At 71.1% G+C, this 44,971-nt stretch carries 40 protein-coding genes (1 of these 40 only partly in view); 23 read left to right on the plus strand and 17 right to left on the minus strand.

All coding sequences use genetic code 11. The features are described from left to right. Positions 1-1,206 carry the 3' portion of a glycogen debranching protein GlgX gene (glgX, locus tag ACSW7Y_RS00275; protein WP_438124362.1) on the plus strand. 813 nt of this gene lie to the left of the window's left edge, so 1,206 of the gene's 2,019 nt are visible here — the last part of the coding sequence; its start codon lies beyond the left edge, outside the window; its stop codon occupies positions 1,204-1,206. A gap of 73 nt (positions 1,207-1,279) precedes the next feature. On the opposite strand, the gene ACSW7Y_RS00280 is transcribed toward glgX, so the two are convergent. Both ACSW7Y_RS00280 and ACSW7Y_RS00285 read right to left on the minus strand, forming a co-directional pair. Next, positions 1,280-1,684: a PIN domain-containing protein gene (locus ACSW7Y_RS00280; protein ID WP_438124363.1), complete on the minus strand. Its 405-nt coding sequence runs from the start codon at positions 1,682-1,684 to the stop codon at positions 1,280-1,282. Then, positions 1,681-1,911, minus strand: a complete 231-nt coding sequence (locus ACSW7Y_RS00285; RefSeq protein WP_438124364.1) for a type II toxin-antitoxin system VapB family antitoxin — start codon at positions 1,909-1,911, stop codon at positions 1,681-1,683. Before ACSW7Y_RS00285 ends, ACSW7Y_RS00280 begins: the two co-directional genes overlap by 4 nt. 332 nt (positions 1,912-2,243) lie before the next feature. Here ACSW7Y_RS00285 and ACSW7Y_RS00290 point away from each other — a divergent pair, with 332 nt between their 5' ends. Then, a complete protein-coding gene (locus ACSW7Y_RS00290; protein ID WP_438124365.1) occupies positions 2,244-2,885 on the plus strand; it encodes a DUF308 domain-containing protein in 642 nt (213 codons plus the stop codon). Between the two features lie 235 nt (positions 2,886-3,120). On the opposite strand, the gene ACSW7Y_RS00295 is transcribed toward ACSW7Y_RS00290, so the two are convergent. Beyond that, a complete protein-coding gene (locus ACSW7Y_RS00295; protein ID WP_438124366.1) occupies positions 3,121-4,503 on the minus strand; it encodes an NAD-dependent succinate-semialdehyde dehydrogenase in 1,383 nt (460 codons plus the stop codon). A 17-nt stretch (positions 4,504-4,520) separates the two neighbouring features. Beyond that, positions 4,521-5,936 (minus strand): APC family permease, encoded by a 1,416-nt coding sequence (locus ACSW7Y_RS00300; protein ID WP_438124367.1) that lies wholly within the window; start codon positions 5,934-5,936, stop codon positions 4,521-4,523. A gap of 334 nt (positions 5,937-6,270) precedes the next feature. On the opposite strand from ACSW7Y_RS00300, the gene ACSW7Y_RS00305 reads away from it, so the two are divergent. Further along, positions 6,271-7,398, plus strand: coding sequence for an alpha/beta hydrolase (locus tag ACSW7Y_RS00305; protein ID WP_438124368.1), 1,128 nt, complete (start codon positions 6,271-6,273; stop codon positions 7,396-7,398). A 135-nt stretch (positions 7,399-7,533) separates the two neighbouring features. Here ACSW7Y_RS00305 and ACSW7Y_RS00310 read toward each other — a convergent pair whose 3' ends face one another. The 7 genes from ACSW7Y_RS00310 to ACSW7Y_RS00340 all read right to left on the minus strand — a co-directional run bounded on the left by ACSW7Y_RS00310 (position 7,534) and on the right by ACSW7Y_RS00340 (position 15,251). Further along, positions 7,534-8,550, minus strand: a complete 1,017-nt coding sequence (locus ACSW7Y_RS00310) for an agmatine deiminase family protein (protein ID WP_438124369.1) — start codon at positions 8,548-8,550, stop codon at positions 7,534-7,536. Beyond that, the gene (locus tag ACSW7Y_RS00315) at positions 8,547-9,599 is read right to left on the minus strand and encodes a nitrilase-related carbon-nitrogen hydrolase (RefSeq protein ID WP_438124370.1); all 1,053 of its coding nucleotides are present in this window, start codon (positions 9,597-9,599) and stop codon (positions 8,547-8,549) included. The genes ACSW7Y_RS00310 and ACSW7Y_RS00315 overlap by 4 nt, the downstream gene beginning before the upstream one ends. Positions 9,600-9,637: 38 nt before the next feature. Further along, positions 9,638-10,291, minus strand: a complete 654-nt coding sequence (locus ACSW7Y_RS00320) for a hypothetical protein (RefSeq protein WP_438124371.1) — start codon at positions 10,289-10,291, stop codon at positions 9,638-9,640. A gap of 355 nt (positions 10,292-10,646) precedes the next feature. Next, positions 10,647-11,975: a flavin monoamine oxidase family protein gene (locus tag ACSW7Y_RS00325; protein WP_438124372.1), complete on the minus strand. Its 1,329-nt coding sequence runs from the start codon at positions 11,973-11,975 to the stop codon at positions 10,647-10,649. Beyond that, positions 11,975-13,339 (minus strand): NAD(P)/FAD-dependent oxidoreductase, encoded by a 1,365-nt coding sequence (locus tag ACSW7Y_RS00330; protein ID WP_438124373.1) that lies wholly within the window; start codon positions 13,337-13,339, stop codon positions 11,975-11,977. Before ACSW7Y_RS00330 ends, ACSW7Y_RS00325 begins: the two co-directional genes overlap by 1 nt. A gap of 2 nt (positions 13,340-13,341) precedes the next feature. Then, positions 13,342-14,772, minus strand: a complete 1,431-nt coding sequence (locus ACSW7Y_RS00335; protein WP_290133333.1) for an aspartate aminotransferase family protein — start codon at positions 14,770-14,772, stop codon at positions 13,342-13,344. Beyond that, positions 14,769-15,251 carry an Lrp/AsnC family transcriptional regulator gene (locus tag ACSW7Y_RS00340; RefSeq protein ID WP_438124400.1) on the minus strand — a complete coding sequence of 161 codons (483 nt, stop codon included), beginning with the start codon at positions 15,249-15,251 and terminating at the stop codon, positions 14,769-14,771. The genes ACSW7Y_RS00335 and ACSW7Y_RS00340 overlap by 4 nt, the downstream gene beginning before the upstream one ends. Positions 15,252-15,444: 193 nt before the next feature. Between ACSW7Y_RS00340 and ACSW7Y_RS00345 the strand changes: the two genes are divergently transcribed. The 9 genes from ACSW7Y_RS00345 to ACSW7Y_RS00385 all read left to right on the plus strand — a co-directional run bounded on the left by ACSW7Y_RS00345 (position 15,445) and on the right by ACSW7Y_RS00385 (position 29,112). Then, complete coding sequence (locus ACSW7Y_RS00345; RefSeq protein WP_438124401.1) at positions 15,445-16,884, plus strand: gamma-aminobutyraldehyde dehydrogenase; 1,440 nt, start codon at positions 15,445-15,447, stop codon at positions 16,882-16,884. 36 nt (positions 16,885-16,920) lie between these two features. Further along, entirely contained in the window at positions 16,921-18,108 is a 1,188-nt protein-coding gene (locus ACSW7Y_RS00350) for an ABC transporter ATP-binding protein (protein WP_438124374.1), read from the plus strand. Beyond that, positions 18,105-19,316 (plus strand): ABC transporter substrate-binding protein, encoded by a 1,212-nt coding sequence (locus tag ACSW7Y_RS00355; protein WP_438124375.1) that lies wholly within the window; start codon positions 18,105-18,107, stop codon positions 19,314-19,316. Before ACSW7Y_RS00350 ends, ACSW7Y_RS00355 begins: the two co-directional genes overlap by 4 nt. Continuing rightward, positions 19,313-20,218 carry an ABC transporter permease gene (locus tag ACSW7Y_RS00360; RefSeq protein ID WP_438124376.1) on the plus strand — a complete coding sequence of 302 codons (906 nt, stop codon included), beginning with the start codon at positions 19,313-19,315 and terminating at the stop codon, positions 20,216-20,218. Before ACSW7Y_RS00355 ends, ACSW7Y_RS00360 begins: the two co-directional genes overlap by 4 nt. Further along, on the plus strand, positions 20,215-21,102 hold the full coding sequence (locus tag ACSW7Y_RS00365; protein ID WP_438124377.1) for an ABC transporter permease: 888 nt from the start codon (positions 20,215-20,217) through the stop codon (positions 21,100-21,102). Before ACSW7Y_RS00360 ends, ACSW7Y_RS00365 begins: the two co-directional genes overlap by 4 nt. A 55-nt stretch (positions 21,103-21,157) precedes the next feature. Next, positions 21,158-22,675 carry an ArnT family glycosyltransferase gene (locus tag ACSW7Y_RS00370; protein ID WP_438124378.1) on the plus strand — a complete coding sequence of 506 codons (1,518 nt, stop codon included), beginning with the start codon at positions 21,158-21,160 and terminating at the stop codon, positions 22,673-22,675. Positions 22,676-22,757: 82 nt separating this feature from the next. Then, positions 22,758-25,385 carry a glutamate--cysteine ligase gene (locus tag ACSW7Y_RS00375; protein WP_438124379.1) on the plus strand — a complete coding sequence of 876 codons (2,628 nt, stop codon included), beginning with the start codon at positions 22,758-22,760 and terminating at the stop codon, positions 25,383-25,385. Continuing rightward, positions 25,385-27,175 (plus strand): N-acetylglutaminylglutamine amidotransferase, encoded by a 1,791-nt coding sequence (locus tag ACSW7Y_RS00380; protein WP_438124380.1) that lies wholly within the window; start codon positions 25,385-25,387, stop codon positions 27,173-27,175. The genes ACSW7Y_RS00375 and ACSW7Y_RS00380 overlap by 1 nt, the downstream gene beginning before the upstream one ends. Continuing rightward, entirely contained in the window at positions 27,175-29,112 is a 1,938-nt protein-coding gene (locus ACSW7Y_RS00385; protein WP_438124381.1) for a S9 family peptidase, read from the plus strand. Before ACSW7Y_RS00380 ends, ACSW7Y_RS00385 begins: the two co-directional genes overlap by 1 nt. Positions 29,113-29,247: 135 nt before the next feature. Here ACSW7Y_RS00385 and ACSW7Y_RS00390 read toward each other — a convergent pair whose 3' ends face one another. Beyond that, on the minus strand, positions 29,248-29,607 hold the full coding sequence (locus ACSW7Y_RS00390; protein ID WP_438124382.1) for a hypothetical protein: 360 nt from the start codon (positions 29,605-29,607) through the stop codon (positions 29,248-29,250). A gap of 69 nt (positions 29,608-29,676) precedes the next feature. On the opposite strand from ACSW7Y_RS00390, the gene ACSW7Y_RS00395 reads away from it, so the two are divergent. From ACSW7Y_RS00395 to ACSW7Y_RS00435, 9 genes are all read left to right on the plus strand, one after another. Further along, positions 29,677-30,750 carry a GNAT family N-acetyltransferase gene (locus ACSW7Y_RS00395; protein ID WP_438124383.1) on the plus strand — a complete coding sequence of 358 codons (1,074 nt, stop codon included), beginning with the start codon at positions 29,677-29,679 and terminating at the stop codon, positions 30,748-30,750. A gap of 101 nt (positions 30,751-30,851) precedes the next feature. Next, on the plus strand, positions 30,852-31,568 hold the full coding sequence (locus tag ACSW7Y_RS00400; protein WP_438124384.1) for a GntR family transcriptional regulator: 717 nt from the start codon (positions 30,852-30,854) through the stop codon (positions 31,566-31,568). A 131-nt stretch (positions 31,569-31,699) separates the two neighbouring features. Beyond that, positions 31,700-32,698 (plus strand): sugar phosphate isomerase/epimerase family protein, encoded by a 999-nt coding sequence (locus ACSW7Y_RS00405; RefSeq protein WP_438124385.1) that lies wholly within the window; start codon positions 31,700-31,702, stop codon positions 32,696-32,698. Next, positions 32,695-33,648: a 3-hydroxyacyl-CoA dehydrogenase family protein gene (locus ACSW7Y_RS00410; RefSeq protein WP_438124386.1), complete on the plus strand. Its 954-nt coding sequence runs from the start codon at positions 32,695-32,697 to the stop codon at positions 33,646-33,648. Before ACSW7Y_RS00405 ends, ACSW7Y_RS00410 begins: the two co-directional genes overlap by 4 nt. A gap of 11 nt (positions 33,649-33,659) precedes the next feature. Next, entirely contained in the window at positions 33,660-34,421 is a 762-nt protein-coding gene (locus ACSW7Y_RS00415) for an SDR family NAD(P)-dependent oxidoreductase (protein ID WP_438124387.1), read from the plus strand. Between the two features lie 188 nt (positions 34,422-34,609). After that, positions 34,610-36,016 (plus strand): MFS transporter, encoded by a 1,407-nt coding sequence (locus ACSW7Y_RS00420; protein ID WP_438124388.1) that lies wholly within the window; start codon positions 34,610-34,612, stop codon positions 36,014-36,016. Continuing rightward, on the plus strand, positions 36,013-37,740 hold the full coding sequence (locus tag ACSW7Y_RS00425) for a dihydroxyacetone kinase family protein (protein WP_438124389.1): 1,728 nt from the start codon (positions 36,013-36,015) through the stop codon (positions 37,738-37,740). The genes ACSW7Y_RS00420 and ACSW7Y_RS00425 overlap by 4 nt, the downstream gene beginning before the upstream one ends. Then, a complete protein-coding gene (locus ACSW7Y_RS00430) occupies positions 37,737-38,231 on the plus strand; it encodes a ribose-5-phosphate isomerase (protein ID WP_438124390.1) in 495 nt (164 codons plus the stop codon). The genes ACSW7Y_RS00425 and ACSW7Y_RS00430 overlap by 4 nt, the downstream gene beginning before the upstream one ends. After that, a complete protein-coding gene (locus ACSW7Y_RS00435; RefSeq protein WP_438124391.1) occupies positions 38,228-38,983 on the plus strand; it encodes a triose-phosphate isomerase family protein in 756 nt (251 codons plus the stop codon). The genes ACSW7Y_RS00430 and ACSW7Y_RS00435 overlap by 4 nt, the downstream gene beginning before the upstream one ends. On the opposite strand, the gene ACSW7Y_RS00440 is transcribed toward ACSW7Y_RS00435, so the two are convergent. The 5 genes from ACSW7Y_RS00440 to ACSW7Y_RS00460 form a co-directional block, all read right to left on the minus strand. Then, the gene (locus ACSW7Y_RS00440; protein ID WP_438124392.1) at positions 38,980-39,714 is read right to left on the minus strand and encodes a response regulator; all 735 of its coding nucleotides are present in this window, start codon (positions 39,712-39,714) and stop codon (positions 38,980-38,982) included. The two genes, ACSW7Y_RS00435 and ACSW7Y_RS00440, sit on opposite strands and share 4 nt — an antisense overlap. Beyond that, positions 39,711-40,919, minus strand: coding sequence for a sensor histidine kinase (locus ACSW7Y_RS00445; RefSeq protein ID WP_438124393.1), 1,209 nt, complete (start codon positions 40,917-40,919; stop codon positions 39,711-39,713). The genes ACSW7Y_RS00440 and ACSW7Y_RS00445 overlap by 4 nt, the downstream gene beginning before the upstream one ends. Before the next feature lie 263 nt (positions 40,920-41,182). Next, the gene (locus ACSW7Y_RS00450) at positions 41,183-41,668 is read right to left on the minus strand and encodes an AAA family ATPase (RefSeq protein WP_438124394.1); all 486 of its coding nucleotides are present in this window, start codon (positions 41,666-41,668) and stop codon (positions 41,183-41,185) included. Then, on the minus strand, positions 41,665-42,183 hold the full coding sequence (locus ACSW7Y_RS00455; RefSeq protein ID WP_438124395.1) for a DinB family protein: 519 nt from the start codon (positions 42,181-42,183) through the stop codon (positions 41,665-41,667). The genes ACSW7Y_RS00450 and ACSW7Y_RS00455 overlap by 4 nt, the downstream gene beginning before the upstream one ends. A gap of 112 nt (positions 42,184-42,295) precedes the next feature. Next, on the minus strand, positions 42,296-42,982 hold the full coding sequence (locus tag ACSW7Y_RS00460; RefSeq protein ID WP_438124396.1) for an SDR family NAD(P)-dependent oxidoreductase: 687 nt from the start codon (positions 42,980-42,982) through the stop codon (positions 42,296-42,298). 169 nt (positions 42,983-43,151) lie between these two features. Between ACSW7Y_RS00460 and ACSW7Y_RS00465 the strand changes: the two genes are divergently transcribed. Both ACSW7Y_RS00465 and ACSW7Y_RS00470 read left to right on the plus strand, forming a co-directional pair. Continuing rightward, the gene (locus ACSW7Y_RS00465) at positions 43,152-43,985 is read left to right on the plus strand and encodes an SDR family oxidoreductase (protein ID WP_438124397.1); all 834 of its coding nucleotides are present in this window, start codon (positions 43,152-43,154) and stop codon (positions 43,983-43,985) included. A gap of 32 nt (positions 43,986-44,017) precedes the next feature. Further along, positions 44,018-44,899 (plus strand): manganese catalase family protein, encoded by an 882-nt coding sequence (locus ACSW7Y_RS00470; protein ID WP_438124398.1) that lies wholly within the window; start codon positions 44,018-44,020, stop codon positions 44,897-44,899. The last annotated feature ends 72 nt before the right edge of the window (positions 44,900-44,971 follow it).

The following is a 44,971-nucleotide window of genomic DNA, read 5'->3' on the forward strand; positions in this document are numbered from 1 at the left end:
GAGGGCAACCACATGGGCCCGACGCTGTCCTTCAAGGGCATCGACAACCAGTCGTACTACCGGTTGGTCGAGGGTGACGAGGCGAACTACTTCGACACCACCGGCACGGGCAACAGCCTCAACGTGTCCCACCCGTCCGCGCTCGGCCTCATCACTGACTCGCTCCGCTACTGGGTCGAGGAGATGCACGTCGACGGCTTCCGGTTCGACCTCGCCACGACGCTCACCCGGCAGGACGGCGAGGCCGAGAAGCACTCCGCGTTCCTCGACATCATCCACCAGGACCCGGTGCTCCGCGAGGTGAAGATGATCGCGGAGCCGTGGGACACCGCGGGCTACCAGGTCGGTGGCTTCCCGGCGGACTGGTCGGAGTGGAACGGCAAGTACCGCGACGACCTCCGGGCGTTCTGGCGCGGTGACGAGGGCACGCTCGGTGACGCCGTCCAGCGCGTCCTCGGCAGCCCGGACGTGTACGAGGGGTCCCGGCGCTCGCCGCTGTGCTCGGTCGACTTCATCACCGCGCACGACGGCTTCACCCTCGCCGACCTCACGATGTACGCCGAGAAGCACAACGAGGCGAACGGCGAGGACAACAACGACGGCGAGAGCGACAACACCTCGTTCAACGGCGGCATCGAGGGCCCGACCGACGACGGCGCGGTGAACGACTACCGCGACCGCCAGCGCCGGAACTTCCTCGGGACGCTGCTGCTCTCCGCCGGCGTGCCGATGATCCTCGGCGGTGACGAGATCGCCCGTTCCCAGGGCGGCAACAACAACGCCTACTGCCAGGACGACGAGATCTCGTGGTTCGACTGGGCCGCTGCCGACCAGGACCTGCTCGCCTTCACGACCTCTGCGATCGCGTTCCGCCGCGAACACCCGGCGCTCCGGCCCGAGTGGTACCGGACCGCCCCTGGCGACTCCGACTCGACCGTGCAGGTGCTCCGTGCCGACGCACAGGGCTTCGAGGACACCGACTGGGCCGACGGCGGGAACCGTGCCGTCATCCTCGTGCTGACGCAGGGTGAGGACGTGGTGGCGGTGCTCCTCAACGCCTCGGACACGACCGTGGAGTTCACGCTCCCCGAGAAGCCGGGCGGTGGGAGCTGGGCACTGGGGCTGTCGAGCGACCCGGAGCAGGCGGTCGGCGGCGACGCCGCGGCCGTGCTGGTGCGGGACGCGTCGTTCACGGCGTTGGTCTAGACCACACGAGCGACGGGAGGCGCGGTGCCGGCTGGCACCGCGCCTCCCGTCCGTTGCTGGTCTGGTCGGGCCGTCAGTGCTCGGGGAGGTACTCCAGGCGGAATTCCGGCACGACTGCGGCGATGTGCTCGTAGTCGCGGTCGGCGGCCAGGACGATCGCATCGTTCGCGATGGCGTACGACGCGATCGCGGTGTCGATCGCTCCGGCACCGCGCACGTAGCCCCCCTTCCACAGGGCACTCTGTACCCGCAGAACGTCGCGTCCGCTCGGGTGGACGTCGACTGGGAAGAACACCTGCATGTCCGACATCAGTTCGTCGTGCTCAGCGGCGTTCCGAGCCGAGAAGCAGTACTCGAGGACCTGAGGTGGACAGGTCAGGATGAGGTCCCGTGTCGCGACCTCTCGGAGCCGCGAAGCGATGCCCGAGAACTTCCGCGCCTTCCACCAGACCGAGTTGTCGACGACGTAGGCACTCACGCGTCGTCAGACGGGTGCCCGGGAGCGACGTAGTGGACGACGGAACCGGCGGTCTGGTCGTCGGGGAAGTCCCGACCGATGATCCGCTCGACCGCGGCGGGCTGCTGACGCACCGCGATGAGGGTCTGGAGGGCTCGGTTGACCACGTCGCGGTTCGTCCGCGCTCCTGTGAGCTGCTTGGCCATGTCGAGCACGGCTTGGTCGAGGTCGATGGTCGTGACCGTCATGGTGCCTCCTGTCGTCCAGACCACAACTATATAACCCGATGTATAAGCCTGGAGGCGCGGCGCCGGCTGGCGGCGCGCCTCCAACTCATCGCCAGTCTGGTCAGGCCGCCAGGTGATGCGGATGAGCTTGATGGCGACGAGGTCACCCGCGCAGGAAAGGCCGAGCTCGGCGGACTGGCCGCAGGACGCAGATGTCGCTCAGACGACGGTCGTGCAGGTGTCCTCCCGTTGACCTCTACTTCCGCGCCGTTCCGTGCTTGTGCCAGGCCTGGGCGCGGCTTGACCTACTTTGGGGCTACTCAGGGGATAGCGGAGCTGACAACTTGTCGGCTATGACTAACGTTCCCGAGCAGCAGTATCCCTACCCTGGCCAGCCCGCCCCCTACCAGCAGCAGCCCACTCCCGACCACCAGAGGCGTGGCAACCCGTTCGGTCTGGTCGCCCTGATCGTCGGCATCGTCGCGATCGTCGGCTGCGCGATCCCCATCGTCAACAACGTGTCGATCGTCCTGGGCATCATCGCGCTGATCTTCGGCATCGTCGGACTGATCGTGAAGAACCGTCGCCGCGGGCTCGCCATCACCGGTGTCGTCCTCGGCGCGCTCTCCGTCATCGTCGGATTGTCGACCCAGGCCCTCTACTCATCGGCACTCGACAGTGTTTCGAAGTCGATCTCGTCGGCCTCTGCGGATGCCTTCGACAAGGAACACACGGTCAAGGTCGAGGTGACCGGGAACTCGACTGACGCGAACATCTCCTACTCCACTGACGGTGGGTCCGAGCAGGCTTCGAACCCCAAGCTCCCGTTCTCGAAGACATTGACGGTCCACGGTGACACGTTCGGAACGGTCACGGCGACGAACGGACAGACCGGTGACACGGTGACCTGCACGGTGTCGGTCGACGGCAAGGAAGTCTCGAAGAACACTGCGACCGGCCAGTACGCGAGTGCGTCCTGCGACTACAACAACTGACCCGGGAACGTGCGCCGATGAGCAGTAGCGGGACGCGAACCTGTAGCCACTGCGGAGAGCTCGGACACGATCGCCGGACCTGCACGGTCCCGTTCAACGCCTCGAGATGCAGTCAATGTGGCTTCCGGGGACACGACAAGCGGAACTGTCCGCGTTGACACGACCGCTCCAAGGACGGGAGGCGCGGTGCCGGCTGGCACCGCGCCTCCCGTCCGTTGCTGGTCCGGTCGGGCCCTCAGCCGATGCGTATGAGCTTCTTGTTGACGAACTCGTCGGCCCCGAAGGGGCCGAGCTCGCGCCCGAATCCACTCGCCTTGACGCCGCCGAACGGGAGCTCCGGGCTGTCCGCGCCGACGATGTTCACGTAGACCATGCCGGCCTCGATCCGGTCGGCGACCCGGAGCGCCTGGTCCGGGTCGGTCGTGAAGAGGTACGAACCGAGGCCGAACGGGGTGTCGTTCGCGAGCTGTATCGCGGCGTCCTCGTCGGCGACGCGGTGGACGGCGGCGACCGGGCCGAAGAACTCCTCGCGGTAGGCGTCGTTGTCGGGGGTGACCCCCGTCAGCACGGTCGGCGTGAAGGCGTTGCCACGGCGCTCGCCCCCGGTGACGACCGTGGCACCCTGCTCCTTCGCCGCGGCCAGCTGCGCCTCGAGCCGGTCGGCTGCGGCCGGTGAGGACAGCGGGCCGAGCTCGGCGCCATCGACGGCCGGATCGGTCGGCTCGACGGCGGACATGGCCGCGGTGAACTTCGCGAGGAAGTCGTCGTAGAGGTGGTCGGCCACGAGGAAGCGCTTCGCGGCGTTGCAGACCTGGCCGTTGCCCTCGAGACGCGTCGCGACGGCGGACTCGACCACGGCGTCGAGGTCGTCCGTGGAGAGCAGGATGAACGGATCGGACCCGCCGAGTTCGAGGACGACCTTCGTGAGGTTGCGGCCGGCGATCTCCGCCACCGCGGCACCGGCTCGGGCGGAGCCGGTCAGGGAGACGCCCTGCACGCGCGGGTCGGCGATGACGTCGGCGACCTGGTCGTTCGTGGCGAAGACGTTCGTGTAGGCGCCCTCGGGGAAGCCGGCGTCGTGGAAGACCGCCTCGATCGCCAGGGCCGACTCCGGACACTGCGGAGCGTGCTTGAGCAGGACCGTGTTGCCGATGACGAGGTTCGGGCCGGCGAAGCGAGCGATCTGGTAGGCCGGGAAGTTCCAGGGCATGATCCCGAGGAGCACCCCGACGGACGACTTCCGGACGAACGCGCTGCCCTCGCTGCCCTCGGCGAGGGTGATCGGCTGGTCGGCGAGGAACTCCTCCGCGTGGTCGGCGTAGTAGTCGTAGATGTCGGCGCAGAAGTCGACCTCGCCGTACGCCTGGTCGATCGGCTTCGCCATCTCGCGGACGATCGTCGTCGCCAGGTCCTCGCGGCGTTCCCGGTAGAGCTCGGCGACGCGGTGCAGGAGGGCGGCTCGGTCGGCCACGGTGGTGGACCGGCCCCAGCTCGCGTGCGTCTCGTCGGCCGTCGTGATCGCCCGCCGGAGCTCGTAGTCGGTGATGGTCGGGAACGTGGCGAGGGTCTGGCCGGTGGCCGGGTCGGTGACCGCGTAGACGGTGGCCGTGTCGTTCATCGTGTCTCCTGTGTGGTTCAGACCTGGTCGGTCAGCTGCTTGTTGACGCCGGTGACGGGCTGGTTCTCGTCGAAGCCCCTCGGCTGGACCCGGAACCCCTTCGTGATGACCAGCAGGTACACGAACCCGATCGCGGCCCAGACCCCGCCGGCGATGAGCGCGTCCGCGTGCAGCTGAGACCAGAGAACACCCGTCAGGAGCATCGCGACACCCGGCAACACGATGTAGGCGAAGCGGTCGCGGGCGGTGTGCCGTCGGCCCTGGCGCCAGGCGAAGTGCACGATGACGGTCAGGTTGACGAAGGTGAAGGCGATGAGGGCGCCGAAGTTGATGTACGACGAGATCGTGTCGAGCGAGAACGTCATCGCGAGGAGCGTGACCGCGCCGACGATGATGATGTTCGGGATCGGCGTGCGGGTCTTCGGGCTGACGTAGCCGAACACCTTCTTCGGGAGGACGTTGTTGCGGCCCATCACCAGCAGCATGCGCGCGACGCTGGCGTGCGATGCCAAGCCGGACGCCAGGGCGGCGACGAAGCCCGCGGCGACGAGGATCGCCTGGAAGACCGGACCGCCCACGAGCAGGCCGATCTGCGGCAGCGGGTCGTCGGTGAACTCCCCGAAGGGCGCGTTCGTCGGGAAGCGGAGCTGTGCGAAGTAGGCGGACACCAGGAAGATCAGGCCGCCGAGGAGGACGGTGAGCAGGATCGCCTTCGGCATGATCCGGATGCTCCTGGCCTCTTCCGTGTACATCGTCACGGCGTCGAACCCGATGAAGGAGAAGCACACGACGGTGGCGCCGGTGAGCAGCGCGGTCATGGTCACACCGTCGTGGACGAACGGCTCGGCGCTGACGACCGTGCCCGCGCCGGCGCCGCGCACGAGTTCGATCACCGCGAACACCACGAACGCGATCATGGCGAGGATCGCGCCGACGAGCAGGACCATGTTGAGGTTCGACGTCCCGCGCATGGACAGGCAGATCACCGTGGTGACGAAGAGCGTGTACACGACGACGGTGACCCACGCCGGCAGCGCGGGGAACACCTGCTCGAGGTACAGCCGGATGATGAGCGCGTTGACCATCGGCAGCAGCAGGTAGTCGAGCAACGAGGCCCAGCCGACCATGAACCCGGCGTTCGGGTGGATCGACTCCCGCACGTACGTGTACGCCGAACCGGCCGCCGGGTAGACCCGCACCATCTTCCCGTAGCTCACCGCGGTCAGGAGCATGATCACGAGCGCGATGACGTACGCACTCGGCACGGCACCGTTCGTCTCGTCGGACACGATGCCGAACGTGTCGAACACGACCGTCGGGGTCATGTAGCCGAGCCCGAGTCCGACGATGGCCCAGAGGCCGAGACTCCGCTTCAGGGAAGCGCCCCGGGCGGTCGTGGCGGACGCTGCTGTGGCGACGATCGGTGTTGCCAAGGGTCGTTCCCTCCTGCTCGCGGCACTGCCGCGGGGCCGGGGTCGGGGCGACGGTGCCCTGACCGGTACGGGTGCCGGGACGCCCCTTCGGAGCGTGCCGGTGCGCAGACGATACCGACGGCGGACACCTCGCCGGGCTCGCCGTCGAGTACACGGCCGCGGAGGCGGTTGTACGTCATGTCGCTTGCTCGGAAGGCGCCCGACGGTCGCTGTACGCGGGCGGGGAGGACGCTCAGCCGGACGGCCGTACCCGGCAGGCGGTTCCCGGAACCGGTCCCTACGCTCGCGGCCGGAGAGCACCTCCGCGGAACCGCACGCAGGACGAGGACGACCGATGGCACCCACACCCAGCACCACCCGCTCCCGACGAGGCGGAGCCCTGCTCGCCGGTGGGCTCGCGGGCGGACTCGTCGTCGGCCTGGCCGTCGGAGGGCTCGGCGGCTGGACGGCGAGCCACGCGTCGGCCCGCGCCGACGGACCGGCCGCGACTGCGTCGGCCACACCGACGCAGTCCTCCCCGCGACCCGTGCACACGGACACCCCGGTGCCGACGTCGTCCCTCGGCATCCCCGCAAGCGAGGCGCCCGGGAGTTCGACCGCGCCGAGCAGCGCCGACCTCGCGACGTCGTGGACCGCACCGGGCGGCATGCCGAGGACCGGGCGCCTGCTGCACGAGACGATCCCCGCGACGACGTCCCACTTCGCGGCCCGGCAGGCCCTCGTGTACCTGCCACCGGCCGCGCTGACCGCCGACCCGCCGCACCTGCCGGTGGACGTGCTGCTCTCCGGTCAGTCGCGCGGTGCCGGACCGAACGACGTCCAGAGCGGCGGGCAGATCGAGCAGACGATGGACGCCTTGGCCACGATCGACCGCGGCCTCGCGCCGATCGTCGTCGTGCCCGACCAGCTCGGACCGCGGTCGGCGAACCCGATGTGCGTCGACGGGAAGCTCGGCAACAGCCGGACCTACCTCACGAGGGACGTCCCCGCGTGGATCACGAGTCACCTCAAGGTGCAGACCGCGGCGGCGGCATGGACGATCGGAGGGTTCTCGCAGGGCGGGACGTGCGCGATCCAGCTCGGCGCCGGTGACCCTTCCCGGTTCGGCAACCTCATCGACGTCTCGGGCGAGGACGGCCCGACGCTCGGCAGCGAAGCGAAGACGATCGCCGACGGGTTCGGGGGCAGCCGGGCCGCGTACCGCGCCGCCCAGCCGGCAGCCCTGATGCGGGCGAACGCACCGTACCGGGACACGAACGCCTTCTTCGCGGTCGGGCAACTCGACCGCACGTACGGGCCCGTCATGCCGGTGCAGGCCGCTCGGGCCCGGACCGCGGGCATGCACGTCGCGACGTGGGTGGTGCCGGGTGCCAGGCACAGCTGGACCACCGCGCGGGCGGCGCTCGCCGCGGGGCTGGCGTGGATGCAGTCGCGGATCGGACTGGCGCCGTCCGGGGGATGACGCTGGTGTCCGCCCGCCCGCCCGCCCGCCTGCCTGCGGGCGTGGCAGCGCGGGCTGACGCCGGTGACCGGTCGCTCGCCGGACCGCGGTGCGGGTCGGCGCCCGTGACCGGCCGCACGCCCGACTGCGGGTGTGTCAGCGTGGCTCGGCGCTCGGCTGCTGCTGGGTGATGCAGTGCAGCCCACCACCGCGTGCGAACACCTCTCGCGCGTCCACCGAGAGCACCTCGCGCCCCGGGTACACGTCCGCGAGGACCCCGCGAGCCCGGTCGTCGGCGGCCGGCTCGCCGAAGGCACACGCGATCACGGCACCGTTCACCACCACGTGGTTGACGTAGTTCCAGTCCACGGGGCCGTCGTCGTCGGCGAGGGTCGCCGGCGCCGGGAGCTCGACGATCGCGGCGTCCGTCGCTCGTTCGAGCGCCGCCCGGACCTGCGGCATGACGAGGTGGTCCGGATGACCGGGGTCGGGCTGCGCGTGCAGGAGCAGGAGGTCCGGCGAGGCGAAGGTCGCCACCATGTCCACGTGCCCACGGGTCCCGAGTCCGTCGTAGTCCCGGGTCAGTCCACGAGGCAGCCACACGACGTCGGTCGCTCCGATGGTCCGAGCGAGCTCGTCCTCGACCCGGGCCTGGTCGGCGTACGGGTTCCGCCTCGGGTCGAGTTGCACCGTCTCCGTCACCAGCACCGTGCCCCGACCGTCGACGTGGATGGCTCCGCCCTCGTTGACGAGGAGCGACGGGATCCGTTCCGCACCGGCGGCCTCGGCGACCACGGCGGCGATCCGAGCGTCACGCGTCCAGGTCGACCATGCGTTCGCGCCCCAACCGTTGAACACCCAGTCCACCGCGCCGAGCCGTCCGTCGTCGTCCTGCACGAACGTCGGCCCGATGTCCCGCATCCAGAAGTCGTCGAGCGGGGCCTCGAGCACGTCGACCGCACTCGAGAGCAGGCGCGTGGCATCGGTGCGGGCGACCGGGTCGACGACGATCGTGACAGGTTGGTGCTCGGCGATCGTGTTCGCCGTCGTCGCCCATGCGGTGCGGGCAGCGTCAGCGCTCGCCGTGTCGTCGCCGAGGGTCGCGCCCGGGCGCGGGAACGCCATCCACGTGCGGTCCTGGAGGGCTGTCTCCGCCGGCATCCGCCAGGTCACGCGCGTGCTCCCGTGGTCTGCGGGCCGTCGGCCCGGTGCCGCGCCAGGGCACCCGACAGGGAGGCACGGATCGCCTCGTCAGCGCCGTACCCGTCGCGCAGGCGGTCGACCGGGTCGGTCAGGGGAGCGTAGAGGTCGGGGCGCCGGGTCACGTAGAACGGGAAGAGCCGCAACCACTCGGTCCTGGCATCGAGGTCGAGGTCTGCCACGAGCACCGCGTCCGCGTCGCGTGGAGCTTCGACGAGGACCCGTCCGAACGGGTCCGAGATGAACGACGAGCCGTAGAACGTGATCGCGCCCTCGTCGCCCCAGCGGTTCGGGACGACCATGAACTGTCCGGCCGTGATGCCGTTCGCGACGATGACCTGCCGCCAGATCGGCGAGGTGTCGAAGTCGGGGAACGTCGGCTCGGAGCCGATCGCCGTCGGGTAGGCGAGCACCTCGGAGCCGGCGAGCCCGTAGGACCGGGCGACCTCGGGGAACCACTCGTCCCAGCACGTCGGGAGCCCGACTCGCGCGCCGAGGCCTTCAGGGTCGTACACGGGGAACGCGTCGTGGTCCGGACCCGGCCGGAAGTAGGTGTCCTCGTAGTAGCCGGCGCTGATCGGGATGTGGGTCTTGCGGGTCCGTCCGACGAGGGAGCCGTCCGGGCCGACGAGCACCGCGGTGTTGTAGCCGCGCGGGTCGTCGGGGTGGTCGTCACCAGCCGGTCGCTCGTACAGCGACGCGTGCACGAACACGCCGTGGCGCCGCGCCTGCTCGCTGGCGAAGGTCACCGTCGGGCCGTCCTCGAGCGACTCGGCGCGGTCCTTCGGTGTCCCCTCCGCCGGTGTGTCGCCCGGGTACCGGGACAGCGTGAGTTCCTGCAGGAACACCACCGTCGCTCCGGCCGCCGCCGCGGAGGCGATGCCGTCGGCCAGCACGCGTCCGTGCTCGACGGGATCCTCGTGCCAGCGGGTCTGGACGAGGGCCACGCGGACCCTGCGGCGAGGCGTGCTGGTGTCCGCGCGCAGGGGGGACGGGCGCTCGGCTGCGGTGATGACGTCCATGCCGTCATTGTTGACCCACCGATCAACAAGCGCAAGGGTCAGTTGATGATGTTCACCGCGCGGGAGATGACGAGCGCGAGCAGGATGAAGCCGCCGAGCGCCTGGTACGCCATGATCATCTTCGCCCGCACCGTGAGCGGCATCGTGTCCGTCGGGCTGAACGCCACCATGTTCGTCATCGCCACGTAGAGGTAGTCGAGGTACACCGGGCGCCACGAGGCCTTGGTGGGACCGGACTCCTGGGGGAACAGGAAGTCGGCCTCGGCGCTCGCCCAGAGCTGCGGTTGCCGCCGCGCGACGGGGCCGCCGCGGTCGAGCTCCCAGTACACGAGCCCGAACGCGATGATGCTGCTCACCCACACCTGCAGCGCCGTCAGGAGCACCGCGCCACCGTCCGGGTGGCCGTGGAGGAGCTGGTCGATCGTCTTCACGACCGTGAGCTGGTTCGCGACGGTGAGCAGGACCGCGAGCCCCGTCGACAGCCAGCGCGACCAGGTGGTCTCGCGGGTGAGGCGTCGCGGGTTGAAGACGACGAGCGGCGTGAGGAGCAGGACGCCGAGCAGCGGCACGACCCAGGCGGGGAAGAACAGCACCTCGTCGGGCAGGAGGAGGCTCAACGCGAGGTTGACCAGCACGGCGACGGCGACGGGTGCGCGGTGCTCGTGCTGGTGGAGGCGCTGCGTCGTCGTCACGCGTCCGAGTGTGGCACCGCTCCCCGGAGGCACGGCCGTACGACCCGTGCGGACCCTCTCAGTCGAGTGCCCCGTGTCGCGGTGGTGGAACGTGGAACATCAGTAGGCTGCTCTCGGGTCGCGCCACCGCCGGATCGTGACCCGGTCAGAGATGAAGCCCACCGCTGCGCCAACAGCGATGGGCTTCGATTTGCTCTCCGAGTGGAGAACGAGGGACGAACTGGGTCCCGAGCCTGAACTCGGAACCCAGTGTTACCCGATCCACGATCGGGTCGCACGTCTCTCGGCCCCCGCTCTTCGTGTCTGCCGGCGCTGACACGGAAGGTGGTTCGGATGTCACACGACGACGAACCGCTCAGGTAGGGAGCGGTTCGGCGAGGGACAGCGGTCCGACCTCGCGCCCGAGCAACCGCCCCGCCGCCCGCAGCCCGGACAGCAGCGCCCCGTGGACGGTCGCGGGGTCGTCGCCCCACGTGGCCTCCCCGGCGAGCTGCACCCGGCCGCACCGGGAACCGAGCAGGTCGTGGTCGTCCGGGGACGCCCCGACGTGCAGGTAGGAGTACGACCCCCGCGCGAACGGGTCCGCCGCCCACCGGGTGATGCGCACGGCGTCGGGCTGCGGGACGGACGGACCGAACATCCGTCGGAGCGCGGTGACGGCTTCGTCGACGACGAGCGGATCCGGCAGCGACTCGATCCGCCGGGCGCCGGCACCGCCGACGAGGGCGGCGAGCACCGGCTCGCCGGTCACCCGGGACATGTCGTACCAGGAGTGCCAGTCGACGCCGGCCGGACCCTGCTGCCGTACGACCCAGTCGTCACCCCAGAAGCGCTCGGGGAACCGGAGGAACACCTTGTCGTAGACGCCCATCCCGAGCCGGCCCATCGCGTCGAGGACGTCCGGGTCGAGTGGCGGCTCGAACGTGACCGCCCCGGCCTGCAGGACGCCGAGCGGAACGGTGACGACGACGTCCGCGGCGGTGACGACGGTCCCGTCGGCGAGCTCGACGGCGGCACGATCCGGGGACTGCCGCACAGCGCGGACCTCCGACGACAGTCGGACGTCGAGACTGTCGGCGATGGCACGGGCGTACTGGCCGTAGCCGCGGGGGAAGACGACCTCGTCGCCCGGGACGTGCTCCTCGTCGAGGCCGTGCGCGTCGAGGACGGTGACGGGCGCGCCGCAGAGGTCCTCCGAGCGGTGGGCGGTGTACTCCCGGACGCGGGCGGCCCGGTCCCCGTCGATGCGCAGGTTCCGCAGGACGGCGTTCACGGCGCTGGCGTACGTGGACGGCGGCGGCGCGTGTTCCACCACCTCGGGCAGCGCGGCGTCGAGGGCGTGCAGGTCGGCGACGAACGACGCGGCCTCGGCCTCGGTCAGCCGGCGACCGGAGGGCGCGTGCCAGCCGATCGGGCGGCCGTCGAACTGGAAGCTGCCGACGGTGAACTCGACGGTGTCGATGCCGAACGCCGGGGCGAGCGCCCACAGGGGGTTGCCGTCGATCCCGTGGATCCACGAGGCCCCGAGGTCGACGGGCACGCCGAGTTCGTCGTCCGTCCAGGTGCGGCCACCGATGCGGTCGCGGGCTTCGAGCACGACGACCCGCTGCCCGCCCTGCGCGAGCACTCGGGCAGCGGCGAGACCGGACACCCCGGCACCCACCACCACGACGTCAGCGTCCATCAGTGCCCTCCCGTCAGCGGCGCCGTCAGCCGCGCCGCGAGGCTCGGCCGGCCGGTCAGTGCTTCCTCGCGGTCCGCCAGGTCGGTCGCCACGAGCCCGGCGTTCGCCCCGAGGAAACGCAAGGGCTCGGGCTCCCAGTCCGGCGATCGGTGGTTCACCCACGGGAGCGTGGTCAGGGGCGACGAGACTCCGCGGACGAGGTCGGCGAGCGTCCTGCCCGCCAGGTTCGTCGTCGAGAGGCCGTCGCCCACGTACCCACCGGCGGTCCCGACGTGACCGTCCCAGGTCACCGACGCGCACCAGTCACGCGGGACACCGAGTGGACCGCCCCACGTGTGCGTGATCGGGGCGTCGGCGACGGCGGGGAACAGGTCGACGAGCGCCCTCCGCAGGTGCTCGAACACCCGTGGTACCCGGTCGTGGCCCGGCTCGATCGACGAACCCCAGTGGTAGCGGGCACCCCGTCCGCCGAAGGCGATGCGGTCGTCGGCGGTCCGCTGCCCGTACACGAGCAGGTGCCGGTAGTCCGAGAACGTCTGTCCGTGCTCGAGCCCGATGCGGTCCCACACGGCAGCGGGGAGCGGAGCGGTGGCGATCATGAGCGAGTACAGCGGGAGGATGCGTCGTCGGGTCTGCTCGAGCTGCGCGCCGTAGCCCTCGACCGCGATGACGACCGCGCCGGCGGTGACGGTCCCGCGTGCGGTGACCACCCGGCCCTGGTCCCAGGAGGAGGCGGGCGTGTGCTCCGCGATCCGGACGCCCCGTGCCTCCAGGGCGGCCGCCAGGCCACGGACCAGCGCGGCGGGCTGCACCCGCGCGCAGTCGGGGGTCCAGGCGACGCCGGCGGAGCCCGCCGCGTCTCCGGGACGTGCGTCCCGGTAGGTCATGTCGTCGCCCCACGCGGCGGAGGACGCGACCTCGTCACGGGCGGCGCGCTCCTGCACCGCGGAGCGCGCGTAGAGGACCGTCCCGCCCTTGACGTAGTCGCAGTCGACGCCCGCCTCGGCGCTGGCCCGACCGACCTCGTCGACGGTGTCGCGCATCGCCCGACGGAGTGCGTGGGCCGCGTCCCACCCGTGGCGTTCCGCGAGCGACGCGGCGGACGCCGGGAAGAGGGCCGAGCACCAGCCGCCGTTGCGGCCGGAGGCGCCGAACCCGGCGATCTCCCGTTCCACGACGACGATCTGGAGGCGCGGGTCGGCCTGGTGCAGGTACCACGCGGTCCAGAGACCCGTCAGTCCGGCACCGACGATGCAGACGTCCGCGGTCGTGTCGCCGTCGAGCGGGGGCCGGGGCGTCAGGTCGTCCCGGCCGCTCGTGACGAGCGCATCGAGCCAGAACGAGACGCCCCGGTAGCCCGTCATGGTCAGATCTTCGTCCAGGCCTCGGTCAGGACGCTCCGCAGGATCGACGTCATCTCGCGGAACTCCGGCTGGCCGATGGTCAGCGGCGGGGCGAGCTGCACGACGGGGTCACCGCGGTCGTCGGCGCGGCAGTACAGCCCCGCGTCGAACAGCGCCTTCGACAGGAACCCGCGCAGCAGTCGCTCGGACTCGGCGTCGTCGAAGGTCGTCTTCGTCGCCTTGTCCTTCACGAGCTCGATGCCGTAGAAGTAGCCGTCACCGCGCACGTCTCCGACGATCGGCAGGTCGCGGAGCGTGTCGAGCTCGGCCTTGAACAACGGCGCGTTCTGCTGGACGTTCTGCAGGAGCCCCTCTTCCTCGAAGATGTCGAGGTTCTCCATCGCGACGGCCGCCGACACCGGGTGCCCGCCGAACGTGTAGCCGTGGTAGAAGGTCGTGTCACCGGTCGAGAACGGCTCGAACAGCTTGTCGCTGATGATCGTCGCGCCGATGGGGGAGTACCCCGAGGTCATCGCCTTCGCGCAGGTGATCATGTCCGGGACGAAGTCGTAGGTGTCACACGCGAACATGGTGCCGATCCGGCCGAACGCGCAGATGACCTCGTCGGACACGAGCAGGACGTCGTACTCGTCACAGATCTCGCGGACGCGCTGGAAGTAGCCGGGCGGGGGCGTGAAGCAGCCGCCGGAGTTCTGCACGGGCTCGAGGAAGACCGCGGCAACGGTGTCGGGGCCCTCGAACTCGATCATCTCGCGGATGCGCTCGGCCGCCCAGAAGCCGAACTCCTCCTCCGAACCACCGGCGAAGCCCATCTCCGCAGCGCGGTAGTAGTTGGTGTTCGGGACCCGGAAGCCACCGGGGGTGAGCGGCTCGAACATCTGCTTCATCGCCGGGATGCCCGTGATCGCGAGGGCCCCCTGCGGTGTGCCGTGGTAGGCGACCGCACGCGAGATCACCTTGTGCTTCATCGGCTTGCCGCGGAGCTTCCAGTAGTACTTCGCGAGCTTGAACGCGGTCTCGACCGCCTCACCGCCGCCGGTCGAGAAGAACACCTTGTTGAGATCGCCCGGGGCGTGGTCGGCGAGCCGGTCGGCGAGCTCGATCGCGGCGGGGTGCGCGTACGACCAGATCGGGAAGAACGACAGGGTCTCGGCCTGCTTCGCGGCCATCTCGGCCAGACGCTTCCGGCCGTGCCCGGCGGCGACGACGAACAGGCCGGAGAGCCCGTCGATGTACTCCTTGCCGTGGCTGTCGTAGACGTGGTGTCCCTCGCCGCGGACCATGATCGGGACGTCTGCTCCGGCCTGGTTCGCGCCGTGGCGGGCGAAGTGCATCCAGAGGTGGTCGCGCGACTTCTGCTGGAGTGCGGCGTCGTCCACCGGGGCGAACGGGTCGTAGGAGCCCAGGCGTGCACGTGGTTCGGAGATGGTCATCGCGTTCCCCAGTCGTAGAGCTGTTTGCGGAGTTGCAGGTAGACGAAGGTCTCGGTGGCGGCGACGCCCGGGATCGCCCGGATCGTGCCGTTCAGCAGTTCGATGAGGCCGTCGTCGTCCTCGCAGACGACCTCCACCATGAGGTCGAAGCTCCCGGCGGTCATGACCAGGTAGTCGACCGCCGGGAGCCGTTCGAGTTCGTCGGCGACGGTTCGGGTGTCACCGCTGACCCGGATGCCGATCATCGCCTGCCGGTGGAACCCCAACTGCAGGGGGTCCGTGACCGCGACGATCTGCATGACGCCGGTCTCCGTGAGCTTCTGCACCCGTTGGCGGACCGCCGCCTCGCTGAGACCGACCGCCTTGCCGATCTCGCCGTACGGGCGGCGCCCGTCTGCCTGGAGTTGTTCGATGATCCGCTTCGAGGTCTCGTCGATCGGTCCCGGACGTCGTGGTGCTGCCGCCATGCCGGACAGCATGGCAGTGGCATCCGAGCCGCGCAAGGGATTTCGTTGTGAACACGATGTTTCGCGACGATTTCCGTTGTTACGGTTCTCCACAACCTGCGGATTCTTCTTCCGGAGCGGCAGATTCCGTGCCAGTATCGCCGCCATGCTGGACAGTGACACAGCCTCCTCGGACCGCGCGACGGCCGTTTCCGGCCCCATCGCGATGCGCGCGCCGACCACGGGAGTGCTCCGGAACTTCGTCGGGGGTGAGCAGGTCGAAGCGCGTGGCGACGCGACCATGGACCTCGTCGCACCGACGGACGAGCACGTGTACGGCACCTCGCCCGTCTCCACCGCCGAGGACGTCGACGCCGCGTTCGCCGCCGCGAGCGGGGCCTTCCGCTCGTGGCGCCGCACGACGCCCGGCGAACGGCAGCTCGCCCTGTTCCGGATCGCCGACGCGATGGAGCAGCGCGCCGAGGAGTTCGCCGACCTCGAGTCCCTGGACACGGGCAAGCCCCGGGCCACCCTCGTGCAGGACGAGATCCTGCTGTCGGTCGACCAGATCCGCTTCTTCGCCGGGGCCGCCCGGAACCTCGAGGGCCGCAGCGCCGGCGAGTACCTGCCCGACCACACGTCGTTCGTCCGCCGCGAGCCGATCGGCGTCGTCGCCCAGGTCACGCCGTGGAACTACCCGCTCAACATGGCGGTGTGGAAGTTCGCGCCCGCGCTCGCCGCGGGGAACACCACGGTGCTCAAGCCGAGCGACACCACACCGCTCTCGACGCTGCTGCTCGCCGAGGTCGCCGCCGAGTTCCTGCCGCCGGGCGTGCTCAACGTCGTGCTCGGCGACCGCACCACCGGCGCCGCGATGATCGACCACCCGACGCCCCAGCTCGTGAGCATCACCGGCTCGGTCCGGGCAGGCATGCAGGTCGCCCGCGCCGCGGCGTCCGACCTCAAGCGCACGCACCTGGAACTCGGCGGCAAGGCCCCGGTCATCGTGTTCGACGACGCCGACATCCCGTCCGCGGTCTCCGGGATCGTCGCCGCGGGGTTCTTCAACGCCGGCCAGGACTGCACCGCCGCCACCCGGCTGCTCGTGCAGGAGGGCATCCACGACGAGTTCGTCGCGGCCCTCGTCGCCGAGGCCCGGTCGAACGCCCGCACCGGCCCCGACGTCACGGACCCCGCGTTCGGCCCCGTGAACAACGCCGGCCAGCTCGCACAGGTCCGGTCCTTCCTCGACGCCCTCCCCGACCACGCCACGGTCGAAGCCGGTGGGCGCCGGGTCGGGGACCGCGGGTTCCACCACGAGGCCACGATCGTGTCCGGTCTCCGGCAGGACGACCGCATCGTGCAGGAGGAAGTCTTCGGCCCGGTGCAGACGGTCCAGCGCTTCCGGACCGAGGACGAAGCCCTCCGGCTCGCGAACGACGTCGAGTACGGCCTCGCGAGCTCGGTCTGGACGACCGACCACGCGCGGGCGATGCGGTGCTCCCGCGACCTCGACTTCGGCTGCGTGTGGATCAACACGCACATCCCCATCGTCGCCGAGATGCCGCACGGCGGCTTCCGGCACTCCGGCTACGGCAAGGACCTGTCCCAGTACGGGTTCGACGACTACACCCGCATCAAGCACGTCATGTCCTACACCGGCTGACCACCGGACCCGACCAGCGCACCAGCAGGAGGCACCATGGCAATGACCGGCACGTTCGCCGAATCGGGAGCTGATCTGCGGCTCGAGCAGATCACCAAGGCCTTCCCCGGCCACACCGCGGTCGATTCGCTCGACCTCACCGTGCCGGCCGGGTCGTTCTTCGCCCTGCTCGGCCCGTCCGGCTGCGGCAAGACCACGACACTGCGGCTCGTCGCCGGGCTCGAGGAACCGACGAGCGGCACGATCACGATCGGCGGCCAGGACGTCACCGACACGAAGCCGTACCAGCGCCCGGTCAACACGGTGTTCCAGAACTACGCGCTCTTCCCCCACATGAGCGTGCTCGAGAACGTCGCCTTCGGTCTGAAGCGTCGGCGCATCCCGGACCCGATGACGAAGGCGACCGAGGCCCTCCGGCTCGTCGAGCTCGAGGGTTCCGCGTCGAAGCGTCCGGCGCAGCTCTCCGGCGGCATGCAGCAGCGCGTCGCCCTCGCCCGCGCGATCGTGAACCGCCCCGCCCTCCTGCTCCTCGACGAGCCGCTCGGTGCGCTCGACCTCAAGCTGCGGCACCAGATGCAGTTCGAGCTGAAGTCGATCCAGGCGGAGGTCGGTCTCACCTTCCTGCACGTCACGCACGATCAAGAGGAAGCGATGACGATGGCCGACACGGTCGCCGTGATGAACGGCGGCCGGATCGAGCAGATGGGCAGCCCGCAGGAGCTCTACGAACTCCCGCGTACCGCGTTCGTCGCGAACTTCCTCGGCCAGTCGAACCTGCTCGAGGGCGAGGTCCGCGGTACCGACGGCCCGTTGCTCGTCGTCACCACAGCGGCCGGCACCCTCGCGGTCCCCGCCGACCGCGCCGTCACGACGAGCGGCCGCGTGGTGGTCGGTGTCCGTCCCGAGAAGCTCAAGATCCGCACGGCGGAGCCCTCGCCGGAGGCCGGACGGAACATCCTCGGCCCCGGACGGGTCGTGGACGTCTCGTTCTCGGGCGTGAGCACGCAGTACCTCGTCGACGTCCCCGGCGCCGGGCACGTGTCCGTCTTCGCGCAGAACTCGAAGGGCGGGCCCCGGATCGCCACCGGCACCGAGGTCTGGCTGACGTGGGGCGTCGATCACGGGTTCGGCCTGGAGGCGCACCTCGCGTCCGGCGCGACCGTCACCACACAGGGCGAGGCGGGCCTCCAGTCCGCACCGGCGACCGCAGGAGCGGTCGCGTGAGCAGCCGGCCCGACCTGGTCCGCGGACTCACGTCCGCGCGCGTCAGCCGCCGCGGGTTCCTCGCCGGCGGCGGGGCCGCCGCGGTCGCCGCGCTCCTCGCCGGCTGCAGCATCAAGGGATCAGCGGCGTCGCTCGCGGAGCACCCGGTCGACTGGCAACGCTTCTGGGCGGACGCGAAGGCGACGAAGCAGCTGAACTTCGCCAACTGGCCGCTCTACATCGACTCCGACAAGGGCAAGTCCGAGTCGCTCCGGCTCTTCGAGCAGGCCACCGGCATCGCGGTCGACTACCAGGCGGTGATCCAGGACAACGCGACCTTCTACGCGACCGTCTCGCCGATCCTCCGGGCGCAGGGGGCGACGGGCTACGACCTGGTCGTCATGACGAACGGGTTCGAGCTCACCCAGATGATCAAGAACGGCTTCGTCTGCGAGCTCGACCACTCGCGGCTGCCGAACTTCGCGAAGTACGCCGGGGACTCCGTCAAGGACCCGACCTACGACCCGGACAACAAGCACTCCGTGGTCTGGCAGACCGGGTTCACCGGCCTCGCCTACAACCCGAAGTACATCGACCGCGAGATCACGTCCTTCCAGGACCTCCTCGACCCGGCGTTCCGCGGGCGGGTCGGCCTGATGAGCGACAACACCGAGCTGGGCTCCCTCGGACTCCTCGCCAACGGGATCGACCCCGAGACCTCGACCCCGTCCGACTGGCGGACGGCCCAGGACTGGCTGCGGAAGCTGCGGCCGAGCGTCACCGGGTTCTACGACCAGAGCTACATCAACAAGCTCGAGAACGGCGACACCTGGATCACGCAGGCCTGGTCGGGCGACGTGTTCCAGGCGCAGCAGTCCGGGTTCGAGCACCTGGAGTTCGTCACGCCCGAGGAAGGCCAGATGATGTGGCACGACAACCTCATGATCCCGCGGCAGGCGGCCAACCCCGTGTCGGCGCTCGCGTGGATGGACTTCTACTACACGCCGAAGATCGCCGGGATCGTCGAGGACTACGTCAACTACGTGTGCCCCGTCCCCGGTGCCGAGGACTACGTGCGCGACGTCCTCGAGGACCCCACCGTCGCCGACAGCCCGCTCGTGTTCCCGTCGCAGGACGTCCTCGAGCGCTCCCACGAGTTCCGGGTGTTCGAGAACTACGACGAGTACTCGGAGTGGAACAGCATCTTCAACGCGGTGGTGCAGTCGTGACCGCGGTCGGGACCGCCGGGGTCGGCACGGGGCCGGGTCGTCGCCGACTGCGGGTGCCGTTCCTGCTCGGGATCGTCGGGACCGCCTACCTCTGCGTGTTCTTCGTCATCCCGCTCGTGTCGGGGCTCATCGTCTCGCTCATGTCGGGCAACCCGGACGACGGGTACACCTTCACGTGGAACGTCGGGATCTACTCGTCGCTCTTCGTCGACCCGCAGGTGCCGTACCTGACGTTCCTGCTCCGGTCCCTCTGGTACGGCGTCGCGGCCACGATCGTGACGATCCTCGTCGGGTACCCGGTGGCGTACTTCATCGCGTTCCGGGTGTCGCCGCGGTGGAAGAACCCGCTGCTCATGCTGGTCTTCATCAGCTTCCTGGTGTCGTTCGTGATCCGCACCGACATGTGGGCGTTCGTGCTCGCGTCGCAGGGCCCGGTCGTCACGACCCTGCAGGCGATCGGCCTCGCGGGGAAGGACTTCCACATCCTCGGCACCTCGGGCGCGGTGATCTTCGGCAACGCCTACAACGACCTCGCGTTCATGGTGCTGCCGATCTACGCGGCGCTCGAACGGATCGACCCGCGACTCGGTGAAGCCGCGAACGACCTCTACGCCGGGAAGGTCCGGGCGTTCTGGCACACGACCCTGCCACTGTCGCGATCGGGCATCTTCGCCGGTGTGCTGCTCGTGTTCATCGACTGCGTCGGAGACCCGGTCAACTCGGCGCTCCTCGGCGGGACGAACACGTACACGATCGGTCAGGCGATCCAGGACGCCTACTCCGGCAACCAGCAGTACAACGTCGCCGCCGCGCTCTCGACCGTGCTCATGGTCGTGCTCGGCATCATCCTGTTCATCTACGCCCGGGTGTCCGGCACCGACGACCTCGAGGACCTCGTATGACCGCCGTCACTCCGACCCGTGCCGGGTCGACCACGCCCGTGTCACCCGTCTCGTCGGGCTCCGCCGCCCGGCCGCAGCGCCGCCGTCGCGGGGTGAGCCGCCGCGGGCCGTGGCTCGCGATCCTCTACTGGGTCGTCATCGCGATCACCCTGGTGCCGATCGTCTACATGGTCGCGTACTCGTTCAACGACGCCCCGACCAACCGCCTGACCTTCGCGTGGAACGGCTTCACGACGTACTGGTACCAGAACCTCTGGAACGTCTCCGGGCTCGGGGCCGCCTTCGGTACGTCGGTGCTCGTCGCGTTCCTGGCGGCGATCGTCTCGGTCGCGATCGGGCTGCCGCTCGCCCTCGCCCTCGAGCGCTACCGGTTCCCCGGTCGGGGCGTCGTCAGCTCGATCGTCTTCGCCGACATCGCGGCACCCTCGATCGTCGTCGGGTCGGCCTCGCTGTCGTTCTTCCTGTCGATCGGGCTCGGCACCGGCTTCTGGACGATCCTCCTCACGCACGTCGCCTTCGACGTCGCGTACGTCGTGGTGGTGCTCCGGGCGCGGATCGCCGGCACGTCGAAGGTCCTCGAGGAGGCGGCGGGCGACCTCGGCGCGACCCCGTTCCAGGCGTTCCGGCTCGTCACGCTGCCGCTCCTCGCGCCGGGCATGCTCGCCGCGGGGCTGCTGGCGCTCGCGATGTCGATCGACGACTACGTCATCACGTCGTTCGTCGCCGGCCCCTCGGTCACGTTCCCGCTGTTCGTCTACGGCGCCGCGAAGGCCGGCATGCCGCCGCAGGTGCTCTGCTTCGGGACACTCGTGTTCGCCGTCGGGCTGCTCGTGGCCCTGCTGAACGGTGCGCTGAACCGACGGCTCGCCCGCACGCGGGGGTGAACGTCGTCTCAGGCCTCGTCCTGCGCGTCTCGCACACGTGTGAGACTTGATCACCGTGACGTCTCCCCTCCACGCCCGTCGATCCCTCGACCGCGGACGAGCGCTCCGCATCGCCGTGTTCGCGGCCGTGGTCCTGGCTGCGTTGTTCGTCGCCTACTGGCACGTCGGCCGGCAGCGCACGGACGTCGACGAGGACGTGTACGTGCGCGCCGGGTGGCAGTACGTCCACGGCGTCTTCACGCTCAACCTCGAGCACCCGCCGACGGCGAAGTTCCTGTTCGGGCTGGCCGAGCTCGTGGTCGGTTCGCCGACCACCCTGGGCCCGCGGATCGTCGCTGCGACCGCGTCGTTCGGCATCGGTCTGATCCTGTTCACCTGGTTCCGTCGCCCCGTCGGGTTCTGGGGTGCACTCATCACCGCCGCGCTCTGGTGGCTCACCCCTCGGGCGAACAACCCCGGGTGGAGCGACCCCGGGTCCGGTGTCGCGACCCGCATCGACCGCGTCGCGCTCCTCGAGCCGGTCATGATGGTCTTCGCGGTCGCGGCGCTCTGGGCTGCCTGGAAGTGGGTGACCGGCGACGACCGGCGACGGTGGATCTGGGCCGGAGCATCCGGACTCCTGCTCGCGCTCTCGGTGACGTCGAAAGTGACCTCCGCCCTGCTCGTCGTCGCGATCATCGCGCTGCCGATCCTGTTCCGCCGGTGGTGGGACCTCCTCACCGGCGGCCTCATCGCCGCAGGGACCTTCGTCGTGGCGTTCGTCGCGCTCTACGCACCGGTCGGACTCGTCCGCGGGCTGACCTACATGCTCGAGTTCCAGTTCCGGCACGCCGAGACCGGGCACACCGTGGTGCTGCTCGGCAAGGAGTACCAGTTCGCCCCCTGGTGGGCGAACGCCGTCTACCTGCTGAACGGGACGAGTCGGTGGTTGGTGCTCGCCCTGGTCGTCGGGCTGGTCCTGGCGTTCGTGCTGCGACCCGACCGGCTCGTGGCGTACCTCGCGATCGGCCTCACGGCACAGATCGTGTTCCTCGTCTCGTCCGACGTCGCGCTCGGGCACTACTACTACGCCGCGATGCCGATGTTCGTCGCACTCGCCGGGGTCGGCCTCGGTCGTCTCGGCTGGCCCAGGGCGGCGATCGGTCGACGGCAGGCGGTGCTGCGGATCATCGCCGTCTGTGCGGTGCTGGCCCTGACGATCCCGCCCGTGGTGCGGGTCGGTTCGGCGGTGGCGCAGGCCCGTCCGGCCGGGATCGCCCTCCTGGACGCGAAGCTGCGGGAGCACGGCGTCACGGACGGGAAGGTCCTGTTCAGCGGGTACAACATCGTGGCGTTCCAGCCGTACTTCGGTGGCCGTGGGACCTGGGCCACCGACGTCGACGACGTCACCGCCGTGGTCGAGGGCACGGACACCCGCTTCCCGATGAAGCCGGGCGTCAAGGAGTACCTCGACGAGCACGCCGACGACCTCGAGTTCTTCCGGGTCGACGAACTGCGGGTCTGGGTGCCGAAGCACGGGTCGCTCCAGGAGCGCGGCGGGGTCCTCGAGGCGGCGCCGTCCAGCGGCGGCTGACGCTCGCGACCGGCGTGTTACGAGTGTGAGTCGGGCGGGGCGGCGCCGGACGCTCCGACGCGGGCCCGCGTAGGTTCCAGCCATGAGTGCAGAGCTGACGCTCGGCGCCGAGGAAGAACTGCACCTCATCGACCTCGAGTCCGGCCGACTTTCCGCGAAGGCCCCGCGCCTCCTGCCCAAGCTGCCGAGCGACCGCTTCGGCGCCGAGCTGCAGCGCACGACGATCGAGACGAACACCCCGGTGGTGCGGACGCTCGACGACCTGCGGCGGGTGATCGTCGACCTCCGGCGCGAGCTCAGCGCCGCGATCGCTCCGGCGGGGGTCACCATCGCCGCGGCCGGCACCGCCCCCCGGTCGGAGTACGCCGACTTCGAGCTGAGCGCCGGCGGTCGCTACGGCCGCATGCAGGAGCAGTACCGGATGCTCGTCGACGAACAGCTCATCTGCGGCCTGCAGGTGCACGTCGGGGTGAGCGACCGTGACCTCGCGGTGGAGATCGCGCAACGGGTCGCTCCCGTCCTCCCCGTGCTGCTCGCCCTGAGCGCGTCGAGCCCGTTCTGGAACGGGCAGGACACCGGGTACGCCTCGTTCCGGAGCATCATCTGGCAGCGCTGGCCGTCCGCCGGCAGCTTCGGTCGCATCCGGGACGCCGCCGAGTACGAGCGGGTGCTCGACGACCTCATCGCGTCCGGGGTGATCGCGGACCGCAAGATGGCCTACTTCGACGTGCGGCCGTCGTCCCACGCTCCGACGCTCGAACTCCGGGTGTGCGACGCGACACCCGTCGTCGACGACGCGGTGCTCATCGCCGGGCTGTTCCGCGCGGCGGTGCGGAAGGCCGAGAAGTCGATCGAGTCGGGCGACGAGTGGCGCCCGAGGAGTGAACCGCTGCACCGCGCGGCGATGTGGCAGGCAGCACGCTCCGGCCTCCAGGGCAGTCTCGTCGGTCTCGGGCAGCACCCGGAGCGCCTGCCGGCCGAGGTCGCCGTCCGCCAGCTCGTGGAGCGGCTCCGGCCCGAGCTCGAGGAACTCGGTGACCACGCCACGGTCACGGAGCTGCTCGAGGACACCCTGGCCCGTGGGAACTCCTCCGACCGGCAGCGCACCGCGTACGCCGAGCGCGGGCAGCTCGACGACGTCGTCGCGCTCGTGGTCGAGGACACCGCCGGCACCCCGTCCGGCCGTGAGGAGGACCCGGTCGTGCCCGTCCGCGGGTACCGGGTGCGCGCCGGCGACGAGGCGGTCGGCCCCGCGGCCCGTCCGCGACCCGCGTTCCGAGACCTCGCGGCCTTCTTCGGCGGGTGGGATGCGGAGACGTCGGCGGAACGGTGCCGTGCCCGCGACTCCTGGACGCGTGCGAACGAGGTCGGCTTCGTGGTCGACGGTGGTGCGCAGGCGTTCGCGTGCGACCTCGTACCCCGGACCATCAGTGCGTACGAGTGGGCGCAGCTCGAGCAGGGACTCGGACAGCGGGCCCGGGCGATCGAGCTCTTCCTGCGCGACGCCTACGGTCCGCGGCGGATCGTGGCGGACGGCGTGCTCGACGAGGAGCACGTCGTCGGCGCCACCGGCTGGGACGACGACGCGACCCGGCTCCCGGCGACCGCGGTCCGTGCGCCGGTGCTCGGGTTCGACCTGGTGCGGAACGAGTTCGGCGGGTGGCGCGTGCTCGAGGACAACGTCCGCTCGCCCTCGGGCGTCGCGTACGGCATCGCCCTCCGCGAGCTCATGGACGCCGTCGTGCCGGACGCACCGCGACCCGAGCACCTGCGTGACCCGCACGGCGTGACCGACCGTCTGCGTCAGACCCTCCGCGCCAACACGAGCGCCGTGACGGGCGTCGCCGATCCCGTGGTGGCACTGGTGAGCGACGGCCCCGCCGCGGGCGCGTGGTTCGAGCACCGCAGGCTCGCCGACGGAGCCGGGCTGCGCCTCCTGTCCGGGTCGGACCTGGACGTCCGTGACGGACGCGTGGTCGACCTGACGACCGGGGACGTGCTGGACGGGCTCTACCTGCGGATCGACCGCGACGTGCGGGCGCTCGACGCCGAGCACGCGCCCGACCTGGGTGCCAGGGTCCTCGACGCCGCCGAGGCGGGTCGGGTGTACCTCGCGAACGCGCCCGGCAACGCCCTGGTGGACGACAAGGCGATGTACGTCACCGTGCCGGACCTGATCTGGTACTACCTCGACGAGAAGCCGCTGCTCGAGTCGGTGCCGACCTACCGCACGAGCATCGAGTCCGAGCGCTTGTCGGTCCTCGACCGGGTGGGGGAACTCGTCACCAAGCCCGTCGACGGCGAGGGCGGTCGCGGGGTCCTCATCGGCCCGAGCGCGAGCGCACCCGAGGTCGCTGAACGGCGTCGTGCGATCGCGGCCGACCCGGCGGCGTGGGTGGGCCAGGAGGTCGTGCAGCTGTCCTCGCACCCGACGATCGGGCCGTCGGGCCTCGAGCCGCGGCACGTGGACCTCCGGGCGTTCGTGTACGCGACGGGGACGGGGCCGGAGGACGTGCACCTGGCTGACGTGGCACTGACCCGCGTCGCGCCCGAGGGCAGCATGGTCGTCAACTCGTCGCAGGGCGGCGGGGCCAAGGACACGTGGATCACGGGTGCGGGTCCGTCCGTCCCGACCGCTGCCGTGCCCGCCTACCCCGCACCGACGGACACCGTGCCGACGGACACCGCACCGACCGGAGGAGCAAGCTGATGTGTGGACTCGCGGGTGAGATCCGTTTCGACGGCAGGGCACCGGACGTCGGCGTCGTGGCGAGGATGACCGGCTGCATGACCCACCGCGGCCCGGACGGCGACGGGCTGTGGGCACGCGGGCCCGTCGCCCTCGGGCATCGTCGACTCTCGATCATCGACCTCTCCACGGCCGGCGCGCAGCCGATGGTCCTGCCCGAGGCGGGCCTGACGATCGCCTACAACGGCATGGTCTACAACTACCGGCAGCTCCGTGACGAGCTGCACGCCAAGGGGCACCGGTTCGCGTCGACGTCGGACACCGAGGTGATCGCACTGGCGTACGCCGAGTGGGGCACGGCCTTCGTCGAGCACCTGATCGGCATGTTCGCCGTCGCGATCTGGGAGCACCGCTCGGGACGGCTCGTCCTCGCCCGTGACCGGCTCGGCATCAAGCCGCTGTACGTCGCGCCGGTGCCCGGCGGGCTGCGGTTCGCGAGCTCCCTGCCAGCGATCCTCGCGGGCGACGCGGACGGCATCGACACGAGCATCGACCCCGTGGCCTTCGCCTCGTACATGAGCTTCCACTCGATCGTCCCCGCCCCGCGGACGATCCTGTCCGGTGTCGGCAAGCTCCCGCCCGCGACCGTCCGGCTGGTCGAGCCCGACGGCAGTTCCACGGACACGGTCTACTGGGAGCCCCGGTTCGAGCGCGACCCCGCGACGGCCGACTGGTCCGCCGAGGACTGGGAGCAGGCGTTCCTCGGCTCGCTCCGCACCGCGGTCGAACGACGCATGGTCGCCGACGTCCCCGTCGGGGTGCTGCTCTCCGGTGGCATCGACTCGTCGCTCGTCGTCGGGCTGCTCGCGGAGGCCGGACAGCAGGACCTCGCCACCTTCAGCATCGGCTTCGAGGCGGCCGGGGGCGAGTCCGGCGACGAGTTCGAGTACTCCGACCTCGTGGCGCAGCACTTCGGGACCGACCACCACCGCATCCACATCCCGTCGACGCGCCTGCTCGACGGCATCGACGGTGCCGTCGAGGCGATGAGCGAACCGATGGTCAGCCACGACTGCGTCGCCTTCTACCTGCTGTCGCAGGAGGTCTCGCAGCACGTCAAGGTGGTGCAGTCCGGGCAGGGCGCCGACGAGGTCCTCGCCGGCTACGACTGGTACCCGCCGCTCGCCCAGGTCCCCCGTGACCAGGCGGCCGAGGCCTACCGGAACGTCTTCATGGACCGCCGGTGGTCGGCCCTGCAACCGATGCTCGGAGAGCGCTGGCGCAGTGACGACGACACCCCGTCGGCCTTCGTCGACGCCGAGTTCGGCCGCCCCGGCGCGGAGACCAGCGTGGACGCCGCGCTCCGGAGCGACACGACGATCATGCTCGTCGACGACCCGGTCAAGCGGGTCGACAACATGACGATGGCGTGGGGACTCGAGGCCCGGGTCCCGTTCCTCGACCACGAGTTCGTCGAGCTCGCCGCGGCGATCCCGCCGCCGCTCAAGCTCACCGACGGTGGGAAGGGCGTCATGAAGCGCGCAGCACGCGGCATCGTTCCCGACGCCGTGATCGACCGCAGCAAGGGGTCGTTCCCGGTCCCCGCCATCCGGCAACTCGAGGGGCCGTACCTGGAGCGCGTCCGCGATGCCCTGCACGCGCCCGAGGCGCGGGAGCGCGGGCTCTTCGACCCCGCCACCGTCGAGCGGCTGCTGCAGGACCCGAACAGCACCCGCACCGCGATCGGCGCCAACGCGCTCTGGCAGCTCGGCCTGATCGAGATGTGGCTGCAGCGCCACGGAGCGCGGTGATGCAGCCGGGAGGCCCGACCCACGTCCGGACGACGGCCCACGACGTGCCGTCGCTCACCACCAGGGCCGCGGCCGACCTGGGGGAGGAGCTCACCGCCGCCTGGGGTTCCTGGGGTCCGACCATGACGCGGAACGCCCGCCGCGTGGCGTTCGTGAGCGACCGGTACGGCACCCCCGAGGTCTTCGTGCAGGACGTGGTCGTCGACGGCCCGGTCCCCGAGCCGGTCAGGATCGCCCTGTCCGACGACCCGGTGGTCCGCGTGTCGTGGTCGTCGGACGGCGAGTGGTTGGCCGCCGCCGTCGCGACCGACGGCGGTGTCAAGCAGCAGGTCTGGGTGGTGCGACCGGACGGCACCGATGCCGCACAGATCGCCGGGTCGCGCTACCAGCACGCCGAACTCGGTCCGTGGAGCCGCAGCGGACACCGCGTCGTCATCACGCTGCCGTCGACCGAGCCCGAGCAGCCCGCCCGGTCGTACCTCGTCGACCCGGTGTCGGGCGACCGCGACGACCTCGCCGTCGGGGAGCTCATCCACGTGCTCGACCTGTCCGTCGAGGAGCGGCTCGTCGTGCTGCGCGACGGGCAGCGCGGGCACGAGTTCGTCGTCGTCGTCGACCGGCTCACGGACGAGAGCCACGCGCTCTTCAGCGACGACCCCGACGGCTCCGCCGAGATCGCCTTCCTGCGCCCGGCGCCCGCGAGCGGCACGAGTCCCCTCGTCGCCTACGTCGCCACCGAGGCCGGTCTGCCGCGTCGCGGGCTCGTCGCGCAGCCGGTCGGCCCGCACGGCTGGCGCGGACGACCACGCCGGATCATCGAGCGCGCCGACGCCGAGCTCGAGTACCTCGACGCCGACGACGCCGGACGCACCCTGCTCCTCGTCTGGAACGTCGACGGCCGGAGCGAGCTCGACCTCGTCAACACGCACGACGCCTCGCGGACCCCGGTGCCGGACCTGCCCGGGTACGTCGTGACCGACCCGGTCCTCAGCCGCGACGGCCGGAGCGTGCTGCTCACCGCCGAGGGCCCGACCCGTCCGCGTGAACTCTGGCGGCTCGACACGAACGCACTGACCTGGAGCCGGGTGACGGGTGTGCCGGCGCTGCCGGACGTCCCCCTCGTCGAACCGACGCTCGAGCGGTTCGCCGCGCGCGACGGACTGGAGCTCACGGGCTGGCTGTACCGGGCGGTGGAGCCGACCGACCCGTCGACTGAGGCCGACAGCGAGACGCGCACCGTGCCTCCCGGCCGACGCGCAGCGCTCGTCCACCTGCACGGCGGACCGGAGTCGCAGGAACGACCGACGTTCTCGCCGCAGCACCAGGCGCTCGCCGCGGCGGGCGTCACCGTCTTCGCGCCGAACATCCGCGGGTCCTCCGGGTACGGGCACGCGTTCGTGCACGCCGACGACCTCGGGCTGCGCTGGAACGCCCTCGCTGACGTCGTGGACAGCGCCCGGTTCCTCGTCACCAACGGGTTCGCGGAGCGGTCCCGCGTCGCGGTCGAGGGGCGCTCCTACGGGGGCTACGCGACCCTCGCGTCGCTGGCGTTCACCCCGGACGTCTTCGCGGCCGGGGTCGCGGTCTGCGGGATGAGCGACTTCGCGACGTTCTACCGCGACACCGAGCCGTGGATCGCGGCGGCCGCGGCGACGAAGTACGGGCACCCGGTCGACGACGCGGCCCTGCTCGCGGCCCTGTCACCGATGCGGGCCGTCGACGACGTCACGGCACCGCTGCTCGTCGTGCACGGCGAGCTCGACACGAACGTGCCCGTCGGGGAGGCGCACCAGGTCGTCGCGGCCCTGCGGGAGCGGTCGCACGACGTCGAGTACCTGGAGCTCGAGGGCGAGGGCCACGAGTACCGCCGGACCGCGTCGCGCGAGCTGCTCGTGCGGCGGATGGTGGCGTTCGTGGCGTCCCGGCTGCTCGGGTGACGAGTCTGGGTGACCCGACCGGCCTCCCGAACGCAGCTGCTCGGTGCGAGGTTCCCGTCTCGGTGCGGACTCTGGACCCTCGCACGGCGGCGAGGACCTCGCACCGTCCGGGCTCGGTCTCGCACGGTGCGAGCGCTAGCGCCGGGTGAAGTACGGCCGCGCGGCCGGCAGGAAGAGCAGGACCGCAGCGACCACGGACAGCGCGACGAGCAGGAGCGTCGAGACGCCGTCGCCGATGCTCAGGAGCGCCCGAACCGCCGCGACCACCACGAGCACGATGCGCGCGGTCGCCGAGCCGCGCCGGACCCGGAGCACCGCCCACGCCGCCAGCGCCCAGATCACCAGCGAGAGCACGACGGAGACCACGGTCACGAGGACGCTGGAGGGGAACTCCACGAAACCGATCACCGATGCGACCACGCACCCGACGAGCCACACGGCCCAGAGCACGACCGACACGGTCACCACCTGCGGACGAGCCTGTTGCGAGGTCACGGGAGCAGGGTAACCGTCACGCACCGCAACGATCCGTCGGACACCGCGGTGGGGTCGGAGACTGGACCCATGAGCGTCCCGTCCGTGTCCACCACCCGCCGCTCCACCGCCGCCGACACGCGCGCCGAACGGTGGACCACCGATCCCGCCGACGGCGATCTCGACCGGGGCGGCACCGTGGTCGAGTCGAGCGCTCCTGGCGAGCACCTGAGCGCACTGACCCGCCCGGGTGAGGTCGAGCTGCGGGTGACGAGCGCCGCGGCGGACGGGGCGCTCGCCGACCTCGTCGACGCCGTGGTCGCGACGGCCACCGCCCGGTACGCGTCGGCGGTCGTGGTCGACACGGCCGGGCTCCCCGACGGTGTCCGCCGGCTCCTCGAGGACCGCGCCTTCGCCCCCGACGCCCGCGGCGCAGCGGTCCGGACCCGCGACCTGACGACCGCCGACGACGGCAGCCCGACGAGGATGCTCGACAACCCCGCGCTCGCCTCGCTGAACGGCGCCCACGCCCGCTTCGCCGAGCGTCGGGGCGAGATCGTGCGGTACCTGCCGGACGTCTCGGTGTGGACCGGCGTCCCGGTGCACCCGACGGACCAGGACTGGGCGGACATCGCTGCCCTCCTCGGCCCCGGCGCCGGGTTCCGTGTCGACCCGTCCGCCGTGCTGCCGCCCGGCTGGCACGAACTGGAGGGGGCCGGCGGCGTGCAGCTCACGGGTGAGTCGATCGTCGGTGAACCCGACCCCGAGGCGGTCCGGCTGACGGCCGAGGACGTCCCCGAGATGCTCGACCTCGTGGCACGGACGAAGCCCGGTCCGTTCCTCCCGCGGACGATCGAGCTCGGGACCTACCTCGGCATCCGCCGCGACGACCGTCTCGTCGCGATGGCCGGGGAACGCCTGTACCCGCCGGGCTGGACCGAGATCAGCGCCGTCTGCACCGACCCGGGGTTCCGTGGGCAGGGGCTCGGTCGACGCCTGGTGCTCGCGGTCGCGCACGGCATCCGGGAGCGTGGCGAGACGCCGATGCTCCACGCAGCCGCGACCAACACCGGCGCGATCGCCCTGTACGAGCACCTCGGCTTCCGCCTGCGGGAGCGCGGCGCGATCCGCTTCGCGAAGGTGCCGCAGCGGCCGGCGGTCTGACGGACCACGGGTGGGACGGGAGGCCCGTGGCGGCGTCGCCACGGGCCTCCCGTCCGTCCGTCGGTCACCTCCGGTGATCCTCGATTCTCTATGATCGGGGCATGACGAGCACCATGGCCGGGTTCGGCGACGAGCGGATCACGCAGCTCGGGCTGCGCGACCGGGTCTACGACCGGGTGCTCGAGTTCCTCATGGGCCACGACGTCGAGCCGGGCATGCGCCTGTCGATCGACGGGCTCGCCCGCACCCTCGGCGTCTCGCCGACCCCGGTGCGGGAGGCGCTCGTCCAGCTCGAGCGGACCGGCTTGGTCACCCGTGAGGCGAACAAGGGGTACCGCGTCGCGCCGCCCCTCGCCGGCGACCAGCTCGAGGCGCTGTTCGATGCGCGGCTCATCGTCGAGAGCGGCGCGGTCGAGCTCGCCGCCCGCGGGGACGTCGAGGCGCTCCGGACCCGGCTCGACGCCGCGCTCGCCGTGCAGTCCGACGTCGCCGCCGAGGTCGCCGCGATCGAGGTCGGGACCGTCCCCGACGAGTTGATGGCCCGGTTCTTCCGCAGTGACTGGGACTTCCACCAGGTGCTCTTCGACGCGACGCACAACCCGTTCCTCGAGGAGATGTCGGAGATCATCACCACCCGGGTGCACCGGATGCGGCAGATCGTCGGCGGCGGGGACGACGACACCTCGCGTGCCGTGGCCGAGCACCGGTCGATCCTCGACGCGCTCGCGGTCAGCCCGTCCGCGGCGGTGTCGGCCATGCGTGTGCACATCGACAACGTCCGGGTCCGGTCGCGGGCCGACGCGTCGCACGGCGCCTGAGCGCACGGCACGCGACCGCGCGGGGTCCGATCACGCGGGTCGGGTTGCACTCGGGACCAATGCGAGTATCTTTCCTATAGGAAAGAGGTTCAGGGCTGAACCGCACCGCACGACTGCGAAGGAGCATGCACGTGGCATCACCACAGGACTGGGTCACCCAGGATTGGGACCCGACGACTTGGACCGACGAGACGTGGCCGATCGCCGCCTGCCTGCACGGGTTCGCCCAGGTCACCCGCGACGGCACGGCCTTCCACGACGCCCCCGCCGAGGTGTGGGACGACGTCTTCGCGCAGATCGCCGCCGCGGGATTCACCCTCGCCGAACTCGCCGACAGCCACATCCGCCCCGCTGACCTCGAGCGGTCCCGTCGTGACGAGCTGTTCGCGGTCGCAGCGGCGCACGGGGTCGGCATCCCGTCGGTGCACCTGCAGCGGAAGAGCGTCATCCAGCCCGGGCACGAGGAGGACAACCTCGCGTACGCGCACCGGACGATCGACGCCGCCGCCGAGTGGGGCATGCAGGTCTTCTCGACCGGCCTGCACCAGCCGTTCACCGAGGCGCAGCGGAAGGCCCTCTGGTTCTGGACGGCGCCGGGCCCGAAGGACCCCGACGACCCCGAGGTGTGGGACGCCGCGGTCAAGCGCCTCCGGGAGCTCGGCGAGCACGCCGCGAGCGTCGGACTACCGATGGCGCTCGAGCTGTACGAGGACACCTACCTCGGCACCGCCGACAGCGCGGTCCGGCTGGTCGAGGAGATCGGCCTGGACACCGTCGGCCTGAACGCGGACGTCGCGAACCTCATCCGCCTGCACCGGCCGGTCGAGGACTGGAAGGAGCTGTTCGCGAAGACGATGCCGTACACGAACTACCTCCACGTGAAGAACTACACGCGGGACGAGGCCGGCGACGGCAGCTGGGCGACGAGTGCGCCGAGCACCATGGAGACCGGGCTCATCAACTACCGGCAGGTGCTCCGGGACGCCGTCGCCGACGGGTTCCGCGGCATCGTCATGACGGAGCAGTACGGCGGGGACAGCCTCGGCGTCTGCGCGACCAACCAGCAGTACATCCGATCCGTCCTCGCCACCTCGGTGGTCGGGGCGACGAAGCAAGGAGCAACTCGATGAGCACCCTCGACATCGCCGTCGTCGGGTCCGGTTACATGGGCGGCGGGATCGCCCAGGTCCTGGCCCTCGCCGGCCACACCGTCCGGATCGCGGACGTCTCCGCCGAGATCGCCGCGGCCAACCGGGCCCGGCTCATCGCGGAGACCGAGCAGTTCGTCGCGGACGGCCTGTTCCCCGCGGACGCCGTGGCGCGCGTCGACGCCCACCTCGGCGCCGCCGATTCCATCGAGGAAGCGGTCGCCACGGCCGACTTCATCGAGGAGGCCGTGCCCGAGAAGCTCGAGATCAAGCACGCGACGCTCCGCCGGATCAGCGAAGCCGCGCGCCCGGACGCGGTGATCGGCTCGAACACCTCGACGATCCTCATCGAGTCGCTGGCCGAGGCCGTCACCGGACCCGAGCGGTTCCTCGGCGTGCACTTCTCGAACCCGGCGCCGTTCATCCCCGGTGTCGAGCTCATCCCGCACCCGACCACGAACGAGCACGCGATCGAGGTCGGCGAGGTCGTCGTCGCGGCGACCGGCAAGCAGTCCGCCCGGGTGAAGGACTCGACGGGGTTCGTCCTCAACCGCCTGCAGTACGCCCTGTTCGAGGAGGCGACGAAGATCGCCGACGAGGGCATCGCGAGCCCGGACGACATCGACACCATCGTCCGCACGACCTTCGGCTTCCGCCTGCCGTTCTTCGGCCCGTTCGCGATCGCCGACATGGCCGGCCTCGACGTGTACGCGTTCTGCTTCGAGTCGCTGCAGACCCGCTGGCCCGAGCGCTTCGCGACGCCGCCGTCGCTGCAGCAGCACGTCGACGCGGGTGAGCTCGGCACGAAGTCCGGCGCGGGGTACCTCGACGTCCCGGCTGACCGCACGCCGGAGCTCGTCGCCTACCGGAACAAGGCCTACGTCGCCATGCAGAAGCTCCTCGACGAGCTCGGCCCGGCCCCGATCCACTGAGGGACACGACGATGCGCAACGAACAGCAGACCGTCGTCCTGACCGGTGCCGCCTCCCCGCGCGGCATCGGCCGTGCGACCGCCCACCACCTGGCAGAGCAGGGCTGGAACGTGGGGATCATCGACCTCGACCAGACAGCGAGCGAGGAGGTCGCCGTCGAGCTCCGCGAGCAGCACGGCGTCCAGGCCGTCGGTGCGGGGGCGAACGTCTCCGACGAGGGCGCCGTCCGCGCCGCGTTCGACACCATCGAGGCCGCACTGCCGCCGATCGCGGCACTCGTGAACCTCGCGGGAGTCTCCTCCGCGCACGAGTACCTCGACCTGCCCGACGGGGAGTGGCACCGCGTCCTGAGCATCAACCTCGACGGCGTGCACTTCGCGAGCCTCCGGGCAGCGCAGTCGATGGTCCAGCACGGGTACGGCCGCATCGTCAACCTGTCGTCGGTCTCCGCCCAACGCGGCGGCGGCACGTTCAGCAAGACGCCGTACTCGGTCGCGAAGGCCGGGGTCATCGGGCTGACCCGCGGCATGGCCCGCGAGCTCGGCCACCGCGGGATCACCGTGAACGCGATCGCGCCCGGTCCGATCGACACCGACATCATGGGCGGCACGCTCTCCGAGGAGCGCAAGACCGCGATGGCGGCCGACGGCGTGCTCCCGCGCATCGGCACCCCGCGGGACATCGCGGCGGCGATCGCTTACCTCGTCAGCGAGGACGCCGGGTTCGTCACCGGCCAGACCCTCAACGTCGACGGCGGCCTCTACATGCACTGAGCGCGCACCAGCGCGAGCGCAGCCGCGCGCACAAGCGGGAGCGCAGCCGTGCGCACCAGCGCGAGCGCAGCCGTGCGCACCAGCGCGAGCGCGCACCGGGCCCAGACCGGCCCCGCGACCACAGCGAGCCGACGTGCTCGTCGTCGGTCGTGCCTCCAGTCAGACCAACCGATCGCGAAGGAGCGACCGTGTCCGCAACCAGCCCCGCCCTGGGCTCCACCCACGATCCCGCCCTGCGGTCGGCGATCGGCAAGGCGACGAAGCACCTCATGCCGATGCTCGTCATCCTGTACTTCGTCGCCTTCCTCGACCGCACGAACGTCGGGTTCGCCGAAGAGGCCCTGAGCGTCGACCGGAACATCTCCGACGCCGCCTTCGCCCTCGGCGCCGGCATCTTCTTCATCGGCTACGCGATCTTCGAGATCCCGTCGAACCTGCTGCTCAAGCGGTTCGGCGCCCGCTTCTGGCTCGCCCGCATCGCCGTCACGTGGGGCATCGTCGCCGCGCTGTTCTCGTTCACGACGAACGACACGATGTTCATCATCCTGCGGTTCCTGCTCGGCGTGACCGAGGCCGGGCTGTTCCCCGGCGTCATCATGTACCTGTCCGAGTGGTTCCCGAACAAGGTCCGCGTGCGGATGTTCGCGATCTTCTACCTCGCGCAGCCGTTCTCGCAGATGATCGGCGCACCGCTCTCCGGCGGCCTCATCAGCGTCGGCGACCAGGTCACCCCGTTCCACGGCTGGCAGGTCATGTTCTTCGGTGAGGGCATCCTCGCGGTGCTCGCCGGCGTCGCGGCCCTGTTCTTCCTGACGAACAGCCCGCAGCAGGCGAAGTGGCTCGACGACGGGCAGAAGGCGTCGCTCACGGCGGCGATGGCCCGCGAGGACCACGCCCGGAACGAGGACGGTCCGCAGGGCATCTGGAAGGCGATGGCCAGTGGCCGTGTCTGGTACTTCACGATCATCTACTTCTGCCTGCAGGTCGCCGTCTACGGGACGACGTTCTACCTGCCGCAGCAGGTGTCGTCGCTCCTCGGCCAGGACGTCGGCTGGCAGGTCGGCCTCGTCGCCGCGATCCCGTGGCTCGTCGGCCTCGTCGCCTGCTACCTCGTCGGCTCGAAGGCGGACACCGTCGGTCGTCGTCGGCGTTGGGGCACCGTGTTCTACGTCACGACGGGCCTGTCGATCCTCGGGTCGGCGTGGGCGGGCGCGAACGGGCAGCCGATCCTCGGCATCCTCTTCATAACGCTGGCCGTGGCGAGCTTCCTCGCGGTCGGCCCGATCACCTGGGCGTACCCGACGGCGTTCCTCACCGGGGCCGCGGCGGCCGCGGGCATCGGCCTCATCAACTCGCTCGGCAACCTCGGCGGCTTCGTGGCCCCGATCATGCGGACCGCCATCAACGAGGTGGTCCCGACCGACAGCGGTGCGTTCGGGATCGTCTCGCTCGGTGTCCTGGCGTTCGTGGCGGCCGTGATGATCTTCTGCACCAAGTTCTTCCGAGGCGCGAAGGCGGATGATCTGCTCGACACCTCCCACGTGGCGACGGCCGAGCCGGGCGCGACGAGTTCGTCGAAGGAGACGACACGATGACCAGGCTCTTCAACGACCCCGCGGACTTCGCGGACGAGGCGGCGGACGGGTTCGTCCTCGCCAACCAGCGGTGGGTCCGCCGCGTGCACGGTGGCGTCGCCCGCGCCACGACCAGCCCGGACGGCACGGTCGCGGTCGTGATCGGCGGCGGATCGGGCCACTACCCGGCGTTCGGCGGGCTCGTCGGCCACGGTCTCGCGGCCGGGGCGGCGATGGGCAACCTCTTCGCGAGCCCGTCGGCGCAGCAGGTCGCCGGGGTCGCCCGCGCAGCCGAGCACGGCGGTGGGGTGCTCTTCTCGTACGGCAACTACGCGGGCGACTGCCTCAACTTCGACGCCGCCGCGCGCACGCTCGAGGGCGAGGGCATCCCGGTCCGGACCGTCCGGGTCACCGACGACGTCGTGTCGGCGCCCGGTGACCGCGCGGCCGAGCGTCGCGGCATCGCCGGCGACCTCTGCGTCTTCAAGGTCGCCGGAGCCGCCGCCGAGCAGGGCCGCACGCTCGACGACGTCACCGCGGTGGCGTCGCGGGCCAACGACCGGACGCGCTCGTTCGGCGTCGCGTTCTCCGGCTGCTCCCTCCCCGGTGCCGCCGAGCCGCTGTTCGAGGTGCCCGAGCACCGGATGGCGATCGGCATGGGCATCCACGGCGAGCGGGGCATCGACGAGACCGAGGTGCCCACGGCCGAGGGGCTCGCGTCGCTGCTTGTGTCGCGACTGCTCGACGAGCTGCCGGCGGGCGTCACGGCGTCCGGCGCGCGGGTCGTCCCGATCCTCAACGGCCTCGGCAGCGTCAAGTACGAGGAACTCTTCGTCGTCTACCGCTCGGTGGCCCGCCTGCTCGAGGACGCCGGCGTCGTGGTCGTCGAACCCGAGGTGGGGGAACTCGTCACGAGCTTCGACATGGCCGGCGTCTCGCTCACGCTGTTCTGGCTCGACGACGAACTCGAGCGGCTCTGGGCTGCTCCGGCGGACACCCCGGCGTTCCGGAAGGGCGGTGCGGTCAGCGCCGAGCGCCTGCCGGAGTCCGAGCTCGAGGCGTCCGACGGCATCGAGGTCGGCACCGGGTCCACGGAGTCGCAGGAGGTCGCGACCCGGGTGGCGGCAGCGCTCGCCGCGGCACGGCGGGTCATCGACGAGCACGTCGACGAGCTGGGCGACATGGACGCGGTCGCTGGCGACGGCGACCACGGCATCGGCATGCAGCGCGGTGCGCACGCCGCGGAAGCGGCCGCTTCCGACGCGGTCCACCGTGAGGTCGGTGCCGGCGGGCTGCTCGCGATCGCCGCGGACGCCTGGTCCGACAAGGCCGGCGGCACGTCCGGTGCCATCTGGGGAGCCGCCCTGGAGGCACTGGGTCGCGTCATCGGGGACGAGTCGCGTCCGACGTCGGCGCAGCTCGCGGAATCGGTGCACGCCGCGACCACGGCGGTGTCGGCGTTCGGTGCCGTGCCCGGGGACAAGACGATGGTCGACGCACTCGTGCCGTTCGACGAGGCCTTCGGGTCCGCCGTCGAGGGCGGGGCGTCGACCCTCGATGCCTGGCGGGCGGCCGCGGCCGCAGCCCGCGAGGCCGCGGACGCCACGGCCGACCTCGTGCCCCGGAAGGGACGCGCCAAGACCCACGCCGACCAGGCGGTGGGGACGAGGGACCCCGGAGCGGTGTCCTTCGCGTTGATCGTCGAGACGGTGACCTCGGTCATCGAGGAAGGAGCAGCACGATGACGCTGCGACTGGTGGTCGGATCGGACGATGCCGGCTTCGAGTACAAGGAGGCGATCAAGGCGGACCTGCTCGCGGACGAACGGGTCTCCGACGTCGCCGACGTCGGCGTGGATGCGGACGGGCACACCGCCTACCCGCACATCGCCGTCGACGCCGCACGCATGGTCGCGAACGGCGAGGCCGACCGGGCGATCCTGATCTGCGGCACCGGGCTCGGGGTCGCGATCAGCGCGAACAAGGTCCCCGGCATCCGCGCTGTGACCGCCCACGACAGTTACAGTGTCGAGCGGTCGGTGCTCTCGAACGATGCGCAGGTGCTCTGCATGGGGCAGCGCGTCATCGGGCTGGAGCTCGCACGGCGGCTGGCGAAGGAGTGGCTCGGCTACACCTTCGACACCTCGAGCGCGAGCGCCGACAAGGTCGCGGCGATCTGCGGGTACGACGGGTCCTCGGCCGAGGGCATCGACGCGAACGGGACCGACCGCGCATGACGCTCGTCGGGGTGTCGCTCAAGATGTACTTCTCGCACGCCCGGACCCTCGACTGGGTCCGGCAGGTGGTGGACATCGCCGAGCGGCACCCCGCCGTGCGGTCCGGGGCCGCGGAGCTGTTCGTGGTCCCGACGTTCCCGGCGCTCGTCCCGGTGCGGTCGCTGCTGGACGGGTCGCCGGTGCTGCTCGGTGCGCAGGACCTGTCGTGGGCCGACGAGGGCGCGTTCACGGGCGAGGTCTCCGGCGCCGAGCTGCGTGAGATCGGTGTCGACCTCGTCGAGATCGGGCACGCCGAGCGGCGCTCCCTGTTCCACGAGACCGACGAGGACGTGGCGGGGAAGGTGCACGCGGCGTACCGCAACCACCTGCGGCCGCTGGTGTGCGTCGGGGAGCCGCACCGTGCCTCCAGTGCGGACGCGATCACGGAGGTGACCGCGCAACTGGACCGGTCCCTCGCCACCGCGACCGCGGACGGTCTCGCCGGGCCGCTGGTCGTCGCGTACGAGCCCGTCTGGGCGATCGGCGCGCCGGCACCCGCGCCGGACGAACACATCGTGGCCGTCCTCGCCGGCCTCGAAGCACACCTCGCGTCACGGCCGGAGCTGGCCGGCAGCACGGTGATCTACGGCGGCAGTGCCGGACCGGGCCTGTTGACCCGAGGGCAGGGGCGGATCGGGGGACTGTTCCTCGGACGCTTCGCCCACGACCCGGCCGCGATCACCACCATCCTCGACGAGGTCGGACCCGCCTAACGGTCGTCGCGGGCGCCCGCGAGTCCGTGGTCGTGCGCGTACACGACCAGCTGCACCCGGTCGCGGAGTTGGAGCTTCCCGAGGATGCTGGAGATCTGGGTCTTCACGGTGGACTCGGTGACGAACTCCTTCGCTGCGATCTCCGCGTTCGACAAGCCGCGCGACGCCCAACCGAACACGATGCGCTCGCGGTCGGAGAGCGTCTGGAACTCCTGCGGCTGCGGCTTCGGGGCGCGCTCGACGTCGGCGCCGAACAGCTGGGCGAGGTCGTTCGGGGCGATGACCGAGCTGCCCTCGTGCACGGCGCGGATGGCCGCGAACAGGAACGGCGGGGTCGTGTCCTTGAGGAGGAACCCGCTGGCACCGAGCCGGATCGCCGTCGCCGCCGCGGGGTCGAGGCCGAACGTCGTCAGGACGATCACGCGGGGGATCGGCCCCGCGACCGCGCCGGAGAACAGCTGCCGGACGGTCTCGACGCCGTCCATGCCCGCCATCCGCATGTCGAGCAGCATCACGTCCGGACGCACGTCGGGGATCGCGGCGAGGGCCTCCGCACCATCCGATGCCTCACCGACCACGACCATGTCGTCCTGGGCGTCGAGCACGACCCGGAGCCCGGCGCGGAAGAGCGCCTGGTCGTCGGTGAGCAGGACGCGGATCGGCGCGCCGTCACCGGCTGGGCCGCGGGCTGGTCCGGCGGCGGCGGCTGCGTGGTCGGTCGTCTCGGTCATCGGTGGTTCCCCCCAGGGTTGTCGAACGGGATGCGGGCGCGGGCGACGAACACGTCGTCGAGGACCGCGGCGTCGAAGGAGCCGTCGAGTGCGGCGAGGCGGGAGCGCATGCCGTCGACCCCGCGACCGGAACCGCCGGTGGCGCCCCCGCCGACGACGTTCTCGACCTCGAGGACGAGGTCCCCGGAGCGCCAGGTCTCCCGGACGGTGACGGGCATGCCGGGAGCGCCGTGGCGGAGCGCGTTCGTCAGCATCTCCTGCAGCACCCGCCGGGCTGCGGTGCCGGCGTCGGGGCCGAACGCACGCGGGACGCCCCGGACCGTGTGGTCCACGGTGACGCCCGCGTCGCGGATGCCCTGCACGATCTCGTCGAGCGTGGCGGGACCGGCGTCCCCCGTGCCGTCGATCTGCCCGAGGACCTGCCGGACCTCCATCAGCGAGCTGCGTGCGGTGCTGGCGATCGTCGCACTGACCTCACGGACGCGGGCCTCGTCGTCGAGGAACGGCACCGAGTCGGCCTGGGCGATGATGACCGCGAGGGAGTGACCGACGACGTCGTGCACGTCCCGGGCGATCGCCGCTCGGATCCGCTCGGACTCCGCGACGTCGATGGCGCGGGTGGCGGTGGCCTCGGCCTCGGTGGCGACGGCCTCCGCTCGGGATCGCGCGGCCTCGGCGTGGGCGCGTCGTTCGGACTCGCGGTCACGGGAGCGGAACGCGCGGACGGCCAGGCCGCCGGCCCAGACCGCGAGCAGGGCGGCCGCAGGAGCCGCCATCGCCAGGAAGGCCTGGTCGCGCGGCCCGTTCACGAGCACCGCGAACCGGAAGCCCGTGGCGGTCAGGTAGAGGGTCGCGCCCACTCCGGCGAAGAACGCGAGCAGGCCGGACAGCACCACCTCGGCGCGGGTGCCGACGATCGCCGTGGTGCCGATGACGACGAAGATCGCGAGGTCCACCAGGGACGGACGCTCGCCGCCGGCCACCTGGACGAACCCGAGGGCGACGATGAGGAGCATCGCGACGGACGGCGAGATCCGTCGCACGGCGATGGCCCCGGTGGCCGCGACGACGGCGAGCATGCTGGCGTGCTCGAGTTCGAGGTCGACGGGGGCGAGGAACGCGAGCGCGGCGACGACCGCCCAGACCACGTCGACGACGATCGAGCGCGTGGCGAGCGGTCGGATGAAGGCGCGCCCTTCCGTCACGGGTCCGATCATCGCACGGAGGCGTCGGCCACCCGTCCGGCTCGGTGCCTCACGCTCCCGGGCTCATCGCGATCAGCGCCCAGGCGGTGACGACGACGATCCCGGCGCAGACGGAGAGCGTGGCGATGACGTGCTTGATCGAGGAGTCCATGTTCCTCAGCCTCGACGAACCGAGGCGGGACGGCATCGGACTGAGGGTCGAAGCGGATCGGCCGCGAGGACGAACGGCGGTCGCCGGTCGTCAGTTGGTCGTCCGCCGTTCCTCAGCGCGTCAAGGCGGCCAGGTCCGCGACCACCTCGTCCAGCGGCCGGGTCGCATCGAGCTCGTGGGTGCACCCGGCACGGAGCAGCGGGAGCACCTCGACGAAGTCGGCTTCGATCATGGCGCGTTCCACCGCGGTCTTCCCGTACGGGTTCGTCGTCCGTGCCGCGACCCGCTCGAGCAGCACCTCCAGCGGCGCACTGAGCAGCACGATCGCGTCGAAGCGGTCGTACCAGCGACCCTGGTTGCGGACACAGCCCTGGACGAACAGCGACCGGCCGTCGTCCTCGTCGAGCAGCGCCGTCATCCGGTCCTCGACCCAGAGCCACTCGCCGCGGTGTGCGGCGTCGGACGGGTGCGGGTACGGGTGGTACTCGCGCCAGCCCGGGTCGTCGGTGTCCACGACGCGGTGCCCCAACGTCGCCAGCCGCGCCAGCGCCGAGGACTTGCCCGTCCCCGACATCCCGGTGACCAGCACCCTCCTCACGGCACCGGACCGGCCTCGGCGTCGCTCGCCACGGAGGCCGTCTCCGTGATCCGGGAGCTCCGAGCGCGTCGCGCCGCGTAGAGGTCCCGGAGGAGCGCCGCCTCGGCACCGTGATGGATCAGCTCGTCCGCAACGTGGAGCACGAACGACCGCTTCGTCGACTCGGCGTACGGACCGGCGACGGCGCCCATCGGCTCGGAGGCAGTGTCGCCGACCTCCGTCGCGGCCGCCAGGAACACCTGGATCGCCTCGTCGAGTCCCGCGAGCGCCTCGGCGGCGGTCGTCGGGACGCCCGGCGTCGGTCCGGTCGACGGCGCGAGCCCCAGCCACTCGCGGTTCCGGCCGGCCGTGAGCACCTCGACGACGTGGTCGAGCCGCCACCGCACGGTGACCTCCGCGTCCCCGGCGATCGGCTGCCATGCCCACTCGTCGTCGGAGAGCCCGACCATCCGGTCCGTCAGCCGCTGACCGGCGTACTCGACGAGTCCGACCACGTCCTGCTCCGCAGTGTCCATGCCCCATCTTGACCCTGCACCGGGCGCGCGGACACGGTGCTGACGCACCACTGGACGGACGGGAGGCACGGGGCGGGCCCGCCACGGGCCTCCAGTCCGCCGCGACGCGGCTTCAGACGACGACGGAGCCGAGCATCCGGTGCGCGATCGAGATCGACTCACCGCTCAGCGCCGAGAGCGGCGACGACAGGAACGCGACGAGGTCGGCGATCTGCTGCGGGCTCGACTCGCCGCCGGCTCCGCGCTGCACCTCCGACGAGGGCTCGTCGGTGACGGTCCCGGGGTTGACCACGTTCACGCCGACGCCGGACCCGGCGAACTCGTCGGCGAGGTTCTTCGCGACCACGTTCGTCGCGGTGTTCCGGAGCGAGGCGGTGATGTTGCCCGAGATGTAGGCGTTCTGGCCGCTCACGACGACGACCCGACCGAAGCGCGCCTCGCGCTGGTGCGGGAGCACCGCGTTCGCGACGCGGAGGAAGCCGAGTGCCTTGCCGTCGATCGCCTCGGCGACCTGCTCCGGGTCGGACTTCCGGGCCGGGTCGAGGGTCTGCGCGCTCGGGGCGGCGGTCACCACGAGCACGTCGATCCGGCCGTGGCGCTCGAGCACCGACGCGACACCGGCGTCGACGGACGCCTGCGACGCCGTGTCGATCGTCACGCTGTCGTCGTCGTCCCCGGCGCTCCGGGAGGCCACCACGACGGTCGCCCCCTCGGCCTGGAGCCGTTCGGCGACGGCACGACCGATGTAGCCCTTCCCTCCGACGACGAGCGCGACACGTTCCGAGAGCTGCAGGTCCATACCGGCCACGCTACGCGCGGCCCGCCGGGCCGGTGCCCGCGCGATCCGGCCACGACCGCCGCGCGATCGGGCCACTCCCGGACGGCTCCCCAGCGTGGCGCGCCGACCATCGGCCGAACCGAGCGGTCCTCGGACGAGGCGGATCGCGCACCACCGATCAGGAGGCGACATGACCGACCAACAGCAGCCCCCGGGCAGCGACCAGGAGCTCGACCCGACGGCGGACCACGGCGAGCGTTCGTACCGCGGGTCCGGCAAGCTCACGGGCAAGCGGGCGGTCATCACCGGCGGGGACAGCGGCATCGGCAAGGCCGTCGCGATCGCCTTCGCCCGCGAGGGTGCCGATGTGCTCATCAGCTACCTCCCCGACGAGGAGGACGACGCGCAGGACACGAAGCGCTGGATCGAGGAGGCGGGGCGGACGGCGGTCCTGCTGCCCGGCGACGTCAGCGACCCCGCGTACTGCCGGTCCGTCGTCGCCACCGCGGTCGAGCGGCTCGGCGGACTCGACGTCCTCGTGAACAACGCGGCGTACCAGATGACGCACGAGACGATCGAGGAGATCAGCGACGAGGAGTGGGACCACACCCTCGCGACCAACCTCAGCGCCTACTTCCACCTCGTCAAGGCCGCGCTGCCGCACCTCGGCCCTGGGTCGGCGATCATCGGGTCGAGCTCGGTGAACTCGGACAACCCGAAGCCCGACCTCGCTCCGTACGACGTGACGAAGGCGGGCGTCGCGAACCTCTCGGCAGCGCTGGCGCAGTTGCTCGGACCCCGTGGCATCCGCGTGAACAGCGTCGCTCCGGGGCCGATCTGGACGCCGCTCATCCCCTCGACGATGCCGCCGGAGGAGGTCGAGCAGTTCGGCACGCAGACGCCGCTCGGCCGTCCCGGGCAGCCCGCGGAACTCGCCCCGGTCTACGTGCTGCTCGCGAGCGATGACGGCAGCTACGTCTCCGGCGCCCGCGTCGCCGTGACCGGCGGCACCCCGATCCTCTGACCGACCGAACCCCCGAACGCAAGGAGAACGATTTGTACTTCCACAAGCAGGAACTCCAGTTCAAGGCCACCCCGGACAAGCCCGACGCCGTCTACGCGCGCAAGCTGCAGGAGGTGCTCGGTGGCCAGTACGGTGAGATCTCCGTCGCGCTGCAGTACCAGTTCCAGGCGTGGAACATGCACATCCCGGGCAAGTACCGCGACATGGTCTTCGGCATCGGTGCCGAGGAGATGGGCCACGTCGAGATGCTCGCGACGATGATCGCGCAGCTGCTCGAGAAGAGCCCGCTCGGCATCACCGAGGACGCGCTGCAGGACGACCCGACCGTCGCCGCCGTCGTCGGTGGCACCGACGTGCAGCACGCGATCGTCGCGGGTGCGGGTGCCCGCCCGGTCGACAGCAACGGGAACCCCTGGCAGGGCTCGTACATCACCGCTTCGGGCAACCTGCTCGCCGACTTCACGGCGAACGAGAACGCCGAGATGCAGGGCCGTGTGCAGGCCGCTCGGCTCTACCACATGACCGACGACCACGGCGTGCGGGACCTGCTCTCCTTCCTCATCGCTCGCGACACGATGCACCAGAACATGTGGGCCACGGCCGCGGCCGAACTGCGTGAGAAGGGCGTCGAGGGCTTCCCGGTGCCGAGCAACTTCCCCCAGTCGAAGGAGAACCAGGAGGTCAACTACCAGTACCTCAACTTCTCCGACGGCCCGGAGGCGGCCAACGGCCCGTGGGCGAGCGGGCCGTCCTTCGACGGCAAGGGCGAGTACTCGTACCACGACGGCCCCACCACCTCGGCGCCGATGCCGCCGCCCACGCACCCGGACGTCCGCCTGTACGGCACGACCGAGCTGCCGAACGTGGTCGAGAAGACCGCGGGGCTCGTTCAGGACAAGCTCAACAAGGAGTAGTCCCGCCGCCTCGTGACGGAACGCGCGCGTCCCGCGGTCACCGGCGAACGAACGGGAGGCGCGGTGCCAGCT

This window comes from Curtobacterium flaccumfaciens (assembly GCF_051548005.1).
Taxonomy (GTDB): Bacteria; Actinomycetota; Actinomycetes; order Actinomycetales; family Microbacteriaceae; genus Curtobacterium.

Coding starts and splice junctions, on each gene's coding strand:
- ACSW7Y_RS00285 (WP_438124364.1), bottom strand. CDS start 1,911: ATGACGGTCACGACCATCGACCTCGACCAAGCCGTGCTCGACATGGCC.
- ACSW7Y_RS00290 (WP_438124365.1), top strand. CDS start 2,244: ATGACTAACGTTCCCGAGCAGCAGTATCCCTACCCTGGCCAGCCCGCC.
- ACSW7Y_RS00295 (WP_438124366.1), bottom strand. CDS start 4,503: ATGAACGACACGGCCACCGTCTACGCGGTCACCGACCCGGCCACCGGC.
- ACSW7Y_RS00305 (WP_438124368.1), top strand. CDS start 6,271: ATGGCACCCACACCCAGCACCACCCGCTCCCGACGAGGCGGAGCCCTG.
- ACSW7Y_RS00315 (WP_438124370.1), bottom strand. CDS start 9,599: ATGGACGTCATCACCGCAGCCGAGCGCCCGTCCCCCCTGCGCGCGGAC.
- ACSW7Y_RS00325 (WP_438124372.1), bottom strand. CDS start 11,975: ATGGACGCTGACGTCGTGGTGGTGGGTGCCGGGGTGTCCGGTCTCGCC.
- ACSW7Y_RS00330 (WP_438124373.1), bottom strand. CDS start 13,339: ATGACGGGCTACCGGGGCGTCTCGTTCTGGCTCGATGCGCTCGTCACG.
- ACSW7Y_RS00335 (WP_290133333.1), bottom strand. CDS start 14,772: ATGACCATCTCCGAACCACGTGCACGCCTGGGCTCCTACGACCCGTTC.
- ACSW7Y_RS00340 (WP_438124400.1), bottom strand. CDS start 15,251: ATGCTGTCCGGCATGGCGGCAGCACCACGACGTCCGGGACCGATCGAC.
- ACSW7Y_RS00345 (WP_438124401.1), top strand. CDS start 15,445: ATGCGCGCGCCGACCACGGGAGTGCTCCGGAACTTCGTCGGGGGTGAG.
- ACSW7Y_RS00350 (WP_438124374.1), top strand. CDS start 16,921: ATGGCAATGACCGGCACGTTCGCCGAATCGGGAGCTGATCTGCGGCTC.
- ACSW7Y_RS00365 (WP_438124377.1), top strand. CDS start 20,215: ATGACCGCCGTCACTCCGACCCGTGCCGGGTCGACCACGCCCGTGTCA.
- ACSW7Y_RS00375 (WP_438124379.1), top strand. CDS start 22,758: ATGAGTGCAGAGCTGACGCTCGGCGCCGAGGAAGAACTGCACCTCATC.
- ACSW7Y_RS00380 (WP_438124380.1), top strand. CDS start 25,385: ATGTGTGGACTCGCGGGTGAGATCCGTTTCGACGGCAGGGCACCGGAC.
- ACSW7Y_RS00385 (WP_438124381.1), top strand. CDS start 27,175: ATGCAGCCGGGAGGCCCGACCCACGTCCGGACGACGGCCCACGACGTG.
- ACSW7Y_RS00395 (WP_438124383.1), top strand. CDS start 29,677: ATGAGCGTCCCGTCCGTGTCCACCACCCGCCGCTCCACCGCCGCCGAC.
- ACSW7Y_RS00400 (WP_438124384.1), top strand. CDS start 30,852: ATGACGAGCACCATGGCCGGGTTCGGCGACGAGCGGATCACGCAGCTC.
- ACSW7Y_RS00410 (WP_438124386.1), top strand. CDS start 32,695: ATGAGCACCCTCGACATCGCCGTCGTCGGGTCCGGTTACATGGGCGGC.
- ACSW7Y_RS00415 (WP_438124387.1), top strand. CDS start 33,660: ATGCGCAACGAACAGCAGACCGTCGTCCTGACCGGTGCCGCCTCCCCG.
- ACSW7Y_RS00425 (WP_438124389.1), top strand. CDS start 36,013: ATGACCAGGCTCTTCAACGACCCCGCGGACTTCGCGGACGAGGCGGCG.
- ACSW7Y_RS00430 (WP_438124390.1), top strand. CDS start 37,737: ATGACGCTGCGACTGGTGGTCGGATCGGACGATGCCGGCTTCGAGTAC.
- ACSW7Y_RS00435 (WP_438124391.1), top strand. CDS start 38,228: ATGACGCTCGTCGGGGTGTCGCTCAAGATGTACTTCTCGCACGCCCGG.
- ACSW7Y_RS00440 (WP_438124392.1), bottom strand. CDS start 39,714: ATGACCGAGACGACCGACCACGCAGCCGCCGCCGCCGGACCAGCCCGC.
- ACSW7Y_RS00455 (WP_438124395.1), bottom strand. CDS start 42,183: ATGGACACTGCGGAGCAGGACGTGGTCGGACTCGTCGAGTACGCCGGT.
- ACSW7Y_RS00460 (WP_438124396.1), bottom strand. CDS start 42,982: ATGGACCTGCAGCTCTCGGAACGTGTCGCGCTCGTCGTCGGAGGGAAG.
- ACSW7Y_RS00465 (WP_438124397.1), top strand. CDS start 43,152: ATGACCGACCAACAGCAGCCCCCGGGCAGCGACCAGGAGCTCGACCCG.